Below are 55,636 nucleotides of genomic sequence, written 5' to 3'. Positions count from 1 at the left end.
GCCACAGGTGGCGGCCGCCGCTGGGGGTGAGGACGACGACCGTGGCGGGGATGGTGAACAGGTGGCGCAGGGCGAGTTCGCGCAGGGCGGCGGTGGAGTCCGTGCCGGTCTTGGTGTCCAGGTCGACGCCGATGAGGTGGTGCGGGGCCAGGCCGCAGGCGATGCCGTAGCCGGTGGCCCAGGGGGCCATGGCGAACAGGGCGCGGACGCGCGCCGGGTCGGTCGAGGCGTCGTACACACCGTGGCCCGGGCGGCCGCACTCGCCGTGGCAGGGAGGTGCGGTCGGATCGTCGCGGTGCGGGGAGCGCAGAGCCGGGAGCTTGGTCCGGGAGAGGGGGATGACGGCCAGGCCGCGTTCCGCGGCTGACAGCGCGTGGGCGAGGGCCATGGTGGTGGCCTGCCGGGGGTGCCGGTCGGTGATGGCCATACCTTCATGTTCGTACATGTGTTCGAAAATGGGAAGGGGGCGCGCTGAGGCGCCGAGGGGGAGCGGGTGGGCCCCGGCCGACCATCCCGGCCGGCATCCCGGCCGACCATCCCGGCTGACGCCCCGGCCGGCTTCCCCCCGACGTGACCTTGACAGTCCACATTATCTGACGGACAGTCAGAAATCCTCGGAGGGGAAGGAGAACGGCCGTGGACGACGAGATCGCGGTGCGGCTGAAGGCCTACGAGGGGCGGCCCGCCGCCGTCGCGGGCCTCGGCAAGGACCCCGTCGACGCGGCCATGATCCGGCACTGGTGCGAGGCGATGGGGGACGAGAACCCGGCCTACACCGGTCCCGCCGCCGTCGCCCCGCCCACCATGCTCCAGGTGTGGACCATGGGCGGCCTCTCCGGGCACGCGGGGCGCGCACCGGCGTACGAGGAACTCCTCGGGCTGCTCGACGACGCCGGGTACACCGCGGTGGTCGCCACCGACTGCGAGCAGGAGTACCTGCGACCGCTCCGCCCCGGCGACGAGGTCACCTTCGACACGGTGATCGAGTCGGTATCGGCACGGAAGACCACCAGGCTGGGCAGCGGCTACTTCATCACCACCCGCACCGACGTCCGGGTCGGCATGGAAACAGCGGGCACGCACCGCTTCCGCATCCTCAAGTACGCGCCCCAGAAGCACACCCCCGCACAACAGGAGCCACGCGAGCACCGCCGCCCCCGTCCCGTGACCAACCGTGACAACGCCGGCTTCTGGTCCGGCGTCGAGCGGAACCGGCTGCTCATCCAGCGGTGCGCAGCCTGTGACACCTTGCGCTTCCCCTGGCTGCCCGGCTGCGGCAGCTGCGGCTCGCCGGACTGGGACACCGTCGAGGCGAGCGGCGCGGGGAGCGTCTACTCGTACGTGGTGATGCACCACCCGCCCTTCCCGGCCTTCGACCCTCCCTACGCCGTCGGTCTGATCGAACTGGCGGAGGGCGTGCGCATCGTCAGCAACGTGGTGGGTGTGCCGTACGACAAGGTGCGGATCGGGATGCCGGTGCGGCTGGAGTTCCGGCGGTACGACGACGAACTGGTGCTGCCGGTCTTCCGTCCCGCCTGCGAGGGCGTGGCCGGATGAGGGCCGGGGACGAGCTGCCACCGCTGGAGATACCGGTCACCCGCACGTCGATCGTCGCCGGGGCCGTGGCCTCCCGGGACTACCAGGACGTGCACCACGACCCCGAGGCCGCCCGGCAGAAGGGCTCCCCCGACATCTTCATGAACATCCTGACCACCAACGGCCTGGTCGGCCGCTACATCACCGACCACTTCGGCCCCATGGCCGTGCTCCGCAAGGTCGCCATCCGGCTCGGCGCCCCCAATCACCCCGGCGACACGATGGTGCTGCGTGGCACGGTCGAGGAGGTCGACGGGGACACGGCCGTGGTGCGGGTCGCCGGGGACAACGGCATCGGCCGGCACGTCACCGGAACGGTCACGGTCATCATCGGGGAGGCTGATGCGGAGTGAGCGTACGTACCCGCGACACCCTCGGTGGCCGGGCCGCGGTCGTCGGTGTCGGGGCCACGGAGTTCTCCAAGGACTCCGGGCGCAGCGAGCTGCGGCTCGCCGCGGAGGCGGTGCGCGCGGCCCTGGACGACGCGGGGCTCACGCCGGCCGACGTGGACGGCATGGTCACCTTCACGATGGACACCAGCCCGGAGATCACCGTTGCCCAGGCCTGTGGGATCGGCGAGCTGTCCTTCTTCTCCCGGATCCACTACGGCGGCGGCGCGGCCTGCGCGACCGTCCAGCAGGCGGCGCTGGCGATCGCGGCGGGCGTGGCCGAGGTGGTGGTCTGCTACCGGGCCTTCAACGAGCGCTCGGGCCGCCGCTTCGGTTCGGGCGTGCAGCACCGCGAGCCCTCCGCGGAGGGGACCGCGCTCGGCTGGTCCCTGCCGTTCGGGCTGCTCACCCCCGCCTCCTGGGTGGCGATGGCGGCCCAGCGGTACCTGCACGCGTACGGGCTCACCCCGGAGGCGTTCGGGTACGTGGCCGTCGTCGACCGGGCGTACGCGGCGACCAACCCGGCGGCGTACTTCCACGGCCGGCCCATCACCCTCGACGACCACGCCGACTCCCGTTGGATCGTGGAGCCGCTGCGGCTGCTGGACTGCTGCCAGGAGACGGACGGCGGCCAGGCCCTCGTCGTCACCTCCGTCGAACGGGCCCGCGACCTGCCCCGCCCGCCCGCCGTCGTCGCGGCGGCCGCCCAGGGCGCGGGCCGGGCGCAGGAGCAGATGACCAGCTTCTACCGCGACGACCTCACCGGCCTGCCCGAGATGGGCGTGGTCGCCCGCCAGTTGTGGCGCACCTCCGGGCTGGCGCCCGCCGACATCGACGTGGGCATCCTGTACGACCACTTCACCCCGTTCGTGCTGATGCAGCTGGAGGAGTTCGGCTTCTGCGCGCCCGGCGAGGCCGCCGACCTCGTCGCCGAGCGCCGCCTGCCCCTCAACACCCACGGGGGCCAGCTCGGGGAGGCGTACCTGCACGGCATGAACGGCATCGCGGAGGCCGTACGGCAGCTGCGCGGCACGGCCGTGAACCAGGTGCCGGACGCGGCGAGCGCCCTGGTGACGGCGGGGACGGGGGTGCCGACCTCGGGCCTGGTGCTGACCTCGGACCGGTGAGCGCCCCGTGGAGCCCGGCTGCCGCGTACGTCCTACCCGCAGGGGTGAACCCGTACTACGCGCCCTCCTCTCGTCCACCCTCAGGAGGTGGAGGCGACGCCACCCCTACAACCTGAGGCGGAGTCCGCTTCAGGACCTGCGGCCGATCCGGTGGAGGGGCCCTCACTCCTAGCGTTGAGCCATGACCCCACCCGTCTGCACCAGCGCCTCCGACGCCGGGACGCGGTCCCGCCCGTACGCGACGTACCCCTCCTTCTCGTCGTACGTCCGGGCCAGGCAACCGGTGCTGCTGCGCACCGCCCGGTCGCTCACCGCCAACCCGAGCGACGCCGAGGACCTGCTGCAGACCGCGCTGGCCAAGACGTACGTGGCCTGGGACCGCATCGAGGACCACCGGGCGCTGGACGGCTATGTGCGCCGCGCGCTGCTGAACACGCGCACCTCGCAGTGGCGCAAGCGCAGGGTGGACGAGTTCGCCTGCGACGAGCTGCCCGAGCCGGAGCCGATGCCCGGTGGCGACCCGGCGGAGCGGCAGGCGCTGCACGACGCGATGTGGCGGGCGATCGGCAAGCTGCCCGCACGACAGCGGGCGATGGTCGTCCTCAGGTACTACGAGGACCTGAGCGAGGCCCAGACGGCCGAGTTGCTCGGCGTGTCGGTCGGCACGGTGAAGTCGGCGGTGTCGAGGGCGCTCGGCAAACTGCGCGAGGATCCGGAGCTGGAAGTCGCACGCTAGGTCCACACGTTCGGGCGATCGCTCGTCGACGTCGAGTGATCGATCGCCCGAAGCTAGTGACATACCACGCGGTATGTGCGCAGAATCGGCGCAGCCTTTACCGCCGTGTTGCAATGTCGCCCGGGAGGACACCGTGCTGAGCACGATGCAGGACGTACCGCTGCTGATCTCGAGGATCCTGACCCACGGGTCGAGGGTCCACGGCACCTCACAGGTGACCACCTGGACCGGCGAGGGCGAACCGCACCGTCGCTCCTTCGCCGAGATCGGCGCCCGCGCGGCCCAGCTCGCCCACGCCCTGCGCGACGACCTCGGAGTGGCCGGCGACGACCGGGTGGCGACCCTCGCCTGGAACAACGCCGAACACGTCGAGGCCTACTTCGCGATCCCCTCCATGGGCGCGGTCCTCCACACCCTCAACCTGCGTCTGCCCCCCGAGCAGCTCGTCTGGATCGTGCACCACGCCGCCGACAAGGTCGTGATCGCCAACGGTTCGCTGCTGCCGCTGCTGGCCCCGCTGCTCCCGCACCTCAAGACGGTCGAGCACGTGGTCGTCACCGGACCCGGCGACCGCTCCCTCCTCGCGGGCGTGAGCGCTCAGGTCCACGAGTACGAGGACCTGATCGCCGGGAAGCCGACCAGCTACGACTGGCCGGAGCTGGACGAACGCCAGGCCGCCGCCATGTGCTACACCTCCGGCACGACGGGCGACCCCAAGGGCGTGATCTACAGCCACCGCTCCATCTACCTGCACTCCATGCAGGTCAACATGGCCCAGTCGATGGGCCTCACGGACCAGGACACCTCGCTCGTCGTGGTCCCCCAGTTCCACGTCAACGCCTGGGGCCTGCCGCACGCCACCTTCATGACCGGCGTCAACATGCTGATGCCGGACCGCTTCCTCCAGCCCGGTCCGCTCGCCGAGATGATCGAGAGCGAGAAGCCGACCCACGCGGCCGCCGTCCCCACCATCTGGCAGGGCCTGCTGGCCGAGCTCACCGCCAAGCCGCGCAACGTCTCCTCCCTCACCCAGGTCACCATCGGCGGCTCGGCGTGTCCGCCCTCGCTGATGACGGCCTTCGACAACCTGGGCATGCGGGTCTGCCACGCCTGGGGCATGACGGAGACCTCCCCGCTCGGCACCATCGCCCGCCCGCCGGCCGCCGTGGCCGGCACGGACGAGGAGTTCGCCTACCGCCTCACCCAGGGCCGTTTCCCGGCCGGCGTCGAGGCCCGCCTCACCGGCCCCGGCGGCGAGCGCCTCCCCTGGGACGGGGAGTCCGCGGGCGAGCTGGAGGTGCGCGGCCCGTGGATCGCGGGTGCCTACTACAACGGCGTCGACGCCGGACCCCTCCGCCCCGCCGACAAGTTCAGCGAGGACGGCTGGCTGAAGACCGGTGACGTCGGCGTCATCAGCGCGGACGGCTACCTCACCCTCACCGACCGCGCCAAGGACGTCATCAAGTCCGGCGGCGAGTGGATCTCCTCCGTCGAGCTGGAGAACGCCCTGATGTCCCACCCGGACGTCGCCGAGGCCGCGGTCGTCGCGGTCCCCGACGACAAGTGGGGCGAGCGCCCACTGGCCACCGTCGTCCTCAAGGAGGGCTCGAGCGCCGACTTCGAGACCCTTCGCGCCTTCCTCGCCGACGAGGGCCACATCGCCAGGTGGCAGCTCCCGGAGCGCTGGACGATCGTCGAGGCGGTGCCGAAGACGAGCGTCGGAAAGTTCGACAAAAAGGTGCTGCGCAGGCAGTACGCGGAGGGCGAGCTGGACGTGAAGCGGATCTGACCCGGTCAGGGTCACCGTCACCGCCGTACGGCCCGTGCACTCCGTACGGCGGTGGCCCCCGCGGTGGTCCCCCACCCCAGCAGCAGCCACAGCCCCGCCACCGCGCACACGCCGGTCCACGCCCAGTAGGTGAAGGCGAGGCCCGCGAGGGCCGAGGCGAGGGCGCCGCCGGTGAAGCCGGAGACGACGTAGGCGCTGTTGGCGGCGGCGGGGGAGGAGGTCGTGGTCAGGGCGAGGGTCTGGTTGGCGATGTGGGAGGCGACCAGGGCGGCGTGGACCGTGATCGCGGCCACGAAGAGCGCCGGCAGCCGATGGCCGCCCAGCCAGAACAGCGGTACGGACACAGTCGCGAGCAGATAAGCCGACCGTACGACCCTGGCGGCGCCGAAGCGGTCGACCAGGCCGCCCGCCAGCGGCGCCACCGCGGCCGCCGCCAGCCCGAAGAGGCCGAAGAGCCCGGCGGTCGCGGTAGACATGCCGTACCGCTCCCCCGTCAGCAGCAGGGCGAGGGACGTCCACAGGGCGCTCCAGGCGCCGTACATCCCGGCCTGGCGCACGCACGCCCGCCACAGGTCGGGTGACCTGCGCACCAGGCCCGGCATCGCGGCGATCCCGGTGAGGAGCCCGCCGTCACGCCGGTTGCGGGCCGTCGGCAGGACGGTGGCCGTCAGCAGGCCGAGGACCGCGGTGAGGGCCGCCGCGCCCAGGAACACCGCACGCCAGCCGAAGGCCTGTCCCGCGAGTCCGCCGAGGACACGCGCCGCGACGATGCCGGTGAACAGGCCCGCGATGACGGCGGCGACATGACTGGCGCGCCGGTGGGCGGGGGCGCGCTCGGCGACCAGCGGGACGAGCAGCTGCGGTACGACGGTCGTGGCCGAGGCGACGAACACGGTGGCCGCGAGGGCGGTGGTGCCGCCGGAGGCCGCCGCCGCCACCAGCGCCGCCGCGGTGACGAGGGAGAGGACGGTGACGATGCGGCGCCGGTTCACGCGGTCACCGAGCGGGGCGAAGAACAGCAGGCCGGCGGCGTATCCGAACTGGGCGACCGAGGCGATCCAGGCCACGGCCGAGGGGGTCGTGCCGAAGTCGTCGGCGATGAGGGGGAGCAGCGGGGCCGCGAGGTAGATGTTGGCGGCGGTGACGGCGGTGCACAGGGCGATGAGGGCGAGGAAGAGGGGGCCGCCCCGGGGCGCGTTCCGTGTTCCCGGCGCTGTCTGTGCTTGCAGGGTGCTGGTCGGTGACGACATGGACGAACGCACTCCTTGGAGCCGACTCTAATAACCAACTGGTTGGTTGATTCATTGCGGGAACAGCGTGCGGCGGCTCTCCATTCCATGTCAACCAAATAGTTGGTTAGTGGCCGTCTACTCTGGTCCCATGGCAGTAAGGGACCCCGAGGCCACCAAGGCCCGCATCTTCGAGGCGGCCGTTGCCGAGTTCGCCCGGCACGGCATCGCGGGCGCGCGCATCGACCGCATCGCCGCCGAGGCCAAGGCGAACAAGCAGCTCATCTACGCCTACTTCGGCAACAAGGCCGAGCTCTTCACCCACGTCCTCGAAAAGCGCATGGTCGACCTGGCCGCCGCCGTCCCCGTCGACCCGGACGACATCGAGGGCTGGATCGACCGGCTGATGGACTACCACGCCGACCACCCCGAACTGCTGCGCCTGCTCTTCTGGGAGGGCCTCGAGTACGGCGACGCCGAACTGCCCGACGAGACCGAGCGCCAGAACCACTACACCCGCAAGGTCGCCGCCGTCGAGGACGGCCAGGCCCGGGGCGTCATCACCGACGCGATCCCACCCCGCGACCTGCTGTTCCTGCTCACCGCACTGGCCAACTGGGCCGTCGTCGTCCCCCAGATGAAGCGCATCCTGGCCGGCGGCGCGGAAACGGACCGCGACCGCCTGCGCGCGTCCATCAAGGAAGCGGCCCGGAGACTGGTCGCCCGCTAGCGAGCGGGTTCGCGGGTTCCGTGGTTCGTTCGGATCCGGGGCGGCAGGAAGTGGTCCGGAGACGGGAGACCGGAGACCGGAGACCGGAGACCGAAGACGGGAGACTGGCTGCCCGTCGGCGAGCCGGCCCGGTCGGTCCGACCGCAGGCCGATGAGCCGGCCGGGTCGGTCCGACCGCACGCCGACGAGCCGGCCGGGTCGGTCCGACCGCACGCCGACGAGCCGGCCCCGGTGCCTCAGTTCGTTCCGATCCTGGCCAGCAGGTCGACGATCCGGCTCTGCACCTCCGAGCTGGTGGAGCGCTCGGCGAGGAAGAGAACCGTCTCGCCCGACGCCAGCCGGGGCAGGTCGGCCTGGTCCACGGCGGCCGTGTAGACGACGAGCGGGGTGCGGTTGAGCTGCCCGTTCGCCCGCAGCCAGTCGACGATCCCGGCCCGGCGCCGATGCACCTGCATCAGGTCCATCACCACCAGGTTGGGCCGCAGCTGCCCGGCGAGCGTCACGGCGTCCGCGTCACTCGCCGCCCGCGCGACCTGCATCCCACGCCGCTCCAGCGTCGACGTCAACGCCAGCGCGATCTCCGCGTGCTCCTCGATCAGCAGTACCCGCGGCGGATGCTGCTCACTGTCCCGCGGAGCGAGCGCCTTCAGCAGTACGGCGGGGTCGGCGCCGTACGCCGCCTCACGCGTCGCCTGCCCCAGCCCGGCCGTGACCAGCACCGGCACCTCAGCGGCCACGGCGGCCTGCCGCAGCGACTGCAACGCGGTGCGCGTGATCGGCCCGGTCAGCGGGTCCACGAACAGCGCGGCCGGGAAGGCGGCGATCTGCGCGTCGACCTCCTCGCGCGAGTGCACGATGACCGGCCGGTACCCGCGGTCGCTCAGCGCCTGCTGCGTACTCACGTCCGGCGCCGGCCACACCAGCAGCCGCCGCGGGTTGTCCAGCGGCTCCGGCGGCAGCTCGTCGTCCATCGGCTGCGGCCGCGGCGGATCCGCCACCTCGACCGCCCCGCCCGGCCCGTCCAGCGGCTCGGGCCCCTCGGCGGCGTTCTCGTCCGGCGCGCCTATGGCATACGACCGTCCCGCCCCCTCCGTCGCCTGCGCGAGCCGGGACTGACCGGCCAGGGACGGCTGGGGCTGAGGCTGCGCCTGCGGCTGAGGCGCCTGCTGTGGCTGACCCGGCGGAGTGGTCTGGGACTGGGGCTGAGCCTGCGCCGGGGGGCGGCCATGCGTCTGGGGCGGTACGGCAGGCTGCTCCGTCTGCGGGTGCGGGCGGGCCGCCTGCTCCGGGGGCGCGGCGACCGGCTCCTGCCGCGTACCGAGCTTGCGACGCCGACCGGAACCATTCGACTGGTGCGGGGGAGGAGTCGCGGCCGTCGGCTGCTGCACCTGGGCCGCCTGCCGCGTGAACGGCACGCCCTGACCCAGGGTCCGCACGCTGATGGCCCGGCCCTGGGTGGAGTTGGGGTCCACTGGGGCACCGACGCCGGCGGCAGCGGCGGCTTCGGCCGGGAGGGGCTGGGCGGGGCGGGGCTGGGCCTGCTGTGCCTGCTGGGGCCGGGCGGGCGCCGGGGCTTCCGGCGGGAGGGGGGTGCCCGTGGCCGGCGTGTTCGAGGCGTTCGGCGCCGGCTGAGCGGGCGTAGGCATCTGTGCCGGAGTGGTGCCGGACGCGGGTGTGCCGTTCGCCGGTACGGGCGTACCGGCGCCCGGGGTGCTCGGCGCGGCTGCGGGGAGGGGCTGGCCGGTGGCGGCCTGGGCAGCCTGTGCCTGTGCCTGTGCCTGTCCCTGGCTCTGCGCGGGAACGGCGGACGGGGCCTGCCCCTGAGCCGGAGCTGTCGGAGCGGCGTCGCCGGGGGCCGGCGGAACCGGTGGCGCGGGAGCTTCCTGCTCCGGCGTTCCGACAGCCTCGTTCGGCTGGGCCGGCTGGGCCACGGCGCGTCGGCGGCGGCCCGTCGGGGCGCTCGTGGGGTGCGGCTGCGGCGGAGTGTGGTCGCTGGACTGGTCGTGCGGAGCGGCGTCGTGCCGACCGTCGTCGATCAGGGCCTCGGCCGGGGCGACCGGCGCGGAGACCGGCATCTGCCGGGGAACGTGCACGGACGTCTGCTGGGCACCCTGCGGTACGCCCTGAGGAGCGACCTGCTGGGGAATCTGCTGCGGAATCTGTTGGGGAATCTGCCGGGGGACGGGTTGCGGCACCGCCCCCTGCGCCGGGACCTGAGCCTGCGCGGGAACCTGCCCCGCCGCACCCGGCGCCCCCGGCACGTCGGCCGTACCCGGAACACCGGCCGTACCCGGCGCGCCCTGCACGCCCTCCGTACCGTCCGCGCTGTCCGCAGTCCGGTCCGCCTCCGCCGGAGGCAGAGCGAACACCGAGCGGGGACCGGCTTGTTGCGCGGCGGCCCGCTCGTTCGCGGCGGCCAGGGCGCGCCGACGGCGCCCGGTCGGCTGCGGGTTCTCACCCGCGTCGGAGCCACCCGCGTCCGCGGTGCCGGAACCCGCGGCGGGCAGTGCCGGCGGCAACGCGTGCTGTTCGTCGGCGTCAGGCCGGGCGCGTCGGCCGCCGGGCGCGGGCACGCCCTGCGGCGGAACGGTCCCGCCGAGCCCCGTACCCGAGGCCGCGGTACCCGCCGAATGCTCGGCGGCCATCACGACCGCCCCCTCGGACACGCCCGCGGCGGACCCCTGAGGCAGTGCCTGGACCAACCCCGGAGGCAACGCCTGGGCCGCGCCGGAAAACGCCGCGGCGACGGCGTCCTCGGCCGGCCGCCCGCGCCGCCGCCCGGTACCGCCGGAGACCTCGCCACCTTCGCCCGAAGCGGGGACGGACGCCTCCGCCTCGGCGGCCGCACGCCTGCGCCGCCGCCCGGTGGGTGCGGCACCCTCAGCGTCGGAACCACCGGGACCGCCGAAACCACCCGAGCCGTCGGCACCCCCAAGACCGTAGGAATCGTCGGAGCCGTCCAAGTGGCCGGAGCCCTGGTCACCGGCCCCGCCGTCACTGCTCTGGCCGCTCGGGGCCTCGATCTCCAGGAACGCGTCCGTGTTGGCACGCCGGCCCCGCCGACGTCCGCCACCGGACGTCTGCCCGGCGGCCGTGCCCCCTGCCGTGCCGGTGTCGTCGGCGCCGCCCGTCCCCCCGGCCCCGAGCGCGGCCGGAGCCGTGGCCGCGACGGCACCGGCTCCTTCCCCGAGCGGGACTTCGAGGACGTACGCACTGCCGCTCATGCCCGGCACCTCGTGCGTCTGGAGCACGCCACCGTGCGCCCGGACGATCCCGCGCACGATCGGCTCGTGCACCGGGTCTCCCCCGGTGTACGGCCCGCGCACCTCGATCCGTACGACCTCACCGCGCTGCGCCGCCGCCACCACGACGGTGTTGTCCATGTAACCGCCCGCCGAGACGGGCGAGTTGCCGGTCGCGTCCACGCCCGCCACGTCCGCGACGAGATGCGCGAGCGCGGTGGCCAGGAGCCGGGCGTCGACCTGGGCCTCGATGGGCGGCGCGTGCACGGCGAACTGCACCCGCCCGGGCCCGATGAGCTCGACTGCCCCGTCGACGCCGGCGGCGACGACGGAGTCGAGCATCACGTTCGTACGGGTGATCGTCCGATCGCCGGTGTCGATCAGCTGGTAGCCGAGGACGTTGTCGATCAGGGTGGTGATCCTGGAGTAGCCCGCCGACAGGTGGTGCAGCACCTGGTTGGCCTCGGGCCACAGCTGCCCGGCGTCGTCCGCGGCGAGCGCGGCCAGCTCGCGGCGCAGCTCGTCCAGCGGCCCGCGCAGCGAGCGCCCCAGCAGGGTCAGCAACTGCTCGTGCCGCCCGGCGAGGGCCTCGTAGCGGTCCTTCTCGCGCTCGGCGAGGGCGGCGTACCGGTCCTCGCCGGCCGCCAGCTCCTCCTCGTGCTGCTCGCGCAGCTCCTCCACCTCGGTGACGTGCTGCTGGCGCAGCGCGGTGAGGTCGGAGGCGTGCTCCTCGGAGAGCCGCTCCACCTCTTCCTCGTGCCGCTTCTCGACGGCCGCCTTCTCCTCGGCGAGGGTGTCGTAGGGGCGCCGGTCGGCGAAGGTCATGACGGCGCCGACGAGCTGGTCGCCGTCGCGTACCGGCGCGGTGGTCAGGTCGACGGAGACCTTGTCCCCGCTCTTGGACCACAGCACCTGTCCGCGCACCCGGTGCTTGCGCCCGGAGCGCAGGGTGTCGGCGAGCGGCGACTCCTCGTAGGGGAAGGGGGAGCCGTCGGCGCGCGAGTGCAGCACGAGTTCGTGCAGCTCCTTGCCGCCGAGGTCGCTGGCGCGGTAGCCCAGGATCTGCGCGGCGGCCGGATTGACGAGAACGATGTGCCCGTCGGTGTCGGTCCCGACCACGCCCTCCGACGCGGCCCGCAGGATCATCTCGGTCTGCCGCTGCGAGCGGGCCAGCTCGGCCTCGGTGTCGATGGTCCCGGACAGGTCGCGGACGACGAGCATCAGCAGTTCGTCGCCGGTGTAGCCGTAACCGTCGTAGGCCTGCTGTCCGTTCTCGAGGTTCGCGCTGGTGACCTCGACCGGGAACTCGGTGCCGTCCGTCCGCCGGGCGACCATGCGCGTCGGCTTGGTACGGCCGCGCGGGTCCATGTGGTCGGGCCGGCGCATGGAGCCGGGAATGAGCCGCGAGTCGAACTGGGGCAGCAGATCGAGCAGCCCTCGCCCGACGAGGGCGGTGCCCGGAGTCTCGAAGGCCTCCAGGGCGATGGTGTTGGCGTTGACGACGGTCCCGTTGGCGTTGACCAGCACCAACGCGTCCGGCAGAGCGTCCAGTATGGCTGCGAGGCGAGCAGCGCCTCGGGATGGCCTGCTGCTCACGAGTCGCTTCCTCCCTGTTACCGCACCTTGCCGACCGCTCGGGCCATCTTGCCAACCGGCCCGCGGCGTGTCACGCGAGGGAGTCTAAGCGCTGAGGTTGCGGTCGCGACGCAGGATGAGAGGCAGCTCGCACCATGAAGTGACATAGAACGTGTGAGCGGCAGGTCACAACCGGCCAAGCCCCCGCACCGCCGGTAACCCGTGACCGGCCAAGACCCCGCCCCGCCGGCACTTCCTCCCGCCGGCGCACCGTCCCCTCTCCCCGCCCCCCGGCCCCGCAGGACCTTCGCGCGACCTTTACGCAACGGTCGGCCCACGCCTACGGGCGAGGCACTCGTACGTCACGCACGGCCCGGGGCCTCTGCGGGCCGGGCAGCCGGCATCACGTGCCGAGGTCGGGCAGGAGAGGCACGAACCGGTCCCAGCGGGCGATCTGGCACCCATTACTGCGGTCGTACGTCGCATCGACCGGCCGCCCGGACCAGGTCCCGGTGACGTGCGCGGTGGCCGGCCCGCCGTACCGCATCGTGCACACCTCGCCCTCCGGCACCGGTGCGAAGGTGTCCCTCCCCCACCGCGTATTGCGATCGACCGCCCGACAGGCCTCCTCAGCCCGCGGGTGACTGCCCCCATCGGGATGGCAGCGCAGCTCGTACGTTCCGTCCCTGTCATCACCGGCGTGCCGGACGGTGACGGTGAGGTGGTCCCCGGAAGCGGAGGAGTGGGCGGCGGGGATCGAGGTGACGGCGGCGAGGGAGGCGGCGGCGGTGACGACGAGCCGACGGAGCCCGCCGGAGGTGACCTGCGGCATGACCTGACCAACGCCCCACATCCGGCGATGTTGCGGCCGCGCCTCACCGGGGCCAAAGACTTTGCCCTTCGCCCCGCCTGCCTAGTACCGTAGAGGCCGATTGGTGACGCACCGCTCGACTGTGTCATCATCTGCACGCACCACTCGCGCTCGCGTGAGCGGTTGTGCTGGAGGCGTCGCCTAGTCCGGTCTATGGCGCCGCACTGCTAATGCGGTTTGGGTCTTAAAGCCCATCGAGGGTTCAAATCCCTCCGCCTCCGCGCGATCACCCGAAGCCCCGGTCATCCCGACCGGGGCTTCGTCGTTCCCAAGACCGCCCATCGGCCCTCAAGGCGCGTTTTTGCAGGTCACAAGCGGTGCGCCTAACGGATTTCACATGTCGACGGCAGTCATGTAATGTTCTTCCTGTCGCCGCGAGCGGGCCGGAAGGGCCGGGAGCGACGACAAAATAATAGAAAACAAGCACTCGTAGCTTAACGGATAGAGCATCTGACTACGGATCAGAAGGTTGCAGGTTCGAATCCTGCCGAGTGCACAGCAGACCAGAGGCCCTGTGGAGTGATCCACAGGGCCTCTGGCTTTTGGGTTGACGGCAGTCGTTGACGGCAACCGCCTCAGAGGGAGCAGGTGCACGGCCTGTACGGGATCGCCGCCGAGTTGGCTCGCCTTACGGGCTGGACCCATTTCGACGCTCGCCAGTACAACCAGGCCCGCACGTACTTCACCGAGGCCCTGCAACTTGCCAAGGAAATCGACGACCGGCAGTTCATGGCCAACGTGCTTGCCTGCATGAGCTTGCAGGCGACCTACCAGGACAAGCCCGCGGACTCACTGGCACTCGTGACCGCCGCGCAGGACCAAGCTCGCTCGGCCCTGGGCACCACCCCACGCGTGCTGTCGATGCTGTCCATGCGCGAAGCCTTCGCTCACGCCACCCTTGGCAACCGGGACTCGACGCACCGCGCGATCGGGGAAGCGCATCGCCATTTCGAGCAGGCCGGAGGAAGCGACCCGGACCCGTCATGGTGACCTACTTCGACGAGCCGAAGCTCATCGTGGACACGGGCATTGCCCACGGCCGACTGGGCGAGGCAGCGACAGCCGAGCCCTTGATCGCGGACGCTTTGCGGCGCGAGGCTCACACGAACCAGCGAGGCCGTGCGTTTCACGCGTTCTGGCTCGCTCGTACGCAGCTGGACCAGGGCAAGCCAGACCAGGCGTGCGACACGGCCACGCAAGCTCTGGTGCCCGCCTCGGCGGTGGCCTCTGAACGCGTGTCAGGCCATCTGAGGGAGTTCTACGACCAGTTGGCCCCACACAGGCAAGAGCCCGTAGCCCTGGCCTTCGAGGCGCGGCTACGGGAACTCCTCCCACCGGTCAGCGGATCGCCTCGTCCATGAGCACGTACAGGAGACCCACGAGCGATCCGCTGCTCACGATCTCCCGGCGGTCGATCATCCCCCGCACCTCGCTGAGGGGTATCCACTCGATGCGATCGGACTCGTTCTTCTCCGTGGGCGGCCCGTCGTAGGTCGCGCCGTCGACGCGGAAGACGTGGTGCTGCGAGTCGGTGATGCCGTTGGCCGGCTCGGCGTAGATCAGGGGCTTGATGGGGCCAGGACGCCAGCCTGTCTCTTCCAGGACTTCGCGCGCCGCCGCCTCCTCGGGGGTCTCGCCCTCCTCGACCAGGCCCATGGGCAACTCCCAGGCCCAGGAGTCCGTGATGAAGCGGTGCCGCCACATCATCAGGACCTCTTGGCGGTCATTGACCACGGCAGCCACGGCCAGGTGCCGAAGGCGAACGAGTGGTACTCCCACCTGCGCCGTCAGGCTGCTGGACGTCGACCAGACACAGGTTCACCCACTTGTTCGTGTAGATCTGACGCTCACCGTGGGTCTTCCACTCCATACCTGCGGCCCCTCTCGATCGGACTCCAGCGTCTCAGAGCACGCCATACTCTGAGCGTTAACGTCATTATGACGACAATGGGGAGACTGTGACGTCGCTGGGCGGTTTGACGCGGCCGCGGTGTCGACGCGCTAGTGCGTTCAAGCCCGGTGCAGATGTCGCGTTCGGGCCTGTGAGAGGCGCTGGAGATGGCCTTGGGGATCGGTACAGCGGTTGGCACTAGGCATTTGATCTTTACTCGGCTGGGCCTTGAGGGCCTACTCGTGATCAGTGCAGAGGTGGGCAGTGAGGGTCGCGCAGGCCCACTCTTGCCAGGCCTCGGGAGACCAGCTCCGGTCGCGGACAAAGATCAGGTATAGCTCTGGGCTGAGCAGTCCGTACAGCAGGTCGGCGGCGCGGGCGGTATCGACATCGGGGCGGGCGTCGGGCTTGGAGGTCAGTGCCTTCGCTGCGGCGTGCTGGACGGTGTAGCGCGGGTCGGGGCCAGCGGGCCACTGCGCGGCGATTTCTGGGTCCGTGGCCGCAGCGGCGGCGATCAGCGGCATGATCGGGGCGACCCGGCCGAGGATGTCGCGCACGCCCCGCACGTGAGCGCGCAGTTGCCCGGCCGCGGTGGGCTCGGCGCACGCGGCGCGGAACCAGTCGCGGTCCATCGTGGCGACCGGTTCAGCGTCGCCCGCGATGGACATGTCGATGACGTCCTTGAACAACGCACGCTTGTTACGGAACACGAAGTACACGGTCTGAACAGCAACGCCAGCACGATCCGCAACCTCCTGAAGGCTTGTCGCTCCGTACCCCTGCGTGACGAACAGGTCCCGTGCCGCCGCGACGATCTTCTCGCGGGTGCGCCGCGAACGCTCGGCCCGCTTGTCGGGGCGCTTGACGTTCTGTCCGTCGGATCCCTTGACCGCATCCATGCCGAGAGTCTATCTCTAGAGTCACTCACTAGAGTCAAACTCTAACTTCTTGGAGGGGTGGCGATGAGCGAGACTCGGACGGCTGCGGAGCTCGACCAAGAGGCGGCTGTGCGCCGCGCGTTGGAGGACTTCTACCGGGACGGCAAGCCGCCGTGGGACAGCGGCATCACGCCGCCCGAACTCGTGGCCCTGGTAGAGGGGCCCGACGCGCTGACGCCAGGCCAGGTCCTCGAACTCGGCTGCGGCACCGGGACCAATGCGGTGTACCTGGCCCGGCACGGCTGGCGGGTGGCGGCCGTCGACCTGGTCGACCGCGCGGTCCGGCAGGCGAGGGAGAAGGCCGCCGCGGCCGGAGCGGACGTCACGGTGCTGTGCGGGGACGCCACCCGACTCGACGAGGTGGGCGTGCCCGGCCCGTACGACCTGTTCTTCGACCTGAGCTGCTACTGCGGGGTTCCACCGCACCGCCGTGACGCCTACGCTGTCGGCCTCACCAAGCGCGCCGCCCCCGGCGCACGATTGCTGATGTTCGGGTACGGGCCCGGGGCCTTTGACGACTTGTGGTCCGGCGTCACTGCGGACGAACTCAGCGCCAGGTTCGCTGGGTGGCAGCTGGCCGACGTGACGCCCGGCACGAACCCGGTCCCGACGTTCTGGTTCACACTGCACCGCGCCGCCGCAGTGTGAGCTCAGCGGGCAAGGCGGTTGCTGCTGAGCAGTCGGTCCGACAGGTGACGGCAACCTTGACGGCAACGACGGCACATAGAGACCGGCGATCAGCCACATCAGCGATCAGTACGGACAGAAGCAGTGCCCTGCCCAACGTGATGCCCGATCCTACGGATCAGAAGGTTGCAGGTTCGAATCCTGCCGAGTGCACAGCAGACCAGAGACCCTAAGGAGTGATCCTCAGTGTCTCTGGCTTTTCTCTGGCTTTACGGACGTCGGCGCGGAGGCGCGGGTCAGCCCCTCCGGACAGACCTGAGGCGCGCCGCCACACCCAGCACCAGCCCGGCCGTGATGAGGCAGCGGCCAAGGCGGTCCGGTCGCGGGTCCGCAGCGGGGCGCGCGCCCCCACCCAGTCAGGCGGCACCGGGCCCAGGCGGGAACGTCGGTAATTGTCCGCGGGACGCGGGGAGTTCACGGCGGCGGCAGAGGTCCCCCCGGCTATGCTCCCGCCTTGTCATGTCCAGTCCCGCTCACTCGCGGACATGCTCGAGCATTATGGAGGTTTGATGAAGTTCGTCACCCGGAAGGTCGCAGGCTTCGCGGGGGCGAGCGTGGCCGTCGCGGCCATGTCCGTGACCGGCGCCTCCGCGGCCCACGCGGAGTCCCCCACCCAGGGCTGCCCCTACCCCTACGTCTGCTTCTACGTGGACAACGACGCGTTGCTCGCGGGCAGGCCGATCTCGAAGTACCGGGACGTCACCAGTGGGTATCAGACGGTCACGCCGCGGCCGCACTACGGGGTCATGAACACCCGGAATGACGACGTGGTGTATCTGCGGCTCCAGGGCGGCGGCTCGATCTGCCTTCGGCCGAATCAGTCAACGGTGTTCGCCGACTCCGCGGTCGTCAACGGCGTAAAGATCTCCAGCAGCTCCACGTGCTGAGTCTGCTGGAACGGCCGGCGGACGGGCGTGATCGCGCCGCCGCCGCGGTACCGGTTCTCAGGCGAGAAGCATGAAGTGCTGGTCCGTTCCCTCGTACACCCCGTTCCGTGTTGTCGCTTCTGAGTCGGGGACGATCTGATGAGGCTGACCCCGCCGGCCGTAGCGCTGTCGGCCCTGGTGTTCGTGTCGGCCTGTTCCGGTGGCGGGCACCCCTGGGCGGCCGCCACCCACGGGCCGACAACGGTCGTGAGCCCTCAGGATGGTCTGGCGGGACGTGTCCAAGCCGTGGACCCCTGGGCAGATATCAGTACGCTCGTGCTGTGGACGTGTTCTTACCGTTGCTGATCTTCGTCGGTGCACTTGCCGTTGTGCTGGGGGGCCTTACGGCGCTGGCGCGGCGTGTTCGTCGCCGGGGCCTTGCGGGTGGTGGCGTGAGCGCGGCCCTGGCCTCCTATGAGGAGGCGTTCCGGGTCACGGCGCACGAGTCCTACGTCGAGGTCCAGGCTCAGGCGGAACGCCGGGCGCCGTTGCTGTCGCCTGACGATCACTGGGCGCGGCGTTCTGGCGGGGTGGGTCGGGTGGTTGGGGAGGATCGCCGGTCACCGCGTCCTCGGCGTCCGCGGTGGGGGATCGGGCGATGGTCCGGTCGGTTGAGGTGGGGGCGCTGATGTTCGCTCCGACCACGTAAAGATTCGGCGGCGGCGGTGGTGGTGTCGGAAGCGGCAGCGGCGTCAGCAACTCGACGCACCGGCCCGCCGGCGGCACCGGTGCGGGCGAGCCGGTGGCCGCAGCCATGTCCGGGACGGCAGTGGCGGTGGGGCCGGCCGCGTGGTTCTCCGATTCAGCGACTGACGCCGTCGTTGGCGTCGTAATCCTGCCAGCCGGGTGGGGGCTCCGGGTGCTGTGCTGTTCGGCGAATGCAGTGACTCTCACCGGACGGAGCCCATGTCATCAACCATTGATCGCCCAGTCGACGGTGAGGTTCCGGGCACTCGGTCAGCGATGGTCGGGTGGCTGGCCGTGCTTTCGGTGACCTTGGGTGTGTTCGCCATCGTCACCACGGAGATTCTGCCCATCGGTCTGCTGACCTCCATCGGCTCCGGTTTCGCCGTCTCGGACGGCCGGGCCGGGCTGATGATGACCATGCCGGGGTTCCTCGCGGCGGTTTCGGCTCCGCTGCTGACCGTGGCAACGGCACGGGTTGACCGTCGTCTGATGCTGGGCGTCTTCATGGGGCTCCTCGCCGTGGCGAACTTCCTTGCCGCGGCGGCGCCCGACTACTGGCTCGTACTGGTCTCCAGGGTCCTGGTGGGGATCACCATCGGCGGGTTCTGGTCGATCGGAGCCGGGCTGGCCGAGCGGTTGGTGCCGCCGGAGTCCGTCGGGCGGGCGACCGCCGTGATCTTCTCCGCCGTTCCGCTGGGGTCCGTCCTCGGGGTGCCGGCCGGCACCCTCGTCGGGGATCACATGGGGTGGCGTACGGCGTTCGCCACCATGGGCGCTTTGGCGGTGGGGGTGCTGGTCATGCTGATGGTGGTCGTGCCTGCGCTGCCTCCCGTACGGGTCACCCGGCTCGGCGTTCTCATGGGCCTGCTGCGGAGCGTCCGTACCCGCTTCGCGCTGCTGCTGACCTTCCTGATCGTGCTGGCCCATTTCGGGACCTACACCTACGTGACGCCGTTCCTGGAGCAGGTGCCGGGGCTCGGTGACGGCATGATCACCACATTCCTGCTGATCTACGGTGCTGCCGGCGTCGTCGGGAACTTCCTGGGCGGTGCTTGGGTGGCGCGGTGTCCACGGGCCGTTTTCGGGCTCGCGGCCGGGCTCGTCGCGGTGGCGACTCTGCTGCTGCCGGTGCTGGGCCGGTGGGAGGGAGGGGCCGCGCTGCTGCTGGTCGTGTGGGGCGTCGGCTATGGCGCGGTGCCCGTTGCCTCGCAGACCTGGTTCGCCAAGGCGGCACCGTCCGCTCCCGAAGCGGCATCGGTATTGTTCACGGCCTCCTTCCAGGCCACGCTCTCCGCCGCTGCGCTGCTGGGCGGAGTCGTGCTGGATCGCACCTCGCCGTCAGTGGTCATGGTGTGCGGCGGGTGCGTCGCGGTGGCCATGCTCGTGACCGTGGGAGCCCGCTTCGCCGGGCTGCCCACCCGGCGAAGCGGTACGGGAGACGGCTGAGCCGGTGCCCGGTGCCCGGTGCCGGCGCCCGTGCCGGGTGCCGTTACGCCGTCGGCGGCTTGCCGTTCTTCGTCTGGACCTCAGCCGTCGGTTCTGTCGGTCGTCGGTTGGAGGGCGATCGATGTCAGGACCGCGGCCGCCCCGACGGTCTGAGTGGCGGTCAGGGGGGTGTGCTGGAGGAGGACCGACAAGGCGGTGGCCGTGAGGGGTTCGAGGAGGACGGCGATGACGCCGGTGGTGGGGGTCGCGCGGCGGAGGCCGGCGAAGTACGTGGTGTAGGCGAGTGCCGTGGGGAAGAGGGCCAGGAAGGCCAGCGCGGCGAGGGTGTCCGGGCGGGGGTTCAGGGCCATGCCGGTCGCCAGGCCCACGGGGAGCAGGAGGAGCCCGCCCGCGAGGAAGCTGAGGCCGGTTGTGGTGGTCTGGTCCTGGGCGGGGAGTTCGGTGCGGTGGGTCAGGGTGAGGGTGGCGAAGCCGGCCGCGGCCAGGAGGGACAGAGCCGTTCCCCTGGCGAGGCCGGCGGGGGAAGTGGTGGGGGAGTCGAGGAGCAGGACCAGACCGCCCGCCGCGACGAGGATCGACGTCGTGGCCCGGGCGGTGGGCAGACGACGGGCCATGACCGCGGAACCCGTTGTCACCAGGACCGGGACGGCGACCATCGTGGTGAGTGCGGCCAGGCCCGCCGAAGTGGCCTCTACGGCCGCGAAGTACGCCGCCTGGAAAAGGGCCAACAGGACACCGGACGTGGCGATGCGGGTCAGCGTCGGGCGCGTGCGGGGCATGGAGCGCAGGCGGCCGGTGGCGGCCGTGTACGCCGTGATGAGCGCACCGCCCGTCAGCAGGCGGTAGGCGGCTACGGCGGCCGGGTGGAGGTCGGCCGAGGACGCGAGCAGGGAGCCGGCGAGGCCGCCGGTGCCCCAGAGGACTCCGGCCAGGACGAGCAGGGCGGTGCCCGTCCGCGCTGTGCGGGCAGGGCTGGGTGAGGTGTCCGTGGACGTGGACGTGGACATGGGAGAGCTCCGACTTCGACGTGGGTGTGGGCAACGTCGGAGCGGGGTGAACAACGGTTCGATGTCGGCCGAGGATCAGCGACTGATCTGCAACGGCGAGCACGCCGAATCCGGGCCGCGGCCGAGTTCTTCGTCGGCCGGGCCCGTCAACACCCCGCTCAGGAGCGGGGCGGTGGGCAGATGACGCAGTGCCGGATCGGGTGCATGGCGGACACGGTAGGCGGAGCCGGACGCGCCGAGCAGCCCCTTTTTTGTCCGGCCAGGTATGACCGCCCGGCGCGGCCCGCCGTGCGTCCACTGGTCCCGTCGGCGCGACTCCTCCAGTGACTGCCGTGACAGCTCCAGCGTGCGGGTGAACCAGTCGGTCAGGAGGGCGAGTTGCTCGGGGGAGTACGCGGCGAAGAGGGTGGCGAGGCGGGCGTAGTGGGGCTCGTAGAGCTCGTACGCCCGGGCGACCGCCTCCGGCACTGACGCCACGCGGACCCGGCGGCGGTCCGTCGGGTCGGGGCGGCGGGTGACGTAACCGGCGCGTTCCAGGCGGTTGATGATGCCGGTCACCGCTCCCGTCGTGACGTCGGCTGGACCGGGGTCGCCATCGCGACGGTCGGGTTCTCCAACGCTGCCCGCTCCGCCGTCTGCAGGGCGCGTATGCCGGTGACGGTGTCGTCCTTGGGGGCGCTGGATGCGCGTCCTGACAGGGCGGCACGGGCGGCGGCGTAGGCGTCGACGGGGGGCGGACTTGCCGACGCGGCGCCTCTCGGCCCGGTCGGGCCGGTTGACCTCCACGACGTGAGCAGGCCCCGGTGGCCGGGCAGAACAGCGGGAAGACAGCCCAGCAGGACGTCAGTCAGTGGCAGAGCCACGACCACCGGAACCTGCCCAGCAATATCAATGTCAGTGGCGGCCTCTACCCTCGACGGCAATGGGACAGGCGTGGAAGTGCGCGGGACTGCGGTGGGCGTCGGACGGTCCCGTGCTGGTGTGGGACGGGGGGCAGGTCAGTCCGCTGTCCTGGGGGAAGCGGGTGGCCTTCGGGGTCGTCGAGGGGGGTGTGCGGACGTGTGTGGGTGCGCGGGGGCATCCGTGTCCGGTGCGGGCGGGCGTGCCCGGGCGGAGTGCGGGGGCGCGCTGCGAGGACTGTGCGCGGCTGGACCGGGCGCACTCCGTCGCCGCGGACACGATCGCGGACGATCCTCGGACGTACCGGGTGTATCTCGCGTGGTTCGGGCCCGGCATGGCCAAGGTCGGGATCACCGCCCAGGAGCGCGGTTCGGCGCGTCTGCTCGAACAGGGCGCCGTCTGTTTCACCTGGCTCGGCACCGGGCCCCTGATGGCCGCCCGGCGGACGGAGGAGCTGCTCCGTGCGGCGCTGCGGGTGCCGGACCGGATTCCGTACGCCGAGAAGCGGGCGGTGAGGTCCGCTCTGCCGCCGACGGAAGGCGAACGGGCGGCCGAGATCGCGGAGTTGCACGCCGGCGCGGTGGCCCTCGACGGCTGGCCGGAGTCGCTCGTCCGGGAGCCTTTCCGGGCCGTCGACCACGTGAGCGTGTTCGGGCTCGGTGAGGTGCCCCGGGCCGTCGGCGAGGTGCGCGAGCTGGTCGCCGGCGGGGCGGTGAGAGGCGAGCTGGTGGCCGCCGCCGGCCCCGACCTGCATCTCGCCACGGAGTCAGGGGGCGGAGTCGTGGTGCTCGACACGCGGTTGATGAGGGGGTGGGAGCTGGTCCCGGCGGCCGAAGGCCGGATCGGTGTGCCGCTACGGGAGTTCAAGGACCCCGGGCATCTGCAGGACGGCCTGTTCTGAGCCCACACCCCGAGACGAGGCGTGACAGGCCGAGAAGATCAACACACCGTGAGGAGTTCCCAGGCATTCCCTGAGAGACGCCTGTGAGTTTCTCAGGGAAATCACAGACTCCGGAAAGGGTGTTCTCAGAGGATCTCGCCAAGGTGTCCACCATGACCACGACCTCGCCCCAGGGGCGCACCGAACTGCTGAGGCCGGACGGGAGCCCCGTCCGAGTGCTTGTGGTGGACGACGAACTGTCGATCACCGAACTGCTGTCCATGGCCCTGCGCTATGAGGGATGGCAGATCCGGAGCGCGGGTGACGGAACGGGCGCGATCCAGACCGCGCGCGATTTCCGGCCCGACGCCGTCGTCCTGGACATGATGCTGCCCGATATGGACGGGCTGGCCGTCCTCGGGCGGCTGCGGCGCGACCTGCCGGACGTGCCGGTGCTGTTCCTGACGGCCAAGGACGCCGTGGAGGACCGTATCGCCGGGCTCACCGCGGGTGGGGACGACTACGTCACCAAGCCGTTCAGCCTCGAGGAGGTCGTCGCACGGCTGCGTGGCCTGATCCGGCGTTCCGGTGCCGCCGACCGCCGTTCCGACTCCATGCTGGTCGTCGGTGACCTCACCCTCGACGAGGACAGCCACGAGGTGTCGCGGTCCGGGCAGAACATCCACCTCACCGCCACCGAGTTCGAGCTGCTGCGCTTCCTCATGCGCAACCCGCGGCGCGTGCTCAGCAAGGCGCAGATCCTCGACCGGGTGTGGTCCTACGACTTCGGTGGCCAGGCCAATGTGGTCGAGCTCTACATCTCGTACCTGCGGCGGAAGATCGACGCCGGACGTGAGCCGATGATCCACACGCGGCGTGGTGCCGGTTACCTCATCAAGCCAGCCGTCTCGTGAGCGGGCGACGACGGCCGCGCCCGCAGAGGCGAGCACGCAAGCCGCGCACTCTGCGGTCGCGGCTCGTCGTCGCATCCGTGGTGTTGATCGCGGTGGTGTGCGCCGTTATCGGTACGGTGACGACGCTGGCACTGCGGTCGCATCTGTACGAGCAGTTGGACGAGAAGGTCAAGGACACCGGCAAGCGTCTGTCGGGACCCATGAAGCCCGGGGGCGGAAACGACCCGGGCTCGACGGACAGGATCACGGGCTTCGCCCAGGGGCCGGCGCAGCCCAAGACCATCGCCGCCGAGGTCGGCACCGACGGCACGGTCACCCGGGCGGTCATCGCCGTGGAGGACCCCACCGAGAAGGGCCCCTTCCAGCGCAACAAGGCCGACCCCCTCACCGACGAGCAGAAGGCCGCCCTCGCCAAGGTGCCGACCACGGGTACGCACACCGTCGACATCCCCGGCCTCGGCGAGTACCGCGTGCAGTACGTCCCCGGACAGGACGGAGGCACTTACTACGTCGCCCTGCCCACGGAGTCGGTCAACGCCACCATCAACACCCTCATCCTCGTCGAGGTGAGCGTCACCGGCGCCGGCCTGGTCGCCGCCGCCATCGCGGGCTCCGTCCTCATCGGCGTCGCCACCCGCCCCCTGCGCAAGGTCGCCGCCACCGCCACCCGTGTCTCCGAACTCCCCCTGCACACCGGCGAGGTGAACCTCAGTGAGCGCGTCCCGGAGTCCGAGACCGACCCGCACACCGAGGTCGGCCAGGTCGGCGCCGCGCTCAACCGGATGCTCGACCACGTCCACGGAGCGCTGCACGCACGGCAGCAGAGCGAGACACGGGTACGGCAATTCGTCGCCGACGCCAGTCATGAGCTGCGTACGCCCCTCGCCTCGATCCGCGGGTACGCCGAGCTGACCCGGCGCGGCAGGGAGCAGGTAGGGCCCGACACCCGGCACGCCCTCGGCCGTATCGAGTCCGAGGCCGGCCGGATGACCCTGCTCGTCGAGGACCTCCTGCTGCTGGCCCGGCTCGACGCGGGGCGGCCGCTGCAGTTCGAGCAGACCGACCTCGTACCGCTCGTCGTCGACACCATCAGCGACGCGCGCGCGGCCGGCCGGGACCACGTATGGCGGCTGGAACTGCCCGACGAGCCCGCGCTGGTGTCCGCGGACGCGGCCCGGCTGCAACAGGTGCTGGTCAACCTGCTTGCCAACGCCCGCACCCACACACCACCCGGTACGACCATCACCGCCCGCGTGCAGCGACGCGGGCCGTGGCTGTGCGTGGACGTCCAGGACAACGGTCAGGGCATCCCGCCGGACCTGCTCCCGCACGTCTTCGAACGGTTCGCGCGCGGCGATTCCGCGCGCTCGCGCGCCACCGGCTCGACCGGCCTCGGCCTCGCCATCGTGCAGGCCGTGGCGACCGCGCACGGCGGTGCCGTGACCGTCGACAGCGTGCCCGGGCAGACCGTGTTCACGGTGCACCTGCCCGCGCTCGGCCCCGCCGTGCCGCAGCCGTCGCCGGACACGAACTGGCAACTGGACCCACAGGCACAGCACAGCACCACCACATGGGCGGAACAGGGCGCCTGACGAGAGTCGTTCGCATGCGAACCGACTCTTCTCCCGGCACCCTGCCGGCGCGGGAGCACCTCCCGGCCGCGGCAGCCGGTACGCCTGTCCTGGACGTAGTGATCCCCGTCTACAACGAGGAGAAGGACCTCGAGCCGTGCGTCCGCAGACTGCACGACCACCTGAAGCGCACCTTCCCGTACCCGTTCCGCATCACGGTCGCGGACAACGCGTCGACGGACACCACGCCCCAGGTGGCGGCACGGCTGGACGCACAGCTCGCGGAGGTGAGGTCCTTCCGCCTGGAGCAGAAGGGCCGCGGCCGGGCCTTGCGGACCGTCTGGTCCGCCTCGGACGCGCCGATCCTCGCCTACATGGACGTGGACCTGTCCACCGACCTCAACGCGCTGCTGCCGCTGGTGGCGCCGCTGATCTCCGGCCACTCCGACCTGGCGATCGGCTCCCGGCTCGCGCGTAGCTCCCGGGTGGTGCGCGGGCCCAAGCGGGAGTTCATCAGCCGGGCGTACAACCTGATCCTGCGCGGCTCGCTCCAAGCCCGCTTCTCGGACGCGCAGTGCGGCTTCAAGGCGATCCGCCGGGACGTCGCCCAGATCCTGCTGCCGCTCGTCGAGGACACCGGCTGGTTCTTCGACACCGAGATGCTGGTGCTCGCCGAGCGGGCGGGGCTCAGGATCCACGAGGTGCCGGTCGACTGGGTCGACGACCCGGACTCGACCGTGCACATCGTGAAGACGGCGACCGACGACCTCAGGGGTGTGTGGCGGGTGGGCAAGGCCCTTGCCTCCGGTTCGCTGCCGCTGGACCGGCTCACCCGCCCGTTCGGTGACGACCCCCGTGACCGCGACATCCAGGACGTGCCGAAGGGCCTGGCCCGCCAGCTCGTCGGATTCTGCGTCGTCGGCGGCCTGTCCACCCTCTTCTACCTGCTCCTGTACAGCGTTTTCCGGCAGTTCGGCGGCTCGCAGGTGGCCAACGCGCTGGCGCTGCTCGTCTCGGCCGTCGCCAACACCGCCGCCAACCGGCGCCTGACCTTCGGGGTGCGCGGCCGCGGCGGAGCCGTCCGCCACCAGGCGCAGGGCCTGGTCGTCTTCGGCATCGGACTCGCCCTGACCAGCGGCTCGCTCGTCGCCCTGGGCGCGGCGACGTCCGGCCCCGCGCACTCCACCGAACTGGCGGTCCTGATCGCCGCCAACCTCGCGGCGACCGTCCTGCGCTTCTTGCTCTTCCGGGCGTGGGTGTTCCCGGACCGGCGGGAGAGCGGCACGCATACCTCGACCGACGCCCGCCCTTCGGCACCGGCATACGTGACGGTGGGCGCGGCCCCGCGGCAGGACCTGTTCGCGCCGCTGCCGCAGCGCCCCCTGACGCACGCCGCGTGCGGCACGACTTGCGACACCACCTACGACACCACGTACGACACGACCGAGTTCCGCGCCGGTGAAGCCGCGGACGGCACCTGGAGGGACGCCACCATGCGGTTGCAGCCGATGCGTCCCCACGACACCGACACGGGGGACTCCCGATGACCATCCACTACGACCAGACGACGGAGCGGACGACTGTTTCACGTGAAACAGCTACCCCGCCGGCCCCCGACTCGGGTGAGCCCAAGCAGCCCCTCGCCCGCAGACTGTGGCGGGGTCGGCCCGAGGACCCCAGCTGGGTACGCCCCGCCTTCCTCGGCCTGCTCCTGGCGACCTGCCTGCTCTACCTCTACAACCTGAGCTCCTCCGGTTACGCCAACTCCTTCTACTCCGCGGCCGTCCAGGCCGGCAGCAAGAGCTGGAAGGCCTTCTTCTTCGGCTCGCTGGACGCGGCCAACGCCATCACCGTCGACAAGCCCCCGGCCTCCCTGTGGCCGATGGAACTGTCGGTCAGGATCTTCGGCCTCAACTCGTGGGCCATCCTCGCCCCCGAGGTCCTCATGGGCGTCGGCACGGTAGCCGTGGTCTACGCGGCCGTACGACGCCGGTTCAGCCCCGCCTCCGGCCTGATCGCGGGCGCGGTGCTCGCGCTCACCCCCGTCGCGGCGCTGATGTTCCGCTTCAACAACCCGGACGCGATGCTGGCGCTGCTGATGGCGGTCGCCTGCTACCTCGTCGTCCGCGCGCTGGAGGACGGCCGGACGAAGTGGCTGGTGTGGGCCGGTGCCGCAATCGGTTTCGCGTTCCTCGCCAAGACGCTCCAGGCCTTCCTGATCCTGCCGCCGCTGGCGATCGTGTACGCGGTCTGCGCGCCGGTGAGCGTGAGGAAGCGATTCGGACAGCTGGCCCTGGCGACCGTCGCGCTGGTCGTCTCCGGCGGCTGGTGGGTCGCGATCGTCGAGCTGTGGCCCGCGTCCTCGCGTCCGTACATCGGCGGTTCGCAGAACAACTCCTTCTTGGAGCTGACCTTCGGCTACAACGGGCTCGGCCGGCTCAACGGCGAGGAGACCGGCAGCGTCGGCGGCGGCGGTGGCGGCGGCAACACCGGGCAGTGGGGCGAGACCGGCTGGGACCGGATGTTCAACTCCGAGATCGGCGGCCAGATCTCGTGGCTGCTGCCGGCCGCGCTGGTTCTGCTCGTCGCGGGCCTGGTAGCCACCCGAAAGGCCCGCCGCACGTCGGTGACCCGCGGTTCTTTCCTGGTCTGGGGCGGCTCGTTGCTGATGACCATGGCCGTCTTCAGCTACATGGCGGGCATCTTCCACCAGTACTACACGGTGGCCCTCGCGCCCTACATGGCGGCCGTGATCGGCATGGGCGCCGGAGCCCTGTGGGAGAGGCGCAGCGAGTTCTGGGCGTCGATCACCCTCGCTGCCTCGGTCGTGGCGGCGGTCTCCTGGAGCTACGTCCTGCTCAACCGCACCCCGGACTACCTGCCCTGGCTCAAGTGGCTGGTGCTGATCGGCGGCCTGGTCGGCGCGCTCGGCCTGATCTTCGCGGGCCGGGTGACCCGGCAACTGGCGCTCGCGGCGGCGTCCGTGAGCGTCGTGGCCGCACTGGCCGGACCGACCGCCTACACCCTCAGCACGCTCCAGGAGGGCCACACCGGCTCCATCGTCACGGCGGGCCCGGCGGGCGCGAGCATGATGGGCGGCGGCCGGGGCGGCCCCGGCGGCGGTGGCGGGATGCGCGGCGGCTTCGGCGGAGGCATGCCGGGCCAGCAGGGCCAGCAGGGTCAGCAGGGCCAGCAGGGCCAGCAGGGTCAGCAGGGCCAGCAGGGCCAGCAGGGCCAACAGGGTCAGAACCAGCAGAACGGCAACGGCTTCCCCGGCGGTGGCATGCCGGGCCAGAACCAGCAGAACGGCAACGGCGGCCGCACGGGCGGTGGCGACGGTGGCGGCGCCGGCGGTGTCGGCGGCCTGCTCAACGGCGCGTCCGTCACCTCTGAGGCGCAGCAGCTGCTGGAGACCGACTCCGACCAGTACACCTGGGTCGCCGCGGCCATCGGCGCCCAGAACGCCGCGAGTTATCAGCTGTCCACCGGCGAGCCGGTGATGGCCATCGGCGGCTTCAACGGCACGGACCCCTCGCCGACGTTGGCCGAGTTCAAGAAGCTCGTGGAGGCAGGAAAGATCCACTACTTCATCGCCGGCGGTGGCATGGGTGGTGGCGGCATGGGCGGCGGCAACAGCGGCTCCAGCACCTCCTCCCAGATCACGTCCTGGGTGGAGGAGAACTTCAAGCAGGTCACGGTCGGTTCGGCCACGTTCTACGACCTGACGCAGCAGGCGAGCTGACACTCGACGCACGTACGCGAGCGAGAGGGCGGTGGCCACGGCCACCGCCCTCTGTCGTACGGCGCCGCCCTGTGTCGTACGGCGAGAAACTGCGTTGTACGCCGTATAGGAACTGTTCTACGGTGTACAGCATGACAACGTCCCCCCAGGAACAGGCCGAGATCCACCACGCCCAAGGCCACCCCCAGCGCTGGCTGATCCTCGGCGTCATCTGTCTCGCGCAGCTCACCGTGCTGCTCGACAACACGATCCTGAACGTGGCAATCCCCTCGCTCACCCGTGAGATGGACGCGTCGACCGCCGATGTCCAGTGGATGATGAACGCGTACTCGCTGGTGCAGTCCGGCCTGCTGCTCACCGCGGGCAACGCCGCCGACCGCTACGGCCGCAAGCTGATGCTGATGTCGGGCCTCGCGATCTTCGGCGTCGGCTCGCTGTCGGCCGGACTCTCCCAGAACCCGGCCCAGCTGATCGCGGCCCGTGCGGGCATGGGCGTGGGCGGCGCGCTGCTGATGACCACGACCCTCGCCGTCGTCGTGCAGATATTCGACGACAAGGAGCGAGTGAAGGCCATCGCGCTCTGGTCGACGGTCAGTTCACTCGGTTTCGCGGCCGGGCCGCTGATCGGCGGAGTGATGCTGAACCACTTCTGGTGGGGGGCGATCTTCCTGATCAACATCCCCGTCGCCGCACTCGGCCTGGTCGCGGTGGCCGCGCTCGTGCCGGAGTCCAAGCACAGGGCGGGCGACCGGCCCGACCTGGTCGGCGCGGTGCTGTCGACCCTCGGCATGACTGCTGTCGTGTACGCGATCATCACCGGGCCCGAGCACGGCTGGACCTCCGCGCAGGTGCTGGTCCCGGCCCTGGTCGGTGTGGTCGTACTCGCCCTGTTCGTGACGTGGGAGCTGCGTACCGAGCACCCGATGCTGGACATGCACTTCTTCCGCAACCAGAAGTTCGTGGGAGCCGTCGCCGGCGCGATCCTCGTGGCGTTCGGCATGACCGGGTCGCTGTTCCTGCTCACCCAGCACCTGCAGTTCGTGCTCGGCTACGAGCCGCTGGACGCCGGGCTGCGGACGGCGCCGCTGGCTCTGACGGTCGTCGTGCTCAACTTCACGGGCGTCGGCGCGCGGCTGGTGCTCAAGGCCGGGACGCCGGCGGCCATCGCGCTCGGCATGACTCTGGTGTCGGCCGGGCTGGCGGCGATCGCGCTGCTCGGCGGGCACGGGTATGGCGGGATGCTGCTCGGTCTGGTCGTGATGGGCGCGGGGGTGGCGTTGTCCATGCCGGCCATGGCCAACGCGATCATGGGGGCGATTCCGCCGGAGAAGGCGGGTGTGGGCGCGGGAATCAACGGAACGCTCGCGGAATTCGGAAACGGACTCGGTGTCGCGGTCCTCGGCGCCGTACTCAACTCCCGCTTCGCGTCCCTCGTCGCCGTCTCCGCGTCGTCGCTTCCGGCCGCGCTCGCGGCGGCGCGGGGAGCGGAGGAGAAGGAGCGGATCTCCGACGCGTTCGCCTCCGGTCTGGAGACCAGCCAGTTGGTGGGGGCGGTGGCCGTGTTGCTGGGCGGGTTGGTGGCGGCGGCGTTGCTGCGCAGGGCGGAGCGGGCAGACTCGGAGGTGGTGGACGGCTGAGCGCTGGGGGCACCTATCGTGAACGCCACCTGGAAAGTCGAGGAAGGTGCGCCATGGTGAAGGCAGCCGAGCGGACCGCTCGGGGCAGCGTGTGGCTGGAGGACAAGGCGCGCCGGCGTGGCCGTGGGGGCGGGCAGCCGTCCGGGCTCGACCGCGAGCGCATCACCGAGGTCTCCGTACGGCTGCTGGACGCCGAGGGGCTCGCCAAGTTCTCCATGCGCCGGCTGGCCGCCGAGCTGAACGTGACGGCGATGTCCGTCTACTGGTACGTCGACACCAAGGACGAACTCCTCGAACTCGCCCTGGACGCCGTCTACGGCGGGCTGCCCCTGCCCGACCCGGAGGCGGAGGACGAGGACTGGCGCGACCAGTTGCGCACACTGGCCACGCTCTACCGCACGCAGCTGGTCCGCCATCCCTGGGTGTCGCCGCTCGCCGGGCGCTACCTCAACATCGGGCCGAACTCGCTCGTCTTCTCCCGCACGGTGCAGCGCATCATCCGCCGCACCGGGCTGCCCGCTCACGGGATCACGGGCGCGATCTCCGCCGTCTTCCAGTTCGTGTACGGCTACGGCACGATCGAGGGCCACTTCCACGCCCGCGTCGAGGACGCCGGCATGACCCCGGACGACTACTTCAAGCACGCCATGGACTCGGTGACCGAGACGCCCGCGGCCGCCGCCGTCATCGAGGAGTCGAAGGAGTTCATGGCGGCCCGCGGCGGCGACACGGTGGAGGAAATGCTGAACCGCGACTTCACCTTCGCCCTGGACCTGCTGATCGCGGGCATCGAGGCGATGGTCCAGCGCGGCTGAACTACTCCTCCTCGACCAGCCGTGCGGGGAAGCCCCCGGTTGCCACTGGGCCCCACTTCTCCGGTGTGATCCTGATGATCGACTTGCCCTGCTTGACCATGGCGGCCCGGTATTCGTCCCAGTCCGGGTGCTCACCGGCGATGTTGCGGTAGTACTCCACGAGCGGCTCGACGGAGTCCGGCGTGTCGACGACCTCGGCGGTCCCGTCGATCTGGACCCAGGGGCCGTTCCAGTCGTCGCTCAGGACGACGACGCTGACGCGCGGGTCCCGCTTGGCGTTGCGGGTCTTGGCGCGCTCCGGGTAGGTCGACACGACGATCCGCCCGGAGTCGTCGACACCGCAGGTCAGCGGGGACGCCTGGGGGCTGCCGTCGGCGCGGCGGGTCAGCAGCAGGGCGCGGTGGCGGGGGCGTACGAAGTCCAGCAGATCGTCCAGGGAGACGCGCGTGTTGGTCGCGATGTTCGGTGCCATGGCGTCAGCGTAGGCGCTGGGGGCACCGTTCTGGCTGACCCTGCTGGGCTTACGTTTGCGGCAGCGACTCACCCTGCACGGCCTGGACGTCCAGCTCCACCTTCAGCGTCGTACCGATGGCGGCGATGCCGGCCTGCACCACCTGGTTGTAGTTCATGGCGAAGTCCTCGCGCCGCAGCTCCGTCGTGGCCCGGAACGCGGCCCGGGTCCCGCCCCAGGGGTCGGAGCCGGTGCCGAGGTAGGCGAGGTCCAGGTCCACGGGTCGTACGACGCCGTGCAGGGTCAGCTCCCCGTGCACGGTCCAGCGGTCCGCTCCCGAGGCCGTCAGACCCGTCGAGCGGAAGATGATCTCGGGGTGCTTCTCGACGTCCAGGAAGTCCGCGGACCTCAGGTGGTTGTCGCGCATGCCGTTGCCCGTGTCGATGGAGGCGGCGCGGATGACGGCCTCCACCCGGGACTTGGTGACGTCGTCCGGGGCGATCTCGATCGCGGCGGTGAAGTCCGTGAACCGGCCGTGCACGCTGGAGATCCCCAGGTGCTGGGCGACGGCGCCGACCGTGGAGTGCGCCGGGTCGACGGTCCACGGGCCGGGCGGCGGCAGCTCGGTGCCGCCCTGCCGGGCCAGCGTCACCGTGCCGACCTCGGCCCGTCCGCTCGCCGTGACGATCGCGCTGGAGGCGGTGGGCGCGTAGCCGACGGCCGTGACGATGACGGTGTACGCGCCGGGCGCGAGCGTCGTCGCGTCCCGTACGGCGCCGTCCGCGTCGGCCTCCGCGCGCAGCACCTGCGTGCCCGTCATGTCGGTCACCGTGACGACCGCGTGCGACACGGCCCATCCGTCACGGGTCTGGATCCTCGCGGTCAATCCCATCTCAGTAACTCCTCACAGGGAACGAAGGAAGGTCGGGGAAGTCGGGGGAACAGGCGTGGGGAAAGCGGCCCCCCGGGCGCACAGGGAACGGGCCCGTGGCGGGACGCGCCTCCGCTCGGAGCGCGTCGCCCGCCACGGGCCGGTGTCCGGACTACGCGCCGGGGTGCGCGAGCTCGATGTCGTGCCCGTCGACGCCGGGCCCGTTCACCGTCAGCGCGGTGGCGACGGGCGGGTAGCCGGTCGCGATGACCGTGTACTCGCCGCCGTCGAGGTCGGCGAAGGCGTACGCCCCGTCCGCCCCGGTCGTCGCCGTGCCGACCACGTTGCCCGCCGCGTCGACGAGGGTGACGCGCGCGTCGGCCAGCGGCCCGTGCGGCGCCCGTACGACGCCCTGGACCTGGGCTCCGGCGTCCAGATCGACCTCGACGCGGGTGACGCCGGTGCCGCCCACCTCGACGGGCAGGGCGCGCGGCCGGAACCCGGCGGCGTTGACGGCGACCGTCACGGTCCCCGGCACCAGCTCGGCGAAGCCGAACTCGCCCTGCTCACCGGTGGTCCCGGTGGCCAGCAGATCGCCGCGCACATCGGTCACGATCACCATCGCGTCCTTGACCGGCAGCCCGGTCCCCGCGGCCCGCACGGTGCCGTTCAGCCCGCTGGTGCCGCTGAGCAGGATGTCGTACGCGACCGGCTCGTCACCGTTCACCACGATCGTGGACGCCTGCGGCTGGAAACCGTCCGCGGAGGCGATCAGGACGTACGATCCCGTGCCCGGCGCGTCCAGGGAGTAGGCGCCGTCGGGCTGCGCGACCGAGCGGCCCAGCTGGCGCCCGGCGAGCGAGATCAGGGTGACGGCGGCCTGCGGGACGGGCGCGCTCTCGGCGCCGCGGACGTGACCGCGGACCGGGATGCCACCGAAGGCGCCGGAACCGGCGGACTCCTTCGTGGCCACCGCGACGGCGGCGGCGAGCCGCTGCGTGCCCTCGGGGCCGGTCTCCGGGTCGGCCGTGGCGGAGGCGGAGCTGGTGGCCGAGCTGGGGGTCCGCTCCTCGGCGGCGGCCTCCGCGGGGGAGACGGCTGCCTCGGTGTCGACCGGGGACTGCTCGGCCTGCGCCAGCGCGCCCTTCGTCTTCAGGGGGACCTCCTTGATGAACAGCGTGATGAGGAAGGCGAGCAGCGCCAGGACCGAGGCGATCAGGAAGACGTCCGCGATGCCGTGGCCGTACGCGCTCTCCATCACCGTGCGCAGCGGTGCGGGCAGCTTGTCCATGTCCGGGATGGAGTCACCGGTGCTCGAACCGGACGCCAGGGAGGCGTACTTCGGGCCGAGGTCGGCGATTCCGTCCTTGGCGTAGTCGGTGATCCGGTGGGCCATGACCGCGCCCAGCGCGGAGACGCCGACCGCACCGCCGAGGGAACGGAAGAAGGTGACGGTGGAGCTGGCCGCGCCCAGGTCGGACGGGTCCACCTGGTTCTGGGTGGAGAGCACCAGGTTCTGCATCATCATGCCGATGCCGAGACCCAGCAGCGCCATGAATATGGCCATCTTCCAGTAGTCCGTGTCGTACCGGATGGTGCCCAGCAGACCCAGCCCCGCGGTCACCAGTACACCGCCGCCGACCAGCCAGGCCTTCCAGCGCCCGGTGCGGGTGATGAACTGGCCGGAGACGGTGGAGGAGACGAACAGACCGCCGATCATCGGGATCGTCATGACGCCTGACATGGTCGGGGACTTGTCCCGTGCCAGCTGGAAGTACTGGCTGAAGAAGACCGTGCCGGTGAACATCGCGACGCCCACGAACAGGGAGGCCAGCGACGACAGGGTGATGGTGCGGTTGCGGAACAGCCGCAGCGGGATGATCGGTTCGCTCGCCTTCGACTCGACGAGGATGAACAGCAGGCCGAGTACGACCGAGCCGCCGACCATCGCGTACGTCTGCCACGACAGCCAGTCGTACTTGTCACCGGCGAAGGTGACCCAGACCAGCAGCAGCGAGACCGCGGCGGAGATGAAGAACGCGCCGCCCCAGTCCACCTTCACGTCCCGCTTCACCACGGGAAGGTGCAGTGTCTTCTGCAGCACGATCAGCGCGATGACCGCGAACGGCACACCGACGTAGAAGCACCAGCGCCAGCCCAGCCACGAGGTGTCGGTGATGACACCGCCGAGCAGCGGGCCGCCGACGGTGGCGACGGCGAAGGTCGCGCCGAGGTAGCCGGAGTAACGTCCGCGCTCACGCGGGGAGATCATCGCGGCCATCACGATCTGGGCGAGGGCGGAGAGACCGCCGACGCCGATGCCCTGCACCACGCGGCAGGCGATGAGCATGCCGGCGTTCTGCGACAGACCCGCGGCGGCGGAGCCCAGCACATAGATGACGAGGGCGATCTGGACGAGGGCCTTCTTGCTGTACAGGTCGGCGAGCTTGCCCCACAGGGGAGTGGCCGCGGTCATGGACAGCAGCGCGGCCGTGACGACCCACGTGTAGGCGGACTGGCCGCCGCCGAGGTCGCCGATGATCTCGGGGAGGGCGTTGGAGACGATCGTGGACGACAGGATCGCCACGAACATGCCGAGCAGCAGCCCGGAGAGCGCCTCCATGATCTGCCGGTGCGTCATCGGCGCGCCGTCGGAGGACCCGTGGGAACCTCCCCCGTGCTTGGCGTGAGCCCGCACACCGGCTGGTGTGGTCGTTGCCATGGACTTCCTTCTCTTACGTGGTTGCGGGTGTACGGGTGGTCTTGTCGATCACGGAAGGTGCGGGCGGCCGGGGCGTGGGCGCCGGGGGGGCGACCGACCCGGGTGGGACCGGTGGGGGCGCCGCCGGCCGGGGGGCCGAGCGGCAGTCGCCGAAGCTGGCCCGCAGCCGGGACAGGCTCCGGATGAGCTGCTCGACCTCGTCGTCGGTCCAGTCGCTCAGACGGTCGGCCAGCAGGTCGGTGCTCCGCCGGGACAGTTCGTCCAGCTGCGCGCAGCCCGCCGGCGTGAGGTGCAGGATGCGCGAGCGCTTGTCCGCCGGGTCGGCGGAGCGCAGGATCCAGCCGCGTTCCGCGACGTGCGCGACATGGCGGCTGGTGACCGACATGTCCACCGCGAGCAGCTCGGCGAGCCTGCTCATGCGCATGTCGCCGTTCCGTCCGAGCAGCGTCAGCACGGCGGCCGAGCCGGCCGGGCAGTCGGGCGGGAGGATCCGCCCGAGGTCCCGCTTCACGGCCCCGACAGCGGTGAGCTGACGCGCGAGCTCCTCGTACTGCGCCTGCTCGGCCATCACACCTCCCGGTTATCGTTGCTTGGGGCAACCATAGAACCGCTTGGTTGCTACAGGCAAATAAAACCGAGGGGTCCGCGTCCAAAAACTTGGCAAAGGCAAGTATTACGACCGTAAACACGCAGGTGGGTTGCGGCGAGAAGGGCCTACAACCGCCACTTGGGCCACACCCCCTGATTCGCTAGGGTCTCTGGGCATGGCTAACACCCAGGGCCCCCAGGGCAACCACGACCCCGCCGGCAGCACCCAGATGTTCCGCGCCTTCGTCGACGAGGCCCCTCGGGCCCAGCAGCAGCAGACCTCTTCCGGCCCACGTGTCGGCCTGATCATCGGCGTGATCGCGGCCATCGCGATCGTGGCGGCGGTGGCCTGGCTGGCGCTGGGCTGACAACTCATGGCCGGTCGACCGACGGCGTAGCCCCCGTCACCTCCACCGCACGGACGCGTCCCGCGTCTCCACGTGCATGCCCAGCGGCACGCGCCAGGCGTCGACGCACACCGCTCAGGTTTTCTCCTCGCGGATGCCGGGTGCGATCGGTGCTGGAAGCCGCTCCGTCGATTCGACCGTCGCCCAGTCCACTCCCAACGCGCCGATGACGTGCGTTCCGAAGGTCACCGTGCCCGAGCGGACCGGCGCTCCGCCGGTGTTGCGGAAGGAGACGGTGACCTTTTCGCACCGGCACTCCTCGGCGGGCCGGCGCTCGGGTGTGCCCACGGTGAGAACGGCCGGGGTGGGGGGCGTGGGGCCGGGCTCGGAGGTGGGCGGGCTTGGTGGCGTAGCGGGCGGTGGGGTCGTCGTAGGCGAATCGGCGGAGCCGGGGCCGCCCGGAGTGGCGCCGGGGGCCGGAGTTCCCTGCGGGGCGCCGGGGCCGGGCTCGGTTTCCGGTGAGTCCGCCGACCTGCCCGGGTTTCCGTCGCTCGCCGCTCCTCCGCCGGCGTCCGAGCCGCGGGCGCTCCTCGAGCCGCTGCCGCACTCCGAAACCCCATCACGCCCCGCGCCCCCATCGCGCCCGGGGGCAGCACCCAGCCCCCCTCCGGTGTGTCCAGCGGGACCAGGCTCACCGCTGCGGTGGGCCCCCCGGCCGTACCTGGGTCCGTAGGGCCGCCCGCCGGGCCGACCGCCACATAGTCGTTGCCGTTGTCGTCGCCGTCGCCGTCGCCGTCATCGCCACCGTCCGCCGCCCACGTGCCCAGGACTCCGCCCAGGCAGACGACGGCCGCCGTCGCGCCGATCAGGGCGCGGCGACGGCCGTGTGCCGGTGTCCGTGTGGCTCGAGGCATCGCGCCAGTTTGGCTGACGCCCCGTCAGGAAGGAAGCCACGGGAACTCAGGGACTCCAGGGCCTCAAGGACCCCAGGGCCTCAGGCCTCAGGGACCCCGGGGCCTCAGACACTCCTGCGGCTCCGGGACTCCTGGGGCTTCGGGGACTCAGTCGGAGATGAGGCCGTCGCGCAGCTGCTGCAGCGTGCGGGTCAGGAGACGGGAGACGTGCATCTGGGAGATGCCGACCTCCTCGCCGATCTGCGACTGGGTCATGTTGGCGAAGAAGCGCAGCATGATGATGCGGCGCTCGCGCGGCGGGAGCTTGGCGAGCAGGGGCTTGAGGGACTCGCGGTACTCGACGCCCTCCAGTGCCGTGTCCTCGTAGCCCAGGCGGTCCGCCAGGGAGCCCTCGCCGCCGTCGTCCTCGGGAGTCGGGGAGTCGAGGGACGAGGCCGTGTACGCGTTGCCGACCGCGAGGCCGTCGACGACGTCCTCCTCCGAGACGCCCAGGACCGCGGCGAGTTCGGCGACCGTCGGGGAGCGGTCCAGCTTCTGGGAGAGCTCGTCGCTGGCCTTGGTGAGGGCCAGGCGAAGCTCCTGGAGCCGGCGCGGCACGCGCACCGACCACGAGGTGTCGCGGAAGAAGCGCTTGATCTCGCCCACGACCGTCGGCATCGCGAACGTCGGGAACTCCACGCCCCGTTCGCAGTCGAAGCGGTCGATCGCCTTGATCAGGCCGATGGTGCCGACCTGGACGATGTCCTCCATGGGCTCGTTGCGCGAGCGGAAGCGGGCCGCCGCGTAGCGCACGAGGGGGAGGTTGAGCTCGATGAGGGTGTCCCGGACGTAGGCGCGCTCGGGGCTGTTCTCGTCGAGTGCGGCGAGCCGCAGGAACAGGGAGCGGGACAGGGTGCGGGTGTTGATGGCTTCCGATGCCGTGAAGGCCGGGGCCGGGGTGGCCTCGATGGCCGTAACGTCGTCGAGCGCGGCGTCGGGCGCGGACTCGCTCTTCGTGAGCGTGAGCACCTTCGAGCTGCCCTGATCTGCGGACATGCCACCCCCTTTGGGTCGCGGGACGGTCGCGGCGAACGCTCCGATCGAGGAACGCCGACCTTCACCTGAATACCGGAGCCGGAGCCTCGGCAAACGCGCTTCCCGCAGAATGTCACATGTCGGCAACACGCTGTAGTGACATGTCGACATCTCAGTTACGAAACAGCCCTGGAAAGAGGCGGTCTGACGGCCTTTCGGCCCACAACTGTCGGGAACAGCCCTGGTGAGCGATTCGCTCCTGGGAGTTACGCCTCGATCCTGTTTGCGGATCGCAGCCGCTGGAAGCTACGCGCGAGTAGCCGCGACACGTGCATCTGGGAGACGCCGAGTTCCGCGCTGATCTGTGACTGGGTCAGATTGCTGTAGTAGCGCAGCAGAAGGATGCGTTGTTCGCGTTCCGGGAGTTGCACCAGGAGGTGGCGGACCAGGTCGCGGTGCTCCACACCGTCGAGCGCCGGATCCTCGTAGCCGAGCCGGTCCAGCAGGCCCGGCAGCCCGTCGCCCTCCTGCGCGGCCTCCAGCGAGGTGGCGTGGTACGACCGTCCGGCCTCGATGCAGGACAGCACCTCCTCCTCGGTGATGCGCAGCCGCTCGGCGATCTCGGCGGTCGTGGGGGTGCGTCCGAAGGCGGTGGTCAGGTCCTCGGTCGCGCTGTTGACCTGCACCCACAGCTCGTGCAGCCGACGCGGTACGTGGACGGTACGGACGTTGTCGCGGAAGTACCGCTTGATCTCGCCGACGACCGTCGGCATCGCGAATGTCGGGAACTGCACGCCCCGGTCCGGATCGAAGCGGTCGATGGCGTTGATGAGGCCGATGGTGCCGACCTGGACGACGTCCTCCATGGGCTCGTTGCGGGAGCGGAAGCGGGCGGCCGCGTAGCGCACGAGCGGGAGGTTCGCCTCGATGAGCGCCGCGCGCACGCGGTTGTGCTCCGGCGTGCCCGGCTGGAGGTCCTTGAGCTGACCGAACAGCACCTGGGTGAGGGCGCGGGTGTCGGCCCCGCGGCGTTTCTCGGGCGTCGGCGCCTCGGCCTGCGGCGCCGGGGCCTGAGCGGGAGTCTCTTCCTGGGGCGGCGCAGTACTGGCCGGCACGGTCAACGCCACCTCTTCGATCGGTCAACTCATCCATCAACTCACCCGTCAAAAGCGGTCATAGCATCACAAGACATGTGCACTGTGTGCAAGCACCTCGTGTACCCGTGTTGAATGTGATATCGGGTCATGTAGAGCGTGAAAAACCCTCCGCCGAAAGGGCGGAGGGCTTCGGTGAGGGGGCGGGCCGGAGCGCGCGCCGGCTCAGAACTCGTAGTCGGCGACCACCCACGTGGCGAACTCCCGCCACAGGGCGACGCCCGCCTGGTGGTCGGGGTGTTCCAGGTAGCGCTTCAGGGCGTCCGCGTCCTCGACCGCTGAGTTGATCGCGAAGTCGTAGGCGATGGGCCGCTCGCTGATGTTCCAGCCCAGTTCCCAGAAGCGCAGGTCCTCGATCGTGTCGCCCAGGGCGCGGAAGGCGGCGACGCCCGCCACGACCCGGGGGTCGTCGCGCTGGACGCCCTCATTGAGCTTGAAGAGGACCAGGTGGCGGATCATGGGGCGCTCCCATTGTGTGCGGTGGCCCCGACGGGTGCGGCGGGACCGGCGGACCGGCTACTTGGCTCCGCCGGCGATCCACGACATGAACTCGCCGATGGCCTTGGCGGCGTCCGATATGCCCTCGAACCCTATCTGGACGTAGTCCGCGGCCTTGGCCGGGTCCGTGATGATCACGTACAGGATGAAGACCACGAGCACGTACACGGCGATCTTCTTGGCGTTCACCGCCACCGCGGCCTCCCTCTGTGCCTGATGTGCCCGTAGGGCCCCCTGCGCCGACGACGGTGAGTGTAACTACAGGTCGTATTTAAGGATCAACGGCTCGGCGTCCGAGAAATCGCTCGTATCAACCGTGAACCGTTCGGGGGGCCTCGTCCGATGAACCGGTGAACGCGCTCCGGTGCGGCCGGAAAGACGGAAGAGGGAGAGAAGACGGATGCTGATGACACTGCTGGTCGTTGTCCTGGCGGGGATCGTGGCCCTGCTCTGGTGGGGAGTCCTGATCGACTGCGCCCGCACCCCCGAGGAGCAGATCCGCTTCGTACCGAAGCTCCTGTGGCTCCTCTTCCTCCTGCACGCCCCGGTCATCGGCGGCCTCGCCTGGACCTACCTGGGCAAGACCAACCGGACAGCCACGAGGGGCCCGGTCCACCGGACCGAGCCCCTCGTCAAGAGCGGTAGCGGAGGGATTTGAACCCTCGGTGACTTGCGCCACACTCGCTTTCGAGGCGAGCTCCTTCGGCCGCTCGGACACGCTACCGAGGGAGACCTTACAGCACGGCGGGGTGTGCCTTGAAATCAGTATCGGCGGCGGCGGGAAGGCCGTGTTCGCGGGCGGTGGTCAGCGGGAGCGGAAGAAGTCGGTGAGCAGCCGTGCGCAGTCCTCGGCGAGGACTCCCTCGATCACCTCGGGCCGGTGGTTGAGGCGCCGGTCCCGTACGACGTCCCAGAGGGAGCCGGCCGCGCCCGCCTTGTCGTCGCGGGCGCCGTAGACGACCCGGTCGACGCGGGACTGGACGAGCGCGCCCGCGCACATCGTGCAGGGCTCCAGGGTTACGACGAGGGTGCAGCCGGACAGCCGCCACTCGCCCAGCCGCTCGGCCGCTCGCCGGATCGCCAGGACCTCCGCGTGCGCGGTCGGGTCGCCGACGGCCTCGCGCTCGTTGTGCCCGGTCGCGAGCACGGTCGTACCGTCCGAGGCCAGCACGACGGCACCGACCGGGACGTCCCCGCCCCGGACGGCCAGCCCGGCCTCGTCGAGGGCGAGCCGCATGGCGGCCCGCCAGCGGTCGCGTACCGGGTCGGGCGTCCCTCCCGCGGTCGGTGCGGTCAGCGGACGGTCTCCAGGGTCTCCGAGGCGCCCAGGGCGTCGGCGATCTCCGTGACCGCGTCGGCGGACAGCGACTTCAGCTCCTTCTCGGTGACCCCGAGGTCGTCGAGGATGCCGACGTCGCCCACCGGGCCGTGCGGCACGGCGTCGGCGGAGCCGCCGTCCTCGGCGTCCTCGTCCTCACCGTCCTCGGTGCCGTCGAGGTCGAGGGAGTCCAGGTCGGCGTCGTCGTCGCCGGGCTCCCTGCCGAGCAGTTCGTCGGTGAGCAGGATCTCGCCGTAGCTGCTGCGGGCAGCGGCGGCGGCGTCCGAGACATAGATGCGAGGGTCCTCCTCGCCGTCGATGCGGACGACGCCGAACCAGGCGTCCTCCTGCTCGATCAGTACGAGCACCGTGTCCTCGTCCGGGGCGGCTTCCCGGGCCAGGTCGGCGAGATCCGACAGGGTCTCCACATCGTCGAGCTCTGTGTCGCTCGCTTCCCACCCGTCTTCGGTGCGCGCGAGCAGTGCGGCGAAGTACACCGTGACTCTCCCACTGGTCATAGGCGTGCCGGTTGGGGGTCCCCCCGGCGGAGGTTACGGGCGGAGAGAGCTGGGCTCCGAGCCCCACCCACTCGGAATCGTGGCAGAAACAAGGCGTTCAGGGGACGTCTTCTGCTCCCTGTGTCCGGTGGTTTTGATCGCACGTCCCCGAGTCGGTCCGTATGCAACTCACCAGCACACTCGTTGCGGCCACCTGCGGATCGTACGCGGCTTTCCCCAGCGTCCGCGCGCACCCACCCCCGCAACGCCCCGGTGGGCTTGGATCTTCCCGGTGCAGGCCGCTACCAGCGGAACGTCCGCATACGCATCGCGTGTCGCAGCCGGGCGGCCTTGGCGCGGCGGGGCTGGACGCGGTCGCGCAGTTCGCGGGCCTCGGCGAGATCGCGCAGGAATTGGGCGCGGCGCCGACGGCGCTCCGCGTCCGTCTCGGGCTCCCGCGGCGGCCCTTGTTCGGATGTGCTGCGGTCAGGCAGGTCGGGCATCGGCTCACCACCCCAGTCCGTCCCCACCACTTTCCCCCGGTCGGTGGGTTTGATGCCAACAGACGGGCTAAGCCAGGGGTAGAGCCTTGCGGAGCGTGGGGGCAATGAGGTCATGGGGCCCGGTTACTGTTGTGGTCATGCGTCTCCACGTCGTCGACCACCCCCTGGTCGCCCACAAGCTCACCACGCTGCGCGACCAGCGCACGGACTCCGCGACCTTCCGCCGCCTGGCCGACGAGCTGGTCACCCTGCTCGCCTACGAGGCCACGCGCGATGTGCGCACCGAACAGGTCGACATCACCACGCCGGTCGCCGGGACCACCGGCGTCAAGCTCTCCTACCCGCGTCCGCTGGTCGTGCCGATCCTGCGGGCCGGTCTCGGCATGCTGGACGGCATGATGCGGCTGCTGCCGACCGCCGAGGTGGGCTTCCTCGGCATGATCCGCAACGAGGAGACGCTGGAGGCGTCCACGTACGCCACGCGCATGCCGGAGGACCTCTCCGGGCGTCAGGTGTACGTCCTCGACCCGATGCTCGCCACCGGCGGCACGCTGGTCGCGGCGATCCGGGAGCTGATCAGGCGCGGTGCCGACGACGTGACCGCGGTGGTGCTGCTGGCCGCCCCGGAGGGCGTCGAGCTGATGGAACGCGAGCTGGCGGGCACCCCCGTCACGGTCGTCACGGCCGCCGTCGACGATCACCTCAACGAACAGGGCTACATCGTCCCCGGCCTCGGAGACGCGGGCGACAGGCTGTACGGCGCGGCCGAGTAGCCGGCTGCGACCTGTCTCGCGGGAATCTCCGGAGGAGCTTTCACCCACCCTCCGTACAGACCCCTCTCGTACAGACCCCTCTCCCCGCCCTTCGCCCGCCGCTCAGCAGCTCTTCTTGCTGTTGCCGCTGGGGGCCGGCTGCGGGGCCGTCAGGGCGGTGAGGGCCTTGTCCGCCGCGGCCTGGCTGGTCAGGTTCTTGAAGCCGGTGCCGATGACGAGGTCGACGGCGTCGCCCTTACGGGCGGCGTCGGTGCGGCGCTCGGCGCCGGCGAGCTGGGTGCCGAGGACGCGCAGCGCGGTGTTCTGGGCGGAGGCGGGGCCGAGCAGGACGCCGGTACCGGCGACCTTCTTGTCGTACTCCTTGCTCGCGTTGCCCACCTCGCCGATGCGGAAGCCACGCTTCTTCAGCTCGTCCGCGGTCTTCTTGGCGAGCCCGCTGCGGGGCGTGGCGTTGAAGACGTTGACCGTGATCCGGTTCGGAGGAGGCACGGCCGCGGCCGGGGGCGTCGCGCCCGCAGAGGGGCTCGCCTTGGTCGCGCAGTGGCTCTTCGTACCGGCCGCCGAGGCCGTTCTGCCGCCACCGGTGAAGACATCGATGAGCTGCAGTGTTCCCCAGCCCGCGACTCCGAGCGCGGCGGCACAGGCGACGGTCAGGACGACGAGCCTGCCGCGCCGCCGGTGAGGGCGCATCCGTGGGTATTTGTTCCCCGTGATCCGGTACTTGCCGCCCATGCCCTGGGGAGTCAGCATGCTCATGAACGCAGCGTAGTGCGCTCGGGCGGCCGTGCCTACTAGATGATCATTCGGCGGCACAGGAGAACCCGAAAGGGCCAACCCGCCACCGGCCGACGTCAGTCCAGTTCGAGCACGCGCGCGTGCAGCACCTGACGCTGCTGGAGCGCGGCGCGCACCGCGCGGTGCAGCCCGTCCTCCAGGTAGAGGTCGCCCTGCCACTTCACGACGTGCGCGAAGAGGTCGCCGTAGAACGTCGAGTCCTCGGCGAGGAGCGTCTCCAGGTCGAGCTGCTGCTTGGTCGTCACCAACTGATCGAGGCGGACCGGGCGCGGCGCGACGTCCGCCCACTGCCGGGTGCTTTCCCGGCCGTGGTCGGGGTACGGCCGGCCGTTTCCGATGCGCTTGAAGATCACACGGAAAGCCTACCGGCCCAGACCTTCCGGGCGCAGCCATGGCGACGGAGTGTGAGGGGGGAAAGGTGCCGTGAAAGAGGGCGAACCGGAAAGAACGCGCCCGGTCCTCGATCCGGGCGCACCCAGCGGGCGTTCCCTTCCCCGGATGCTTCAGCTGATTCCCTCCCAAGGGGGTGGTGTGTTCCTCGTCACGCGAGAGGCGTCGGCGCGTCACGCGAGAGGCATCGGCGCGCCGCGCGGGGTGGAGCGGGGGTGCGCGGTGGAGCCGGGGGGTTCGTGGCGGGGGGGGGGGGCGTGGCGCTGGCGGTGGGGTTCGTGGCGGAGGCGGTGGGGCCGCCTCCGCCGGCGGGGATCAGCGTTCCCGTTTCTTCGGGGGTCGCTGCTGCTGTGGCGTCGCCTCCTGCGGATGCGGCTTCGGGGTGCTGCGGGCGGCCTCCGCGCGCAGCAGGGCGCGCAGGACGGCGTAGGGGTCTGAGGGCATGGCTGTGTTCCTCGGTCCTGGTTTCTTGAGCTGGGTGGCGCGTGCCGGTTTTCTTCAGCGGGCCGGACTGCTCGGGCAGGCCGCAGGCCCCGGGCGGGTCAGCAGCGCAGGACCACGGAGCGCAGGGTGTGCGGGGAGTACGGCGGGCCGGGCGGCGCCGGGAGCGGCGGGACCGCCGGGTCGCCGGGGCGCGGGGCCGGGAGCGGCGTGGGACGCAGGGGCGCGGCGGGGCGGTGTGCGTGGTGGGCCGGGGGCCGTAGGACCGTGTCGAGGGCGTCGTACTCGACGCTCTCGCCGGCGACCGCCCCGACGGGCGCCGGGTGCGCCTCGGCGTGCGCTCCCGGTACCACTACGGCGAGCAGCAGCACGAGCACCCGCAGCCAGGCGCGGCTGCGGGGAAGACTTCGTGCGGTGCTCGCGGGGGTCATCTCGGTCATCTCCCCGCCGGGTGCGGGGCGGTCATCGCGCGGGCCGCGAGATCCGCTCGCACGGCGTACGAGGTCATCACACCGTGTGCGGGACCTGGCGGGCCCGTCCGCGGATGGTGAGGGCGACGACGATCTCGACGGCGCCGACCGCGACCAGCCAGATGCCGACGACGAGGGTGAGGACGGCGACCGACTCGAAGGGGGAGTCGATCAGCACGATGCCGCCGACGACGGTGACGATCCCGAGGAAGATCTGCCGGCCTCGCGCGGGCATGGCCGGGTCGGAGGCGGCGGCCAGGGTGTGGGTGATGCCGCGGATCAGCCAGCCGATGCCGATCCACAGGGCGAGCAGCAGGATCGACTGCATGGGGCCGCGGAAGCAGAACAGGCCCAGCAGTATCGACAGGGCGCCGCTGATGAAGGCCAGGACGCGCAGCGAGGTGGTCTTGTGGGTGCCGAAGGCGGAGACGAGCTGGGAGACGCCGCTGATGACGAGGTAGAGGCCGAAGAGGATGCCGACCGCGAAGAGGGAGGCGCCCGGCCAGACCAGTACCAGGACGCCCATGACCAGGGAGGCGGCACCGGTGATCAGGACGATCTGCCAGGTGGCGCGGGACAGGGCGTGCAGGGGGCCCTCGATGGGCGGTTCGGGCTCGTGTGCGGTCGCCGTGTGCCGGGCGTGCACCCTGCGGTCGTCGTACTCCTCCGGCCCCCGGGAGGAACCGGTCGGTGGCTCGGTCATGCTCCATGCTGGAACGGCCCCCCAAGGCCCCGCCATCCAGAACGGTCCGGACGGTCGACGGGGCTTCCCGTGGTCGAGTGGCCGACCGTGGTCCGGGCGGGGCGGCGCTTCGGCGTGGTCGGGGTGGGGACGGTCGGTCGGCGGTTACGTGGCCGGCTTCGTCGGCTTCGCCGCCTTCGCGGCTGCCTTCACCTCCTGCTTGTGGGCGCGGACCTTGGCCAGGGACTCGGGGCCGGTGATGTCGGCCACGGAGCGGAAGGACCTGGGTTCGCCGTAGGAGCCGGCGGCCTCCTGCCAGCCCTGGGGGCGCACGCCGAGCTGCTTGCCGAGCAGGGCCAGGAAGATCTGTGCCTTCTGCTTGCCGAACCCGGGGAGTTCCTGGAGGCGCTTCAGCAGCTCCCGCCCGTCGTCGACGCCCTTCCAGACGGCCTCGGCGTCACCGTCGTAATGCTCGACGAGGTACTGGCACAGCTGTTGGATGCGCTTGGCCATCGAGCCGGGGTAGCGGTGCACGGCGGGCTTCTCGGAGAGCAGGGCGACGAAGGCCTCGGGGTCCTGGGCGGCGATCTCGTGCGCGTCGAGGTCGGAGGCGCCGAGCCGGTCGGCGATCGTACGAGGTCCCTTGAACGCCCACTCCATCGGCACCTGCTGGTCCAGCAGCATGCCGGTCAGCGCGGCGAGCGGGGAGCGTCCGAGGAGTTCGTCGGCCTCGGGGTCCTGGGCGAGGTGCAGGGTGACGTTCATGGATCGATGATCCCGCGTACGGGATCAGGTCGCGCGCCAGTACCCCAGCGCGTGCGTGCGCTGCTTGGGGACGCCGAGCTCCTTGCGGACGTACGACGACAGGGCGCGGGTGGTCGCCGTGTCGCAGGCGATCCACACGTACGGCTCCGGGGTGGCCCCGAGCAGCGCCGGGAGGTCGGCGCGGACCCGCTCGACGAGGTGGGCTCCGGCGTCCCGGCGGGGGACCGGGCGCAGGTCGTGGCGGGCGGGGTCGGTGTGGAAGGGCAGGCCGTCGGGGTTGCCCTCGAACCAGACGGTCGCCGGGGTGTCGAACTCCGCGAGCAGGGAGTTGAGGGCGGGCAGCGAGGCCGGGTCGCCGATCGCGAAGACGTGCGAGGGTTCGGGCCGGGGCCGTTCGAAGCCGGTGCCCTGGACGGTCGCATCGATGGTGTCGCCCGGCTTCGCGGCCCGCGCCCAGTCGCCGGCGCACCCCTCGTGGAGGGCGAACTCCAGGGCGAAGGCGCCGGTGGCCGGGTCGGGGTCGACCAGGGTGTACGCCCGCTGGTGCGGCTTGCCCGCGTTGTCGAACCAGAGCCGGACCCACATCGTGGGGTGGACGCCCGTCGCGGCGAGCAGGCCGCCGTCGGTGAGGCGCAGCCGCCGGTAGTGCGGAGTGACGTCCTCGGCGTCCGTCACGGTGAACTCGTAGTCCTTGGCGCGCATCAGCTTCAGGACCGCGCCCTCCCATCCCCGCCCCTGCGCCATCGCGCCCTCACCTCTCGCGTACGATTCCACCCAGCCGACTTAGGCAAGGCTAACCTAAAGCACGTGTCCTGAGGCGCGTGTCCTGAGGCACGTGTCCTGAGGCACGTGTCCTGAAGCATGTGTCCGGAGCGCGAAGGGGCCACGGGGTGACCACCGAGATCCACAGAGACGCCTGGGGCGTCCCGCACCTGCGCGCGGACAGCGCCCTCGAGCTCGCCCGTGCCCAGGGCCGCGTCACCGCCCGCGACCGTGCCTGGCAGCTGGAGGTCGAACGGCACCGCGCCCAGGGCACCTCGGCGTCCTTCCTCGGCGTCGAGGCCGTGGCGTGGGACGTCTTCGCCCGCCGCGCCCGCCTGGACGACACCGCCCGCCGCTGCTGGGCCGCGCTGGAGGAGGCGGACCCGGAGACGGCGGCGTGGGTGCGCTCGTACGTCGAGGGCGTCAACGAGGGCCTGCACACCACCCTGACGTCCGAGGGTCCGCCAACCCACCGGGATTTCGAACGTGTCGGCCTCACCCCCGGCCGTTGGGAGCCCTGGACCCCGCTCGGGATCTGGCTGGCCACGCACATCCTCTTCGCCGGATTCCCCGCCAAGCTGTGGCGGGAGGAGGCGGCACACCACCTCGGTCCTGAGGCGGTCGGGCTGTTCGCCACGGACGGCCCGGGCACCTCCGGCAGCAACGGCTGGCTGGTGAGCGGGGAGCGTACGGCCACCGGGCAGGCCGTCATCGCGGGCGACCCGCACCGCTTCATCGAGGACCCCGGTGTCTACCAGCAGATCCACCTCGCCTGTCCCGAGTTCGACGTCATCGGCCTCGCCGTCCCCGGCGTCCCCGGCATCGCCCACTTCGGACACACTGGCACGGTCGCCTGGGCCATCACCAACGCCATGGCCGACTACCAGGACCTCTACCGGGAGCGGCTGCGGCGCACCGGTGCGGGCATCGAGGCCCTCGGCCCGGACGGGGTGTGGCGGCGGGCCGCCCGGCACACGGAGCTGGTCCGGGTGGCCGGGGAGGTGCCTGTCGAGGTCGAGGTGATCGAGACCGACCGAGGGCCGGTGATCGCCGGTGGACCGGAGGGACTCGACGACGGCACCCCGCTCGCCCTCAGCCTGCGCCACCCGCCGCGCGTCACCTCCGACCTCGGCTTCGGCGCCCTGCTCCCGCTGCTGCGGGCCCGCGGGGTCGCCGACGTGGACCGCGCCTTCGACGCCTGGGCGGAGCCGGTCAACGTCGTCCAGGCGGCCGACACGCAGGGCGGGTCGATGCACCGGGTCGCGGGCCGGGTCCCGGTGCGCGCCGAGGCCAACCGCACCCGGCTGGTGCCCGCGTGGGAGCCCGGCCACGAGTGGACCGGCTGGCACGAGATGCCCCGGGCCGGTCTGACCGACGGCATCGCGGTCATGGCCAACCAGCGCGGCCCCGCCGGCCCGCTGGGCGTCGAGTTCGCCCCGCCGCACCGCGCCGACCGCATCCGCGCCCTCCTCGACGAGCGCCGCCAGTGGTCCGCGGCCGACATGCCCGCGATCCACACCGACACCCACCTCGGCTCCGCCGGGCCCCTCCTCGACCACCTCGCCGACCTCGACGACCTGTCCGACGCGGCCGCCGCCCTGCGCGACCGCCTCCTGCGCTGGGACCGCCGCATGGACGCGGACAGCCGGGACGCGGCCGCCTACGCCGCGGTGCGGGACACGGTCGTGCGTCTCCTCGCCGCCCATCCGGCGTTCGCCGCGCTGGCCACCCCGCCCGCCTACCCGGAGGTCCTCCTCCCCTGGCTCGCCCTCGTCCCGCGCATCGGCTTCGCCCTCGAACACCTCCTGCGAGTGACGCACTTGTACGGAGTCGACCGCCCCGCCATCGTCCGCGCGGCCGTCGAGGAGGTCGCCGCGCGGCCGCCCGCCCGCTGGGGCGACACCCACCGCCTGGCCCCCTGGCGCGCGCTCACCGACCTCGCGTACGAGGGGCCGGCCCTGTCCGGCGACCACGACTGCGTGCTGTGCACCTCGGCCGTGCCCGGCTTGACCGACCTCGCCGCGCGCGGCCCGGCCGCCCGCTATGTGTGGGACCTGGCCCGGCGCGAGGACAGCCGCTGGGTGGTGCCGTTCGGCGCGTCCGGCGACCCCGCCGACCCGCATCACCACGACCAGCTCCCGCTGTGGCTCGCGGGGGAGCTCATCCCCGTATGCACGGACTGGGGCCGGCTGACGAAGGAGACCGAGGAGACCGATGTCTGACCAGCGCACCCCCGTCCACGAGCGGGTCCTCGACGGATTCGGCACCGTCCGCGTCCTGCCCCTCGACCCGCGGGCCGACGCCGACGTGATCCACCGCTGGGCCGCCGAGGAGCGGGCCTCCTTCTGGGGCATGAACGGCCTGACGAGGAACCAGGTCGCCGAGATCTACGCCCACATGGACACCCTCGACACCCACCACGCGTACCTGGTCGTGAAGGACGGCGAACCGGCCGCCCTCCTCCAGACCTACGAGCCGGAGGCCGACCGCGTCGGCGACTGCTACCCGGTCGAGGCCGGCGACATCGGCGTGCACCTGCTGCTCGCCCCCGCCGGACCCGACGGCGCGCGTTCCGGCTGGACCGCGGCGCTGGTGACGGCCATCGCCTCGTACGTCCTGCTGGGACTGGGGCGGCGCCGGGTCGTGGTGGACCCGGACGTGGCCAACGAGAAGGCCGTCTCCCGCTTCCTGCGGCAGGGCTTCGAGGCGGGCCCGGTCGTCACACTGCCGGAGATCGACCTGCCGGACGTGTACCTGCCCGAGAAGAAGGCTCAACTGGCGTTCCTGCGCCGGGAGGTAGCCTTCCCCGGGTGACTCCCGAGGACCTCGTCGCCTACTACGGCCTGGAGCCGATCCCACGCGAGGGCGGCCTGTTCCGCCGCACCTGGACCGGACCCGCGCGGGCCGACGGCCGCCCGGAGGGCACCGCCATAGTGGCCCTGCTGACCGCGGACGACTACTCCGCCCTGCACCGCCTGCCCACCGACGAGGTCTGGCACTTCCACCTCGGCGACCCCCTGGAGCTGCTGCTCCTCGCCCCCGACGGCGCCTCCCGCACGGCCGTCCTCGGCCCCGACATCCTCGCCGGCCAGCACCCCCAGCTCACCGTGCCCGCGGGCACCTGGATGGGCGGCCGGGTGGTGGCGGGCGGCGCGTGGACCTTCTTCGGCTGCACGATGGCTCCCGGGTTCACCGCGGAGGGATACGAGCACGGGGACGCGGCGCAGCTGACGGTGCGTTATCCGGCGGAGGCCGCGCGGATTCTGGAACTGTGCCGACCATGAACACGGGGAGCACGGGCTTGTCGGCGGGCCTGACCGCCCTTGTGACGGGCGCGGGCGGCAGTATCGGCAGAGGCATCGCGCTGCGGTTCGCGCAGGAGGGCGCCGCCGTGGCGCTGCACTGCCGTACGGCCGTCGACTCCGCGCGTGACGCGGCCTCCCGCACCGGTGAACTGGGCGGCCGGGCCGTCGTCCTGCGCGCGGACCTGACCGACGAGGAGGCGTGCCGCCGCCTGGTACACGAGGCCGCCGAGTGGGGCGGCGGACGGCTGACCACCCTCGTCAACAACGCGGGCGTCCAGCCGGTCCGCCCGCTGCCCGAGATGTCGGCGGCGGAGTGGCGGGAGGTGGGGGACACCAACCTGACCAGCGTCTTCACCTGCACCCAGGCGGCCGCCGCGATCATGCGGGAGCAGGACGGCGGCGGCACGGTGACCCACATCGCCTCCGTCGAGGCCCGGCTGCCCGCCGACGGTCACGCCCACTACGCCGCCTCGAAGGCGGCGGTCGTGATGCACGCCCGCGCGGCCGCCCTGGAGTACGGCCGGTTCGGCATCCGCGTCAACACCGTCTCGCCCGGCCTGATCGACCGCGAGGGACTGGCGGAGGCCTGGCCGGAGGGCGTGACGCGGTGGCGGCGGGCGGTCGCGCTTGACCGGCTCGGACGGCCCGAGGACGTGGGGCGACGCCTGCGTGTTCCTGGCCTCGCCGCTCGCGTCCTGGGTCACCGGGCAGGGCCTGGTGGTGGACGGAGGAGTGTCGGCGCGGCCGAAGTGATGAGACGTGTCACCTCGGCCCTCCGGTGAGCGCGGGCGGGCTTTCATCCGTACGTATCCCCGAGCGGCGAGTCCGGAGACGGAGTAGTGACGTGGGCGAAGGGCGCTATGACGGACGGCGAGGCGGAACACGGCGACTTCAAGGGCTGGTGCTGCTGGGCGCCATGCTGGTCCTGCTCGTCCTCGGCGGCGCGGGACCGGCGTCGGCCCACGCCGCACTCCGCGACACCGACCCCGCCGACGGAGCCGTCCTCAAGACGGCACCCCGCGCCCTGACCCTCACCTTCACCGAGTCGATAGGCCTGCTCGACGACTCCCTGCGCGTCCTCGACCCTGACAACCGCCGGGCGGACCGCGGCGAGCCACGGCACGCCTCGGGCCGGTCGGACACCGTGCAGGTCAGCCTGCCCGCGAACGCGACCGAGGGCACGTACGTCGTGGCGTGGCGGGTGGTGTCCGCGGACAGCCACCCGGTCTCCGGCGCCTTCACCTACTCCGTCGGCAAGCCGTCCCCGACCCCGGTCGTCGTCAGCGCCGGCCCCGTCGAGAACCGGGCCACCGGCAGCCTCTACGACCTCGCGCGCTATCTCGCCTACGGTGCCGCGGCGCTGTTCATCGGCACGGCCGTGTTCCTCGTCGTCTGCCGTCCGCCCGAGCCCGGCCGGCTGCGCAGGACGCTCGTGGTCGGCTGGTGGGTGCTGCTGGCCGCCACCGCCGTACTGCTCCTGCTGCGTGCCCCGTACGAGTCCGGCACCGGCCCGGCGTCGGCCTTCGACCCGTCCGCGCTGAAGCGCACCCTGACCACCCGTCCGGGCGAGGCCCTGGTGGCCCGTCTGCTGCTGTTGCCGGTCGCGGCGGTACTGCTGCTGCGCGCCCGGAAACACGAACGGCCCACCCGGGTGACGCTGGGCGCGGGCGCCGTCCTCGGGGTCGGCCTGGCGCTGACCTGGGCCTCGGCGGAGCACGCGTCGGCCGGTATCCAGGTGCCGGTGGCGATGACGTCCTCCGTGCTGCACCTGCTGGCGATGGCGGCCTGGCTGGGCGGCCTCACCGCGCTGCTCACCCTGCTCCACCGCGGCCCGCTGCCCGCGCTCACCGTCGCCCGCTTCTCCAGGCTGGCCTTCACCTCCGTCATCGTCCTGACGGTCACCGGCGTCTACCAGTCCTGGCGCGGCCTGGGCTCCTGGGCCACGCTCACGGAGACGGCTTACGGCCGCATCCTGCTCGTGAAACTGGCGGCGGTGACGCTGCTGTTGGCGGCGGCGGGCTGGTCCCGGCGCTGGACGGGGAGGTTGGTGGCGGCGGAGGCGGCGACCGAGTCCGGGGCGGAGAAGGGGACCGAGTCCGGGGCGGAGAAGGGGACCGAGTCCGGGGCGGAGAAGGAGACCGAGGTGGCGGTGAAGGAACGGGTGCCGGCGAAGGTGGGGGGAGCGGCGGAGGCCGAGACGCGGGAGGACGCTTCCGGCGCGCCTGGTGGCTCGGGCACGGCCGACGCCTCCGGTGCGCCTGGTGGCTCGGGCACGGCCGAGGCTTCCGGTGCGCCTGGTGGCTCGGGCACGGCCGAGGCTTCCGGTGCGCCTGGTGGCTCGGGCACCTCCGAGGCTTCCGGTGCGCTTGGTCGCTCCGGCATCGCCGAGGCTTCCGGCGGGCCCGAAGAGCCCCCCGCGGAAGACGCGCATCGCAAGGCTCTGCGCCGCTCCGTGCTGGTCGAGGTGGCCGTCTCCGTGCTGGTCCTGATGATCACGACGGTGCTGACGAACACCCTCCCGGGCCGCGCGGCGGCCGAGGCGTCGACGACGGCGTCGAGCGCGGGCGCCGGCACGGTGACCGCCGCCTCCGTCACCAACGTCCCCTTCGAGGTCGGCAAGGCCCGGGGCCGCGTCCAGGTCACCCTCGAGTCCAACCGGGCCGGTGACAACTCGGTGGAGGCCATCGTCTTCGGTCCCGACGGCAGCCCGGCCATCGTCCCCGAGGTGCGCGTCACCTTCACCCTCGCCAGTCAGAGGATCGGCCCCCTCGACACCCGGGTCACCGACAAGGGCGGCTACTGGGGCGCCGACTCCTTCAACCTGCCCATCCCCGGCACCTGGGAGATGAAGGTGACGGTCAGGGTCTCGGAGGTGGACCAGGTGAGCGAGACCAAGCAGGTCCGTATCCAGCCCTGACACCGAGCAGGAGAGCTCCGGGAGGAGAAGCGCCGGACCCGCCCCGGTCCCGGACCTCCCGGGGCTTTGCCATCTCTTTACAACGCGCCCCACCGCCCCCTCGTCTCTCCCCTCGTCCGCAACACAGCCCCTGGGCCATCGGCCGGGCTGACCGACGAAGGAGAGCGACAGATGCGCCGAACCATCCTCAGTGCCGTGGCACTCGCGTGCACCGCCGTCCTGGCGAGCACCGCCCCCGCGCTGGCGGACGAGCCGTCCGCGGCCCCCGCCGCCCCGGCGTCCGCGGCCCCGAGCGCCGAGCCGACCCTCCCGCCGGCCGATGCGCCGAGCGCCGCTCCGAGCGCCGTGCCGTCCGTCCCGCCGACCAAGGCCCCCGGCGGGGAACCGACCGCCATGCCCTCCCCGGACGACGAAGGCACCGAGGCGACCGTCGCTCCGTCCGAGGGCGGCCAGGTCGCCGTCACCCCGAGCGGCGCCCCCGACACCGGTGTGGTGGCGGCGAACTCCGGAGACGGTGGCGGCCAGGCCGGAGTGATCGGCGGGGGCGCCGCCGCGGCCCTCCTGGTCGGCGGCGCGACCGTCTTCGTCGTACGGCGTCGGCGGGCGACCGGAGCATGACCCCGCTCTCCAGGCGCGCCTGCCTCACCGCGGCGCTGGCGACCCTGCTGACCGGCTGTGGCGGCGGGTCCGACGGGCCCGACCGAGCCGGGCCGCGCGACGACGGCGCCGCACCGGACGGCACGCCACCCCCTTCGCGGCCCTCCCCGAACGCGGCCCACGCCCTCGCGCGTTCGGTCCCGGTGCGGCTGCGGATCCCCGCCATCGAGGTCGACACCCCGGTCATGCGGCTGGGGCTCGCCGCGAACGGCAGTGTGCAGGTACCCCCGATCACGGTCCACGACCAGGCCGGCTGGTACGGGCACTCACCGACACCGGGCCAGGTCGGCCCCTCGGTGATCCTCGGCCACGCCACCGTCGGCGCCTACGGGGACGGTGTCTTCCACGACCTCGCCCGGCTGCGGCGGGGCGACAAGATCGCGGCGCGCCTGGGGAACGGCACGACGGCACGGTTCACCGTCGAGACCGTACGGACGGTCGCCAAGGCGGAATTCCCGACGGAGGCGGTCTACGGGGACGTGGACCGCCCGGAGTTGCGGCTCATTACGTGCGGTGGCCCCCGTACCGGCGACGGCTACCGCGACAACGTGATCGTCTTCGCGGGCCTGAGCTCCGCCACCCCCTGACCCCGCCCCGCGCACGAGTGTCCCCACGACCATGGAGAGCGTTGAAACGGTCCCGCGAGAAGGCAGCGTCCGAGTTGTTCGCCGCCCTCTATCCACGTCTCGCCGGCTGGTGCCGCCGTCTCGTCGACGACGACGAGACGGCCCATGAGATCGCCTCCGAGGCGTTCACCCGGCTCTGGGCCCGCTGGACGTCCGTGGCGGAGCCGCGCGGGTTCCTCTACGTCACCGCGGCCAACCTCGTCCGGGACCACTGGCGCAAACTCGAGCGCGAACGCAGGGCCGTGCACCGCGTCACCGTCGAAGCCGCCGTACAGCCGCAGCCGGAGCAGGCCGATCCGTCGGTACGTCTGCTCGTGCAGGCGCTGCCGGAGCGACTGCGGGTGCCGATCCTGCTGCACTACTACGCTGACATGCCGATCCGGGAGGTGTCCGCGCTGACCGGGCGCAAGGAAGGAACCGTCAAGGCCGACCTTCACACGGCTCGCGAACTGCTCCGCGCCCACCTGAGGAGAAGCCTTGATCACACACTCTGACGAGGGTCCGGACTTCGACCCCTACGACCCGGACTTCGATCCCGACGACCCGCTCACCGTCATCCTGCGACCGCCGTCGTCCACCTATCTCGGGCCGCCGCCCGGCCACTTCGAGGCGATCCGCCGCGGCGCGTTCCGGCGCCTGATGCTGCGCACGGCGGCCGGCGCCGGCCTGGTCTGCGCGGTCGCGGCCCTGATCGCACTGCCCTTGCGCCTCACGGCACCCGACAAACCCACGACACCGACGGCCCCCATGGCCCCGCCGTCCCCCGCGAGCCCCACCCCGGCGAGCCCGGCCCCGACGGCCGTCCCCACCACCACCTCACCCGACCCGTCCGACCCCGCCACCCCGTCCCC

Annotated in this window: 54 protein-coding genes, 3 tRNA genes and 4 pseudogenes (1 of these 61 cut by a window edge); 31 read left to right on the top strand and 30 right to left on the bottom strand. The window is 71.6% G+C overall.

From position 1 onward, the window contains the following. Window positions 1–427, bottom strand: partial view of a bifunctional DNA primase/polymerase gene (locus IG99_RS16690; protein ID WP_037674748.1) — the beginning only. 503 nt of this gene lie to the left of the window's left edge; the window shows 427 of its 930 coding nt (coding positions 1–427); its start codon is at window positions 425–427; its stop codon lies off the left edge, out of view. A gap of 209 nt (window positions 428–636) precedes the next feature. Here IG99_RS16690 and IG99_RS16685 point away from each other — a divergent pair, with 209 nt between their 5' ends. The 5 genes from IG99_RS16685 (at window position 637) to IG99_RS16665 (ending at window position 5,637) form a co-directional block, all read left to right on the top strand. Beyond that, window positions 637–1,557 carry a bifunctional MaoC family dehydratase N-terminal/OB-fold nucleic acid binding domain-containing protein gene (locus IG99_RS16685; RefSeq protein WP_037674745.1) on the top strand — a complete coding sequence of 307 codons (921 nt, stop codon included), beginning with the start codon at window positions 637–639 and terminating at the stop codon, window positions 1,555–1,557. Further along, on the top strand, window positions 1,554–1,949 hold the full coding sequence (locus tag IG99_RS16680) for a MaoC family dehydratase (protein WP_037674744.1): 396 nt from the start codon (window positions 1,554–1,556) through the stop codon (window positions 1,947–1,949). The genes IG99_RS16685 and IG99_RS16680 overlap by 4 nt, the downstream gene beginning before the upstream one ends. Continuing rightward, the gene (locus IG99_RS16675) at window positions 1,946–3,112 is read left to right on the top strand and encodes a lipid-transfer protein (protein ID WP_037674742.1); all 1,167 of its coding nucleotides are present in this window, start codon (window positions 1,946–1,948) and stop codon (window positions 3,110–3,112) included. The genes IG99_RS16680 and IG99_RS16675 overlap by 4 nt, the downstream gene beginning before the upstream one ends. A 181-nt stretch (window positions 3,113–3,293) precedes the next feature. Next, a complete protein-coding gene (locus IG99_RS16670; protein WP_037674740.1) occupies window positions 3,294–3,848 on the top strand; it encodes a SigE family RNA polymerase sigma factor in 555 nt (184 codons plus the stop codon). A 133-nt stretch (window positions 3,849–3,981) separates the two neighbouring features. Next, a complete protein-coding gene (locus IG99_RS16665) occupies window positions 3,982–5,637 on the top strand; it encodes a long-chain fatty acid--CoA ligase (RefSeq protein WP_199815534.1) in 1,656 nt (551 codons plus the stop codon). 17 nt (window positions 5,638–5,654) lie between these two features. On the opposite strand, the gene IG99_RS16660 is transcribed toward IG99_RS16665, so the two are convergent. After that, entirely contained in the window at window positions 5,655–6,887 is a 1,233-nt protein-coding gene (locus IG99_RS16660; RefSeq protein ID WP_037674739.1) for an MFS transporter, read from the bottom strand. Between the two features lie 130 nt (window positions 6,888–7,017). Between IG99_RS16660 and IG99_RS16655 the strand changes: the two genes are divergently transcribed. Then, the gene (locus tag IG99_RS16655; RefSeq protein ID WP_037674737.1) at window positions 7,018–7,596 is read left to right on the top strand and encodes a TetR/AcrR family transcriptional regulator; all 579 of its coding nucleotides are present in this window, start codon (window positions 7,018–7,020) and stop codon (window positions 7,594–7,596) included. A gap of 236 nt (window positions 7,597–7,832) precedes the next feature. On the opposite strand, the gene IG99_RS16650 is transcribed toward IG99_RS16655, so the two are convergent. Both IG99_RS16650 and IG99_RS16645 read right to left on the bottom strand, forming a co-directional pair. Further along, entirely contained in the window at window positions 7,833–12,434 is a 4,602-nt protein-coding gene (locus IG99_RS16650; protein ID WP_078947749.1) for a hybrid sensor histidine kinase/response regulator, read from the bottom strand. 382 nt (window positions 12,435–12,816) lie between these two features. After that, on the bottom strand, window positions 12,817–13,266 hold the full coding sequence (locus tag IG99_RS16645; protein ID WP_234311867.1) for an SSI family serine proteinase inhibitor: 450 nt from the start codon (window positions 13,264–13,266) through the stop codon (window positions 12,817–12,819). Between the two features lie 148 nt (window positions 13,267–13,414). Between IG99_RS16645 and IG99_RS16640 the strand changes: the two genes are divergently transcribed. The 3 genes and pseudogenes from IG99_RS16640 to IG99_RS16630 form a co-directional block, all read left to right on the top strand. Next, a tRNA-Ser gene (locus IG99_RS16640) sits at window positions 13,415–13,505 on the top strand. A 202-nt stretch (window positions 13,506–13,707) separates the two neighbouring features. Beyond that, window positions 13,708–13,780 (top strand) — tRNA-Arg (locus IG99_RS16635). A gap of 95 nt (window positions 13,781–13,875) precedes the next feature. After that, window positions 13,876–14,645 (top strand): annotated as a pseudogene (locus tag IG99_RS16630) (hypothetical protein); the annotation flags it as partial. Here the strand turns inward: IG99_RS16630 and IG99_RS16625 are convergent. Together IG99_RS16625 and IG99_RS16620 are read right to left on the bottom strand one after the other, a co-directional pair. Beyond that, window positions 14,623–15,154, bottom strand: a pseudogene (locus IG99_RS16625) (NUDIX hydrolase). The pseudogenes IG99_RS16630 and IG99_RS16625 sit on opposite strands and share 23 nt — an antisense overlap. 257 nt (window positions 15,155–15,411) lie before the next feature. Then, window positions 15,412–16,074 carry a TetR/AcrR family transcriptional regulator gene (locus tag IG99_RS16620; RefSeq protein WP_037674734.1) on the bottom strand — a complete coding sequence of 221 codons (663 nt, stop codon included), beginning with the start codon at window positions 16,072–16,074 and terminating at the stop codon, window positions 15,412–15,414. Between the two features lie 63 nt (window positions 16,075–16,137). On the opposite strand from IG99_RS16620, the gene IG99_RS16615 reads away from it, so the two are divergent. Both IG99_RS16615 and IG99_RS16610 read left to right on the top strand, forming a co-directional pair. Then, window positions 16,138–16,761 carry a class I SAM-dependent methyltransferase gene (locus IG99_RS16615; RefSeq protein WP_037674732.1) on the top strand — a complete coding sequence of 208 codons (624 nt, stop codon included), beginning with the start codon at window positions 16,138–16,140 and terminating at the stop codon, window positions 16,759–16,761. A gap of 548 nt (window positions 16,762–17,309) precedes the next feature. Next, a complete protein-coding gene (locus IG99_RS16610) occupies window positions 17,310–17,687 on the top strand; it encodes a hypothetical protein (RefSeq protein WP_037674730.1) in 378 nt (125 codons plus the stop codon). A gap of 332 nt (window positions 17,688–18,019) precedes the next feature. Here IG99_RS16610 and IG99_RS48740 read toward each other — a convergent pair whose 3' ends face one another. Beyond that, a complete protein-coding gene (locus IG99_RS48740) occupies window positions 18,020–18,235 on the bottom strand; it encodes a hypothetical protein (protein ID WP_158973192.1) in 216 nt (71 codons plus the stop codon). Window positions 18,236–18,632: 397 nt separating this feature from the next. On the opposite strand from IG99_RS48740, the gene IG99_RS16605 reads away from it, so the two are divergent. Next, a complete protein-coding gene (locus IG99_RS16605; protein ID WP_394298027.1) occupies window positions 18,633–19,859 on the top strand; it encodes an MFS transporter in 1,227 nt (408 codons plus the stop codon). Between the two features lie 80 nt (window positions 19,860–19,939). On the opposite strand, the gene IG99_RS16600 is transcribed toward IG99_RS16605, so the two are convergent. The 3 genes and pseudogenes from IG99_RS16600 to IG99_RS50290 form a co-directional block, all read right to left on the bottom strand. Continuing rightward, window positions 19,940–20,866, bottom strand: coding sequence for a DMT family transporter (locus IG99_RS16600; protein ID WP_037674729.1), 927 nt, complete (start codon window positions 20,864–20,866; stop codon window positions 19,940–19,942). Between the two features lie 303 nt (window positions 20,867–21,169). Continuing rightward, a pseudogene (locus IG99_RS50295) lies at window positions 21,170–21,442 on the bottom strand (MarR family transcriptional regulator); the annotation flags it as partial. After that, entirely contained in the window at window positions 21,421–21,729 is a 309-nt protein-coding gene (locus IG99_RS50290) for a hypothetical protein (protein WP_234311882.1), read from the bottom strand. The pseudogene IG99_RS50295 and the gene IG99_RS50290, both read right to left, overlap by 22 nt. Window positions 21,730–21,788: 59 nt before the next feature. Here IG99_RS50290 and IG99_RS16590 point away from each other — a divergent pair, with 59 nt between their 5' ends. From IG99_RS16590 to IG99_RS16560, 7 genes are all read left to right on the top strand, one after another. After that, on the top strand, window positions 21,789–22,667 hold the full coding sequence (locus IG99_RS16590; protein WP_037674727.1) for a DUF2797 domain-containing protein: 879 nt from the start codon (window positions 21,789–21,791) through the stop codon (window positions 22,665–22,667). A gap of 152 nt (window positions 22,668–22,819) precedes the next feature. Continuing rightward, window positions 22,820–23,560 (top strand): response regulator transcription factor, encoded by a 741-nt coding sequence (locus tag IG99_RS16585; RefSeq protein WP_234311866.1) that lies wholly within the window; start codon window positions 22,820–22,822, stop codon window positions 23,558–23,560. Further along, the gene (locus IG99_RS16580; RefSeq protein ID WP_078947747.1) at window positions 23,557–25,152 is read left to right on the top strand and encodes a sensor histidine kinase; all 1,596 of its coding nucleotides are present in this window, start codon (window positions 23,557–23,559) and stop codon (window positions 25,150–25,152) included. Before IG99_RS16585 ends, IG99_RS16580 begins: the two co-directional genes overlap by 4 nt. Window positions 25,153–25,166: 14 nt before the next feature. Then, window positions 25,167–26,678: a bifunctional glycosyltransferase family 2/GtrA family protein gene (locus tag IG99_RS16575; RefSeq protein ID WP_037674723.1), complete on the top strand. Its 1,512-nt coding sequence runs from the start codon at window positions 25,167–25,169 to the stop codon at window positions 26,676–26,678. Continuing rightward, window positions 26,675–28,873 (top strand): ArnT family glycosyltransferase, encoded by a 2,199-nt coding sequence (locus tag IG99_RS16570; protein ID WP_078947746.1) that lies wholly within the window; start codon window positions 26,675–26,677, stop codon window positions 28,871–28,873. Before IG99_RS16575 ends, IG99_RS16570 begins: the two co-directional genes overlap by 4 nt. 131 nt (window positions 28,874–29,004) lie before the next feature. Further along, the gene (locus tag IG99_RS16565) at window positions 29,005–30,510 is read left to right on the top strand and encodes an MFS transporter (RefSeq protein WP_037675145.1); all 1,506 of its coding nucleotides are present in this window, start codon (window positions 29,005–29,007) and stop codon (window positions 30,508–30,510) included. A 53-nt stretch (window positions 30,511–30,563) separates the two neighbouring features. After that, window positions 30,564–31,325, top strand: a complete 762-nt coding sequence (locus tag IG99_RS16560) for a TetR/AcrR family transcriptional regulator (RefSeq protein ID WP_051865472.1) — start codon at window positions 30,564–30,566, stop codon at window positions 31,323–31,325. A gap of 1 nt (window position 31,326) precedes the next feature. Here the strand turns inward: IG99_RS16560 and IG99_RS16555 are convergent, their stop codons facing one another. The 4 genes from IG99_RS16555 to IG99_RS16540 form a co-directional block, all read right to left on the bottom strand. Continuing rightward, the gene (locus tag IG99_RS16555) at window positions 31,327–31,797 is read right to left on the bottom strand and encodes a PPOX class F420-dependent oxidoreductase (RefSeq protein WP_037674721.1); all 471 of its coding nucleotides are present in this window, start codon (window positions 31,795–31,797) and stop codon (window positions 31,327–31,329) included. Between the two features lie 49 nt (window positions 31,798–31,846). Further along, on the bottom strand, window positions 31,847–32,668 hold the full coding sequence (locus IG99_RS16550) for a YceI family protein (protein WP_037674719.1): 822 nt from the start codon (window positions 32,666–32,668) through the stop codon (window positions 31,847–31,849). A 151-nt stretch (window positions 32,669–32,819) separates the two neighbouring features. After that, window positions 32,820–35,288: an MFS transporter gene (locus IG99_RS16545; protein ID WP_463607315.1), complete on the bottom strand. Its 2,469-nt coding sequence runs from the start codon at window positions 35,286–35,288 to the stop codon at window positions 32,820–32,822. Between the two features lie 94 nt (window positions 35,289–35,382). Beyond that, window positions 35,383–35,937, bottom strand: a complete 555-nt coding sequence (locus tag IG99_RS16540) for a MarR family winged helix-turn-helix transcriptional regulator (RefSeq protein WP_037674715.1) — start codon at window positions 35,935–35,937, stop codon at window positions 35,383–35,385. Between the two features lie 196 nt (window positions 35,938–36,133). On the opposite strand from IG99_RS16540, the gene IG99_RS16535 reads away from it, so the two are divergent. Further along, entirely contained in the window at window positions 36,134–36,325 is a 192-nt protein-coding gene (locus tag IG99_RS16535) for a hypothetical protein (protein ID WP_037674713.1), read from the top strand. A gap of 114 nt (window positions 36,326–36,439) precedes the next feature. Here IG99_RS16535 and IG99_RS50285 read toward each other — a convergent pair whose 3' ends face one another. The 5 genes from IG99_RS50285 to IG99_RS49595 form a co-directional block, all read right to left on the bottom strand. Next, window positions 36,440–36,652: a hypothetical protein gene (locus IG99_RS50285; RefSeq protein ID WP_234311865.1), complete on the bottom strand. Its 213-nt coding sequence runs from the start codon at window positions 36,650–36,652 to the stop codon at window positions 36,440–36,442. A 713-nt stretch (window positions 36,653–37,365) separates the two neighbouring features. Next, a complete protein-coding gene (locus IG99_RS16525; RefSeq protein ID WP_037674710.1) occupies window positions 37,366–38,253 on the bottom strand; it encodes an RNA polymerase sigma factor SigF in 888 nt (295 codons plus the stop codon). Between the two features lie 245 nt (window positions 38,254–38,498). After that, complete coding sequence (locus tag IG99_RS16520; protein ID WP_234311877.1) at window positions 38,499–39,353, bottom strand: RNA polymerase sigma factor SigF; 855 nt, start codon at window positions 39,351–39,353, stop codon at window positions 38,499–38,501. Window positions 39,354–39,551: 198 nt separating this feature from the next. Next, entirely contained in the window at window positions 39,552–39,845 is a 294-nt protein-coding gene (locus IG99_RS16515; RefSeq protein ID WP_037674705.1) for a Dabb family protein, read from the bottom strand. A gap of 57 nt (window positions 39,846–39,902) precedes the next feature. Next, window positions 39,903–40,079: a hypothetical protein gene (locus tag IG99_RS49595; RefSeq protein WP_037674703.1), complete on the bottom strand. Its 177-nt coding sequence runs from the start codon at window positions 40,077–40,079 to the stop codon at window positions 39,903–39,905. A 205-nt stretch (window positions 40,080–40,284) separates the two neighbouring features. Between IG99_RS49595 and IG99_RS45475 the strand changes: the two genes are divergently transcribed. Next, window positions 40,285–40,542 carry a PLDc N-terminal domain-containing protein gene (locus tag IG99_RS45475; RefSeq protein WP_078947745.1) on the top strand — a complete coding sequence of 86 codons (258 nt, stop codon included), beginning with the start codon at window positions 40,285–40,287 and terminating at the stop codon, window positions 40,540–40,542. On the opposite strand, the gene IG99_RS16500 is transcribed toward IG99_RS45475, so the two are convergent. The 4 genes from IG99_RS16500 to IG99_RS16485 all read right to left on the bottom strand — a co-directional run bounded on the left by IG99_RS16500 (window position 40,524) and on the right by IG99_RS16485 (window position 42,202). Continuing rightward, a tRNA-Ser gene (locus IG99_RS16500) sits at window positions 40,524–40,608 on the bottom strand. The genes IG99_RS45475 and IG99_RS16500 overlap by 19 nt on opposite strands. An 81-nt stretch (window positions 40,609–40,689) precedes the next feature. Then, window positions 40,690–41,121 (bottom strand): tRNA adenosine(34) deaminase TadA, encoded by a 432-nt coding sequence (gene tadA, locus IG99_RS16495; protein ID WP_037674699.1) that lies wholly within the window; start codon window positions 41,119–41,121, stop codon window positions 40,690–40,692. A 56-nt stretch (window positions 41,122–41,177) separates the two neighbouring features. Beyond that, on the bottom strand, window positions 41,178–41,699 hold the full coding sequence (locus IG99_RS16490) for a tRNA adenosine deaminase-associated protein (protein ID WP_037674697.1): 522 nt from the start codon (window positions 41,697–41,699) through the stop codon (window positions 41,178–41,180). A gap of 302 nt (window positions 41,700–42,001) precedes the next feature. Then, window positions 42,002–42,202 carry a hypothetical protein gene (locus IG99_RS16485; protein ID WP_037674695.1) on the bottom strand — a complete coding sequence of 67 codons (201 nt, stop codon included), beginning with the start codon at window positions 42,200–42,202 and terminating at the stop codon, window positions 42,002–42,004. A gap of 137 nt (window positions 42,203–42,339) precedes the next feature. Here IG99_RS16485 and upp point away from each other — a divergent pair, with 137 nt between their 5' ends. Then, a complete protein-coding gene (gene upp / locus IG99_RS16480; RefSeq protein WP_037675143.1) occupies window positions 42,340–42,975 on the top strand; it encodes a uracil phosphoribosyltransferase in 636 nt (211 codons plus the stop codon). A gap of 102 nt (window positions 42,976–43,077) precedes the next feature. Here the strand turns inward: upp and IG99_RS16475 are convergent, their stop codons facing one another. The 7 genes from IG99_RS16475 to IG99_RS16450 all read right to left on the bottom strand — a co-directional run bounded on the left by IG99_RS16475 (window position 43,078) and on the right by IG99_RS16450 (window position 47,262). Continuing rightward, entirely contained in the window at window positions 43,078–43,707 is a 630-nt protein-coding gene (locus IG99_RS16475) for a LytR C-terminal domain-containing protein (protein WP_037674693.1), read from the bottom strand. A 119-nt stretch (window positions 43,708–43,826) separates the two neighbouring features. Then, on the bottom strand, window positions 43,827–44,123 hold the full coding sequence (locus tag IG99_RS16470) for a type II toxin-antitoxin system VapB family antitoxin (RefSeq protein WP_004943146.1): 297 nt from the start codon (window positions 44,121–44,123) through the stop codon (window positions 43,827–43,829). Between the two features lie 352 nt (window positions 44,124–44,475). Continuing rightward, window positions 44,476–44,604, bottom strand: a complete 129-nt coding sequence (locus IG99_RS51400) for a hypothetical protein (protein ID WP_267882536.1) — start codon at window positions 44,602–44,604, stop codon at window positions 44,476–44,478. 98 nt (window positions 44,605–44,702) lie between these two features. Then, the gene (locus IG99_RS16465; RefSeq protein ID WP_037675142.1) at window positions 44,703–45,032 is read right to left on the bottom strand and encodes a hypothetical protein; all 330 of its coding nucleotides are present in this window, start codon (window positions 45,030–45,032) and stop codon (window positions 44,703–44,705) included. 76 nt (window positions 45,033–45,108) lie between these two features. Continuing rightward, on the bottom strand, window positions 45,109–45,774 hold the full coding sequence (locus tag IG99_RS16460; protein WP_037674692.1) for an HdeD family acid-resistance protein: 666 nt from the start codon (window positions 45,772–45,774) through the stop codon (window positions 45,109–45,111). Window positions 45,775–45,918: 144 nt separating this feature from the next. Then, window positions 45,919–46,518, bottom strand: a complete 600-nt coding sequence (locus IG99_RS16455; RefSeq protein ID WP_037674690.1) for an HhH-GPD-type base excision DNA repair protein — start codon at window positions 46,516–46,518, stop codon at window positions 45,919–45,921. A gap of 24 nt (window positions 46,519–46,542) precedes the next feature. Next, a complete protein-coding gene (locus IG99_RS16450; RefSeq protein ID WP_037674687.1) occupies window positions 46,543–47,262 on the bottom strand; it encodes a siderophore-interacting protein in 720 nt (239 codons plus the stop codon). A 146-nt stretch (window positions 47,263–47,408) separates the two neighbouring features. Between IG99_RS16450 and IG99_RS16445 the strand changes: the two genes are divergently transcribed. From IG99_RS16445 to IG99_RS16405, 9 genes and pseudogenes are all read left to right on the top strand, one after another. After that, on the top strand, window positions 47,409–49,502 hold the full coding sequence (locus IG99_RS16445) for a penicillin acylase family protein (RefSeq protein ID WP_037674685.1): 2,094 nt from the start codon (window positions 47,409–47,411) through the stop codon (window positions 49,500–49,502). Further along, window positions 49,495–50,094, top strand: coding sequence for a GNAT family N-acetyltransferase (locus IG99_RS16440; RefSeq protein ID WP_037674684.1), 600 nt, complete (start codon window positions 49,495–49,497; stop codon window positions 50,092–50,094). The genes IG99_RS16445 and IG99_RS16440 overlap by 8 nt, the downstream gene beginning before the upstream one ends. Continuing rightward, window positions 50,091–50,564, top strand: a complete 474-nt coding sequence (locus IG99_RS16435) for a cupin domain-containing protein (protein ID WP_037674683.1) — start codon at window positions 50,091–50,093, stop codon at window positions 50,562–50,564. Before IG99_RS16440 ends, IG99_RS16435 begins: the two co-directional genes overlap by 4 nt. After that, window positions 50,561–51,338 (top strand): annotated as a pseudogene (locus tag IG99_RS16430) (SDR family NAD(P)-dependent oxidoreductase). The gene IG99_RS16435 and the pseudogene IG99_RS16430 overlap by 4 nt, the downstream one beginning before the upstream one ends. Before the next feature lie 148 nt (window positions 51,339–51,486). Then, window positions 51,487–53,502 carry a copper resistance protein CopC gene (locus IG99_RS16425; RefSeq protein ID WP_037674680.1) on the top strand — a complete coding sequence of 672 codons (2,016 nt, stop codon included), beginning with the start codon at window positions 51,487–51,489 and terminating at the stop codon, window positions 53,500–53,502. Window positions 53,503–53,673: 171 nt separating this feature from the next. Further along, window positions 53,674–54,120, top strand: coding sequence for a hypothetical protein (locus IG99_RS16420; protein WP_037674677.1), 447 nt, complete (start codon window positions 53,674–53,676; stop codon window positions 54,118–54,120). Next, entirely contained in the window at window positions 54,117–54,746 is a 630-nt protein-coding gene (locus tag IG99_RS16415; protein WP_037674675.1) for a class F sortase, read from the top strand. Before IG99_RS16420 ends, IG99_RS16415 begins: the two co-directional genes overlap by 4 nt. Window positions 54,747–54,787: 41 nt before the next feature. Next, on the top strand, window positions 54,788–55,279 hold the full coding sequence (locus IG99_RS16410; protein WP_037674673.1) for an RNA polymerase sigma factor: 492 nt from the start codon (window positions 54,788–54,790) through the stop codon (window positions 55,277–55,279). Continuing rightward, on the top strand, window positions 55,263–55,636 hold a 374-nt coding region (locus tag IG99_RS16405), incomplete at its 3' end, for a hypothetical protein (RefSeq protein ID WP_037674671.1). The genes IG99_RS16410 and IG99_RS16405, both read left to right, overlap by 17 nt.

It is taken from the genome of Streptomyces griseus subsp. griseus (genome assembly GCF_000720255.1).
Taxonomy (GTDB): domain Bacteria; phylum Actinomycetota; class Actinomycetes; order Streptomycetales; family Streptomycetaceae; genus Streptomyces; species Streptomyces griseus_I.
This window is presented reverse-complemented; position numbering and strand designations above follow the sequence as displayed.

Coding starts and splice junctions, on each gene's coding strand:
- IG99_RS16550 (WP_037674719.1), bottom strand. CDS start 32,668: ATGGGATTGACCGCGAGGATCCAGACCCGTGACGGATGGGCCGTGTCG.
- IG99_RS16545 (WP_463607315.1), bottom strand. CDS start 35,288: ATGACGCACCGGCAGATCATGGAGGCGCTCTCCGGGCTGCTGCTCGGC.
- IG99_RS16620 (WP_037674734.1), bottom strand. CDS start 16,074: ATGGATGCGGTCAAGGGATCCGACGGACAGAACGTCAAGCGCCCCGAC.
- IG99_RS16680 (WP_037674744.1), top strand. CDS start 1,554: ATGAGGGCCGGGGACGAGCTGCCACCGCTGGAGATACCGGTCACCCGC.
- IG99_RS16565 (WP_037675145.1), top strand. CDS start 29,005: ATGACAACGTCCCCCCAGGAACAGGCCGAGATCCACCACGCCCAAGGC.
- IG99_RS16600 (WP_037674729.1), bottom strand. CDS start 20,866: ATGTCCACGTCCACGTCCACGGACACCTCACCCAGCCCTGCCCGCACA.
- IG99_RS16660 (WP_037674739.1), bottom strand. CDS start 6,887: ATGTCGTCACCGACCAGCACCCTGCAAGCACAGACAGCGCCGGGAACA.
- IG99_RS16655 (WP_037674737.1), top strand. CDS start 7,018: ATGGCAGTAAGGGACCCCGAGGCCACCAAGGCCCGCATCTTCGAGGCG.
- IG99_RS16590 (WP_037674727.1), top strand. CDS start 21,789: ATGGGACAGGCGTGGAAGTGCGCGGGACTGCGGTGGGCGTCGGACGGT.
- IG99_RS51400 (WP_267882536.1), bottom strand. CDS start 44,604: ATGCCCTCAGACCCCTACGCCGTCCTGCGCGCCCTGCTGCGCGCGGAG.
- IG99_RS16475 (WP_037674693.1), bottom strand. CDS start 43,707: ATGGGCGGCAAGTACCGGATCACGGGGAACAAATACCCACGGATGCGC.
- IG99_RS16485 (WP_037674695.1), bottom strand. CDS start 42,202: ATGCCCGACCTGCCTGACCGCAGCACATCCGAACAAGGGCCGCCGCGG.
- IG99_RS16415 (WP_037674675.1), top strand. CDS start 54,117: ATGACCCCGCTCTCCAGGCGCGCCTGCCTCACCGCGGCGCTGGCGACC.
- IG99_RS16455 (WP_037674690.1), bottom strand. CDS start 46,518: ATGAACGTCACCCTGCACCTCGCCCAGGACCCCGAGGCCGACGAACTC.
- IG99_RS16535 (WP_037674713.1), top strand. CDS start 36,134: ATGGCTAACACCCAGGGCCCCCAGGGCAACCACGACCCCGCCGGCAGC.
- IG99_RS16440 (WP_037674684.1), top strand. CDS start 49,495: ATGTCTGACCAGCGCACCCCCGTCCACGAGCGGGTCCTCGACGGATTC.
- IG99_RS16585 (WP_234311866.1), top strand. CDS start 22,820: ATGACCACGACCTCGCCCCAGGGGCGCACCGAACTGCTGAGGCCGGAC.
- IG99_RS16575 (WP_037674723.1), top strand. CDS start 25,167: ATGCGAACCGACTCTTCTCCCGGCACCCTGCCGGCGCGGGAGCACCTC.
- IG99_RS45475 (WP_078947745.1), top strand. CDS start 40,285: ATGCTGATGACACTGCTGGTCGTTGTCCTGGCGGGGATCGTGGCCCTG.
- upp (WP_037675143.1), top strand. CDS start 42,340: ATGCGTCTCCACGTCGTCGACCACCCCCTGGTCGCCCACAAGCTCACC.
- IG99_RS16610 (WP_037674730.1), top strand. CDS start 17,310: ATGAAGTTCGTCACCCGGAAGGTCGCAGGCTTCGCGGGGGCGAGCGTG.
- IG99_RS16670 (WP_037674740.1), top strand. CDS start 3,294: ATGACCCCACCCGTCTGCACCAGCGCCTCCGACGCCGGGACGCGGTCC.
- IG99_RS16515 (WP_037674705.1), bottom strand. CDS start 39,845: ATGATCCGCCACCTGGTCCTCTTCAAGCTCAATGAGGGCGTCCAGCGC.
- IG99_RS16615 (WP_037674732.1), top strand. CDS start 16,138: ATGAGCGAGACTCGGACGGCTGCGGAGCTCGACCAAGAGGCGGCTGTG.
- IG99_RS16605 (WP_394298027.1), top strand. CDS start 18,633: ATGTCATCAACCATTGATCGCCCAGTCGACGGTGAGGTTCCGGGCACT.
- IG99_RS16465 (WP_037675142.1), bottom strand. CDS start 45,032: ATGACCCCCGCGAGCACCGCACGAAGTCTTCCCCGCAGCCGCGCCTGG.
- tadA (WP_037674699.1), bottom strand. CDS start 41,121: ATGCGGCTCGCCCTCGACGAGGCCGGGCTGGCCGTCCGGGGCGGGGAC.
- IG99_RS16560 (WP_051865472.1), top strand. CDS start 30,564: ATGGTGAAGGCAGCCGAGCGGACCGCTCGGGGCAGCGTGTGGCTGGAG.
- IG99_RS16645 (WP_234311867.1), bottom strand. CDS start 13,266: ATGTGGGGCGTTGGTCAGGTCATGCCGCAGGTCACCTCCGGCGGGCTC.
- IG99_RS16420 (WP_037674677.1), top strand. CDS start 53,674: ATGCGCCGAACCATCCTCAGTGCCGTGGCACTCGCGTGCACCGCCGTC.
- IG99_RS16555 (WP_037674721.1), bottom strand. CDS start 31,797: ATGGCACCGAACATCGCGACCAACACGCGCGTCTCCCTGGACGATCTG.
- IG99_RS16450 (WP_037674687.1), bottom strand. CDS start 47,262: ATGGCGCAGGGGCGGGGATGGGAGGGCGCGGTCCTGAAGCTGATGCGC.
- IG99_RS16570 (WP_078947746.1), top strand. CDS start 26,675: ATGACCATCCACTACGACCAGACGACGGAGCGGACGACTGTTTCACGT.
- IG99_RS16460 (WP_037674692.1), bottom strand. CDS start 45,774: ATGACCGAGCCACCGACCGGTTCCTCCCGGGGGCCGGAGGAGTACGAC.
- IG99_RS16525 (WP_037674710.1), bottom strand. CDS start 38,253: ATGTCCGCAGATCAGGGCAGCTCGAAGGTGCTCACGCTCACGAAGAGC.
- IG99_RS16540 (WP_037674715.1), bottom strand. CDS start 35,937: ATGGCCGAGCAGGCGCAGTACGAGGAGCTCGCGCGTCAGCTCACCGCT.